We start from the raw sequence: 56,682 nt of genomic DNA, 5'->3' as shown, positions 1-56,682 counted from the left end.
CGCCGCTCCCAGGGCCATGCCGAGGAACCCGGTCTCGGAGATCGGGGTGTCGAAGATCCGCGCGGAGCCGAACCGCTTGTGCAGCCCCTTCGTGGCGCCGAACGGCCCGCCGGGCAGGGCGACGTCCTCGCCGAAGTAGACGGTGTCCTCCCGGCTGTCCAGCGCCCAGGTGAGCGCGGCGTTGACGGCCTGGATGTAGCGCAGGGACTCAGACATGGACGTGCTCCTTGACGGTCGCCGGGTCCGGGAACGGCACGGCACGGGCGGCGGTGACGGCGGCCTCCACCTCGGTGGCGACCTCGGCGTCGATCGCGTCGAGCCGGGCGGTGAGCGCGGCGTCGGCGGCCTGCCGGATCCGGGCCAGCGGCTCGCGTTCCCGGGCGGCGGCGACCTCGCCCGCCGGCCGGTAGTGCTGCACGTCGCCGCTGTAGTGGCCGACCAGCCGTTCGGTCATGGCCTCGACGATGGACGGTCCGGACCCCTCGCGGGCCCGGGTGACCGCCTCGGCGACCGCCTCGGCGACGGCGTCGGGGTCGTTGCCGTCCACCACCCGGCCGGGGATGCCGTAGCCGGCGGCCCGCTCGGCGAGCTGGCGGACCCGCACCATGTCCTCGATGCGGGACATCTCGGAGTAGACGTTGTTCTCCACGACCAGCACCAGCGGCAGGTCGAGCACCGCGGCGAGGTTGAGTGCCTCGTGGACGTTGCCCTGGTTCATCGCGCCGTCGCCGATGCTGACCACGGACACCGCGCCGCTCGCGGTCCGCTGGGCGGTGAGGGCCGCGCCGGCGGCGACGGGCACGCCCGCGCCGACGATGGAGTTCTCGCCGATGAACCACCGGCCCGGGTCGGACAGGTACGGCGAGGCGGCCCGGCCGCCGCAGAGGGCGGAGTCGCGTCCCATCATCTCGGCGAAGAGGCCCACCAGGTCCACGCCCCGGGCGATGGCCCAGCCGTGACCGCGGTACGTGGCGGTCACGTGGTCGCCGTCGCGCAGCGGCCGGCAGGCGCCGACCGGGATCGCCTCCTGGCCGTTGCACAGGTGGATCGAGCCCGGGATCTCGCCGTCGTCCTTGAGGGCGGACAGCCGCTCCTCGAACCGGCGGATCCGGGCCATGAGCCGATAGTCGTCCGGCAGACCCATCACACCCCCAGTGGTAGTTAGAGCCTTATTCCGGCTCGTTCGATTTGAAGCCTAGACCAGCGCTGTAAGGCTATGGAAGAGTGCAAGAGCAAGTTTCTGGCCGTTATTGGTCTCTTATTTGGAGGCAGGTATGGAGATCACCGCCGTCGAGTCGGTGGTGCTGGGCGACGCGCACTTCGTCCAGGTGCACACATCGGACGGGCTGGTCGGCGTGGGCCAGTCCGCCTGCTGGGGCTACCCCGCCGCGGTGCACGCCGTCGTGGAGGCGTTCCGTCCGCACCTGCTCGGTGCCGACCCCACCCGGATCGAGCACCACTGGCACCACCTCTACCGGATGGGACCGTTCCGGGGCTCCGTGCTCTCCGCCGCCGTCTCCGCGGTCGACCTGGCCCTGTGGGACCTGCTCGGCAAGCGCCTCGGGGTCCCGGTCTGGCAGCTGCTCGGCGGCCGGGTGCGCGACCGGATCCGGCTGCACCTGCTGCTGCCCGGCACGGGGGCGGAGGCGCTGGCCGCACAGGCCGCGGCAGCCGTGGCCGACGGCTTCACGGCGGTCAAGTTCGACCCGCTGCCGGCCGACTACCCCGACCTGTCGCTGGCCCGGCTGGTCGCCGCCACCGAGGCCACCACCGCCGCGGTCCGCGACACCGTCGGCACCGACGTGGACCTGCTCATCGAGCTGCACCGCAAGCTCACGCCCCTGCAGGCCGAGGCGGTCGTGCCCGCGCTGGCCAGGCACCTGCCGCTGCTGGTGGAGGACCCGATCCAGATCGACAGCGTCAGCAGCCAGGCCGACGTCGCCCGCCGCGCGGCGGGGGTGCCGATGGCCAACGGCGAACGCCTGCACAGCATCTGGGAGTTCAAGGAGCTGCTCGCCCAGGGCGGCGCCCAGTACGTCCGCCCCGACCTGGGCCTGGCCGGCGGGATCAGCCACGCCCGCAAGATCGCCGCACTGGCCGAGGCCCACCACGCCGCCGTGGTGAGCCACAACTGTCTCGGTCCACTGCTGACCATGGCCTCGGTGCAGTTGGACGCGGCCATCCCGAACTTCGTGGTGCAGGAGTACTCGCCCCTGGACGACCAGCTCGCCGACGGGCCCGCGCGTGCCTGCGTACGGCGGCAGGGCGGTTTCCTGCCGGTGCCGGAGGAACCGGGACTCGGCGTGACACTGGACCTCACCGACGCCACGCCGCTCGACCTGACCGGTCGCCCCTTGACCCGGATCCCGCTGCGCGCCGACGGCTCGGTCGCCTACGCGGTCTGAGTGCTCACCGCCGTGGCCCGGCGGGACGGTCCGCCGGGCCACGGGGGTGCGCGACGCCGCGCTCAGCATCCCGCGGGACGGCCCGCGTGGTGGAAGACCGGGTACGCCCACAGCGGTTCGCCGTCGGCGTCGGCGATCTCGGCGAACAGGTGCGCCAGGGACCGGGTCCAGCGGGCCTGCACGGCGGACGCGCCGGTGACCCGTCGGGCGTGCGGGTGACCGTGCCGGGTCCGCAGCACGCAGATCAGCAGCAGCCCGTGCCGGTAGATGTGGTAGTCGTAGATGCCGGCGTCGTCGAGCAATGCCGACATCTCCGGCCAGATCTCGGCGTGCCGGCGCTCGTACTCCCGCTCCGCCCCGGGGCGCAGCCGGTAGAGGTGGCACAGTTGGACCCCGGGCCCGGACTCCCCCGGCCCGGCCGCCCCGTCCGCACCGGAAACCTCCACCGGCGGGCTCACTTGCCGGAGCCGGCCAACGCGCCGGCTACCAGCTGCCGCTGGAAGACCAGGTAGATGATCAACACCGGCAGCAGCGCGACGATCAGACCGGCGCTGACCAGCGGCACCGACACGTCGTACTGGCCGCTGAGCAGGGAGACGCCGACCATCAACGTCTTGCTGTCCGAGCCGCCCATGATGACCAGGGGCAGCAGCAGGTCGTTCCACATCCAGACGAAGTTGAAGATGGCCAGCGCGGCCAGCGCCGGGGTCGCGATCGGCGCCAACAGGCGGAACAGGATGGTGAAGTGGCCGGCGCCGTCCACCCTGGCCGCCTCGATCAGCTCGTCGGGCACCTGCTGGAAGTAACCGGCCAGCTGGTACGTGCCCAACGGCAGGCCGAACGCCGCGTACGCCAGGATCAGGCCCTGGTACTGACCGGACATGCCCAGGTCCAGCACGGTCTGGTACAGCGGATAGATGATCGCCTGGCTGGGGATGGTCAACGTGACGATGATCAGCAGGAAGACCAGCTTGCCGCCCCGGAAGCGCAGCTTGGTGACCGCGTACGCGACCAGCAGCGCGGCCAGCACCGACAGCACCAGCCCACCGGCGGTGGTGATCAGCGAGTTCAGCAGCAGCCGCGGCATGTCCATCCGGCGGAACGCCTCGAGGTAGTTCTCCAGGGTCACGCCGGTCGGCAGGCCCAGCGGGTCCCGCGCGAAGCCCGTCTGCGTCTTCAGCGAGCTGACGATGGTGAACAGCAACGGGTAGACCGCCGCAACCGCGACGACCACCAGCGCGAAGGTCAACAGGTAACGCCCCAGCCGGGCGGTGGCACGCCGGTTCATCGCGTTTTCCGGGTCCCCTCTGTGAACATGTGCCGCACGCTGAGGATCGACAGCAGGGCGACGAAGACGAACAGGGCGATGCCGATGGCGGAGCCGTACCCCCGGTCCAGGAACTGGAAGGTGGTGAGGAAGACCAGGTACTCGGGGAGCATGGTGGCGTCCCCCGGCCCGCCCTGGGTCAGCGCGTAGATCAGCGGGAACAGCCAGATCAGCACGCCGGAGGCGCACAGCACGCTCCAGTAGGCGACGGTGGGCCGGAGCATCGGCACGACCACCGAGAACAGCCGCCGCCAGAAGTTCGCCCCGTCGAGGTAGGCGGCCTCGAGGACCTCCTCGGGGACGGTGGCCAGGCCGGCGAGGTAGGTCATCACGCCCAGGCCGAACAGGCTCCACAGGGCCACCGCGACGAGCGAGAACAGGGCGCTGTAGCGGCCGTTGAGCCACTCGAGGGCCAGGGGGTCCAGCCCGACCGAGCGCAGGAAGGCGTTGAGCGGCCCGTCCGGGGCGAGGATCTGCCGGAACATGATGCCGACGACGATCGGCGCGATGGTGTACGGGATGAAGTACACGGCGCGGAAGAACTTCCAGCCCGGGGCGCGCTGGTGGATGACCACCGCCAGGACCAGGGGCAGCACGACCCAGATCGGCAGCGTCGCCACCACGAGCAGCGCGTTGCGGAAACTGGAGCGCACCACCGGGTCGTCGAGCATCCGGGTGTAGTTGTCGGCGCCGGCGAAGGAACTGCCACCGAAACCGCTCGACGATTCGAGGCTGGTGACCACGCCCCGGCCGAGGGGCACGAACTTGAACGCGACGGCCAGGGCCAGCGCCGGCAGCACCAGGGCGACACCCAGCCACCACTCCCGGATCCGCGCGGCGCGGACCGGACGGCGTGCGGGCTCGGGCGGGCGGTCCGCGACCACCGGCTCCGACACCGGCGCGGTGGAGATGGTCATCGGGTTTCCTCTCTGGGGCGGGGCCGGGCGGGGCGGCCGGGGCCGCCCCGCCCGGGGCGACTACTTGTTCTGCTTCTTCGTCGGGCTGCGCTCCAGGGCCTGCTGCATCTGCTCGGCCCACTTGTCGACGGTGAGCTGGCCGAGGGTGACCTGCTGCCAGCCACGGGCCAGCGCGTCGGCCTCCGGGCCGGAGAGCATCACGCCGGCGTGCAGGGTCGGATCCGCCACCAGCTCCTGGATCTTCTGGAAGGCCGGCGAGGAGGGCAGCAGCGCCTTGTCGACGTTCTTGTTCAGCGGCTGGCCCTTGGCGTGCTTGACCCACAGCTCGCCGTTCTCCTTGCCGGCGAGCCAGGTGATGAAGGCCAGGCCGGCGTCCTTCTTCTCGCTCCACTTGGTCACCCCGTAGACGGCGCCCTCGATGCCGGAGAACTTCTGCGCCAGCGGCGCCGTCGGGTTGGCCGCCGGCCAGCGGGTCACGCCGAGCTTGTCGTCGCCGAGGGCCTTGCCGAACGCCTCCCAGTTCACCGCGTCGGAGATGATCGTCCCGGCGAAGGCGGCGCCGCCGCGCTGGAAGATGTCCGCCCCGTCGGGGAGCATCGTGATCGACGGCGCGTTCTTGTTCGCCCAGCCCTTGGTGGTGATCTCGGCCAGCTTCTCCAGCACTGAGACCAGCTTCGGGTCCTTCCAGGACAGGGTGCCCGCGAGCAACCCGCGGATGTCGTCCTCGCTCAGGTAGCTGCGGGCGATCTCCGGGAAGTCCCAGTAGGCCGGGAACGTGCCGGACAGGCCCAGGGCCAGGCAGGTCTTCCCCGTCCTGGCGACCGCGTCGCAGGCCGCGCCGAACTCGTCCCAGGTCGCCGGGGGCCGCTCCGGGTCGAGCCCGGCGGCCGTCAGCACGTCCTTGTTGTAGTAGAGGACGTTGCCCTGGTACGAGAAGGGCACGCCGTAGCAGGGCTTGCTGGTGTCGAAGCCCTCGCAGGCACCGCTGTAGGTGACCAGGTCCTTGTTGATCTCCGCGGCCTTGTCGCCCAGCGGCACGTACGCACCACGCCGGTCGAACAACTCCAGGCCGGCGTTGTTGGCCATCACGTCCGGCCCGGACTGCGAGGTGATGTACGGGCCCTGCACCTCGGGGTACTTGTCGAACGGCACCGACTGCATCTCGAGCTTGATGTCCGGGTGGCTGGCCTCGAAGCTGGTCTTGACCTGCTTCCAGTACTCGGTGCCACCCGGCTCCCAGGTCAGCACCTTCAGGGTGACCGGGCCGCCCGCGGCGTCGTCGCCACCGCAGCCGGTCAGCAGCGCGGCGGCGGCCACGCCCGCGGCGACGAGACCGGCCAATCTACGTCGATTCATCGGCAGAAGCTCCTGTCAGCGAGGGGGTTTGAGGGATTCGGCGGACGGCGCCGTCGGCGGCGGCGCTGTCGACCACGGCCGCGGCGATCTGGACCACGTGCAGTCCGTCGGCCAGGGGAACGACCGGGGACGCGTCGCTGCCGTCGACCTGGCGGAGGAAGTGCCGGAGCTCGGCGGCGAGCGCGCCACCGCCGTCGACCGGGGAGAGCAGCCAGTCCGGCGCCTCGGTCTGCTCGGCCTGCACCAGCACCGTGGAGTGTCCGAGGTCGACGTGGCCGACCCCGTCGGTGCCGTACACCTCGACCAGGTCGGAGGTGTGGTTGGGGGTGTGTTCGGGCAGGAGATAGCTGTTGCGGACCGACGACACGACGTCGTTGGCGTGTCGAAGCTCCGCCCAGACCAGGACCGGCGTCGCCGATCCGGGTCGGGTCCGGGCCGCCGCGCGCACCTCGACCACCGGCGCTGCCGCGTACCAGAGCGCCAGGTCGATGTCGTGCACCGCGGTCAGCAGTGCGGGATGGTCGTTCGGGAAGAGCCGGGTCAGGGAGCGGGGGCGGTCCCGGCGCGAGGAGACGGCCAGCACCCGGCCCAGGCGGCCCTCGCGGACCGCGTCGTGCAGCGCCCGGTGGGCGGGGCTGTGCCGCAGGATGTGCCCCGGCTGGCAGAGCACCCCGTGCGCCTCGGCGGCCGCGACGATCGCCGTGGCGTCGGCGACCGTCGCGGCCAGCGGCTTCTCGACCAGCACGGGAATCCCGGCGGTGATCAGTGCGACCGCGACGGCCCGGTGCGCCGGCCCGGGCACGCACACGGAGGCGGCATCCGGTGCCGCCTGCGCGAGCAGGGCCGCGACGGAGTCGAACGTGCGCGGGATGCCGTGCTGGGCGGCGACCCGCTCCCGGGTGGCGGTGTCCGGGTCGACCAGCGCGTCCACCCGGACACCGAGCGACCGGTACGCGGCGACGTGCCGGGCGCCGAACGCGCCCGCCCCGACCACGGCCACCCGCGGCCCGGTGCTCACCGGGCCACCGTCTCGGCCGGCGCCGCCGCGGTGCCCGCGCCGGCGACCGGGGCCGGTGCGTCCTCCGCGAGCCGACCGTCGAGGACCGCCCGGGTGAGGCGCTCCAGGGCGGCGACCCCCGTCGCGATGCACCGCTCGTCGACGTCGAACGCGCCGGAGTGCAGCGGCGCGCCACCGCGTTCGCCGGTGACCCCGAGCTTGACGTACAGGCTCGGGCCGAGCGCGCCGAGCAGGGCGAAGTCGTCCGTGGTCAGGGGCGGTACCGGCAGGTCGACGACGTCGACGTGCCCGGACAGTTCGGCGTGCGCGAGAGCCACCACCTCCGGGGCGTTGCGCACCGGCGGCATCTCGTTGGCCCAGGCGAACCGTACGCCGAGGTCGAGTGCGGCGGCCTGCTGGCGGGCGACGCGTTCGACGACCTCCTTCAGCCGCTCCCGTACGGCGGGGTCGTGGGTACGCAGCGTCCCGGTGGCCTCGGCCCGCTCGGCGACCTGGCTCTGGCTCGCTCCGCCGGCGATCGTGCCGATGTTGAAGGCGACCAGTTCGTCGGGGTCGCGGGACCGGGAGACGGCCGCGTGCAACGTGGACACCATGGCGGTCAGGCCGAGGATGGCGTCCCGGCCCAGCGCCGGGGTGGCGGCGTGCGCGGCCCGCCCGAGCACCTCGACGCGGAACGCGTCCTTGGCCGCCATCGCGGTCGCCCGGTCGATCCCCACCGCTCCGGCGGGCAGGTCGGGCCAGCAGTGCAGCCCGAGCACGGCGTCGAACCGGCGGTCGCGGAACGCCTCGTCGGCCAGGACCGCGGCGGCCCCCGAGTCGGCGCCGAACGGGATCTCCTCGGCCGGCTGGAACAGCACGGTCACCGCACCCCGGGCGGGCGGGTCGGCGGCGAGCCGGGCGGCGACCCCGTAGGCGACCGTCATGTGCACGTCGTGCCCGCAGGCGTGGCACACGCCCGGATTGCGGGAGGCGTACGGCTCCTGCTTGCTGTCCTGCACGGGATAGGCGTCCATATCGGCCCGAAGGAGGACCGTCGGCCCCGGGACACCACCGTCGATCTCCAGGACGACGCCGGTGTCGGCAATTCCGGTGCGAATCTGACCGAGTGGCCCGAGCAGGCGCTCCAGGGTAGCTGCGGTCTGCCGCTCCGTGAACCGCAGCTCGGGGTGCCGGTGAAGCTGACGCCGCAGCCGTACCAGCTCATCAACCTCGTCGCCTGGCAGCGTCACCCGGCTCACTCCTCGCTCGCGCCAACGTAATCCGGACCTAATTGAGACAAGAACCTAAGTCAGGGGTGTCTCCGCGTCAATGGCCAGGCGAAATTTGAGTTAGGGTCCGAACCATGCAACGCGCCGACGCCCACCTGCACCTGTTCGCCGCCGGCTACCCCGGCCGCTACGGCCGCTCCCCCGCCGGCGGCGACGAACTGACCGTCTACCAAGGCCTACGCCGCGAACACGGCATCGTCCGGTCGCTGGTGATCGGCTACGAAGGCGAGGCCGGCTTCGCCGGGAACAACCACCATCTGGCCGCCCTCGCCGCCGCGCACGACTGGATCGCGCCGGTCGCCTACGTCCCACCAGATGGACCAGCCGACGAAGACTCGCTCGACCGCTGGTGGTCGGCGGGTTTCGTGGGCATCGCCGCCTACCTGGCCGACCCGGCCTCGGCAGACCGCTTCAGCGACTGGCTGGCTCGCCACACGTCGGCGCTGAACAACGCCGCCGCGCTGCTCAGCCTGAACGCCACACCCGCCGCGACCGAACGGCTCGGCTCGGCCCTCGCCGCCCTGGACGGGTGCACGATCCTGTTCAGCCACCTCGGGCTGCCCGGCGCGCAGCCCGTGGTGCCCACCGGCGACGAGGCGCGGGAGATGCTCACGCCCCTCACCCACCTGGCGCGGCTACCCCACGTCGGCGTCAAGATCTCCGGGCTGTACGCCGTCAGCGAGCCCTCCCACGGCTACCCGCACGACGCGGCACGACCGTTCGTCGAGCTGCTCGTGACGGACTTCGGCACCCGGCGGCTGTACTGGGGCTCGGACTTCCCACCCAGCCTCGACCACGTGTCGTTCGCGCAGACCCTGCACCCGGCCGGTCTCGACGAACTCTCCGCCGCCGAACGCGACGACGTCCTCGGCGCCAACCTCCTGCGCGCCCTGGACCAGCGCACCGTCGCGGTGCCCACCGGCCGCCCCGCCGACCGCCAGATGTAGAACCAGAACGGTCCGCACATCCCGGAGAAACGCACTCCATCATTCCGTCAGGAGCTCCCACCCGCTTCCGGGGCCGGCCGGCGAGTGGCACCGTGCGGATACACATGCACATGTGCCCATGTCATTGGCGCCCGGTTTCCGGGCGGCTCGGGGAGGTGTGGTGACCACTACTGACGAGGAAGGCGCGGCCGGCGGGGTCAAGGTGCGCGAGGTGGTCCGGGACGTGGTGGCCTCGGTCGCCCCGGAGGAGTTGCCTCTGGTGGACGGGCTGGTCGCGTTCGACGACGCCACGGTGGTGCGGCGGTTGGGCACCCGGGGCAGGCGGCGTGAGCCGTTGGGTTTCGGGTGGGGCGAGGTCGTGGCGTTGGCGACCCCGGTGGTGTGGCTGGTCGTGCAGCAGCTCGCCGACCGGGCTGCCGCTTCGGCTGTGGATGGCGCGGCCAAGGGGACGAAAGCCATGCTGCGCAAGGTCTTTCGCCGGCGGGCCGCGCCCGTGGAGATCCCCGCGTTGACCCGCGAGCAACTCGGCGACGTACGGCAGCGAGTGTTGGAGATCGCCGTGCAGCGCGGCCTGGACGACGAGCGGGCCACGGCGATCGCCGACGCGCTGGTGACCCGGCTGGCGCTGACCGCGCCGGCGACACCCGTGCCGGAGCCCGTGAGCCCGGACAGGCCCGGGCCCGGGGACAGGGCGTGATGGTCGCCGAGCCTGCCCGGTCGCGGGTCGACGAGCGGGCGATGGGTGCCGGCACGACCGTGCGGTTCGCGCTGCTGGTGGTCTTGCTGCTGGTGAGCAGCGCGACCATGACGGCCAACGTCACCGCGTGGCTCTCCGACACCGACAGCGTGGAGGGCTTCGCCTGCCTGCTCGCCACCGGGATGGATCCCAACGATGCCTACAGCGCGGCCGGCGAGGCCAGCTTCATGGCCAACGTGGCTGCCTACGAGGCGTGCATCGCCCGCCATGAGCGACCGCTGCCGTGGTGGATCCGCCTGGCGTGGCCGGCTCTGCTGGTGGTGTTGGCCAGCGTGCTGTTCTGGTGCCTGCATCTCTGGAAGGCGCGGCGTGGCCGGGTCGTCCCGCTGACGGCGATCGACCGTGACGGCGAGATCCTGCGCACCGTGGAGAGTCTGGCGGCGTCGGCTGGTCTGGCCCGTACGCCGAATGTCGTCGTGGATCCGGCGGCGGCCTCGACCGGGGCGGTGGTGTTCGGCCGCAACCGCCGGCCGACGGTGTGCCTGCACGGTGGCCTGCTCGCCCGCAGGGCCACCGATCCCGAGGCGTTCCGGGCGGTGCTGCTGCACGAGTTCGCCCACATCCGCAACGGCGACGTCACCCTCGCCTACGCCACGGTGGCGGTGTGGCGGGTGTTCCTGGCGGTGGTGCTCCTCCCCTACGTCGTGTGGTGGATCATCGCGTTCCCAGGTGGGCCGTGGTCGCCGGAGTGGTCCGGTGCGGTGCCGATGGCGACCCGTAACCTCGTGCTGGCGGTCTTCCTGGTGGCGCTGATCCATCTCGCGCGGTCGGACGTGCTGCGCAGCCGGGAGATCTACGCCGATCTGGCCGCGGCGCGATGGGGTGCCGACCCCCGCCCCTGGGCGGTGGCGACCCCGGGCCCGCCCGAGGGGAGACTGAGGCGGCTGGGCGCCTCGTTCGTCGAGCTGTGGCGCACCCATCCGCGATGGGACCTGCGCCGAGAGGCGCTGGACGATCCGGCGGTGCTGTTCGGTCTGCGGTCGCTGCCGATGTTCCTGACCGGGGTCGCCGCGACTCTGATCAACTCCCAGGTGCGGTTGTACCTGAGCATGTCCGATTTGACCCGCCCGTGGCTCGGCCAGGTGGCGGCTGTCGCGGCGGCGGGGCTGGTCACCGGGCTGGTGGGGGTCGCCCTGTGGCGTGCCGTGGCCCATGCCGTGCTCACCGGGCGGCGTGTGCCCTCCGGCCTGCGGGCAGGGCTGTGGCTGGGAACGGGGATGATGGCCGGCGAGCTGGTGCTGAACGACATCGTGCTCACCGAGTGGCTGCCCCAACGCCCCGCGATCCTGGTGCTGGTGGTTCTCGCCGGGACGGCGTTCACCTGGTGGGTCGCGCAGTGCGCCCACCTGTGGCTCAGGGCATGGCCGGGCCGGACGATCCGGCCGGTGATGCTGGCGGGGTTGGCATCCGCGTGCCTTGTGTTGTCGGCATGGTTCACGTGGTGGCGCGAGTGGGGCTCTCAGTACCTGAACGGGCCGGTGTTCGACACGCGTGCACTGCTGGAGCGCGACTACCCCGGCGAGGTGACCGACCATCCTGCCGCGGCCAGCGTGATCGGCATCGTCCACCCGCTGTTGCACAGCCTGGACCAGCCCCTCGTCCTACCGATGGTCGCGGCCCTGTGGGCCGTGCCGCTGCTGGCCTGGACGAGCCGACGGGCTACGGCCACGCTCCGCTGGGTGCCCGGCGCGCTGCGGGAGCCGGCCGCGGCGGAGCCACCTGTGGAGCTGCCGCCGCTACGAGGGATGCTCGGAGTCGCGGCGCTGGGCGGGGTGTCGGGCTGGGTGGCCGTCGCGGGCGCGGCGGCGTACATGCATTCCTGGCAACCACCGCGTGGGCAGCGGGGCGGCCTGTACCTCTGGATCTACGAGGGCTGGGTGTTGGTGGCCCTGGTGACGGCGGCCACGGCAGCCGCCGTCGCCGCGAGCGTGGTCGCGAGTCGCCACCGGCTGCTCATCGCGATCATCACCGCCGAGCTCGCGGCGTTGATCGGCCTCTGCGGGTGGTTCGTCCTCCTGTCGTTCGACGGGTGCGTTCCACTACTGAACACCCTGGCGTCGTCCTGCCAGTGGCGTCCTGCCGCGGCCTGGCCGCTGGTCCAGCTTCTCGTGGGCCAGGTTCTCGTGGTCACCGCGGTCACGGCCGTCATCGCGGCCGCAACCGTTTCCGCGATCCGCCAGGTGTGGACACCCGGAGGGCACCACGCCGCCAAAGCGCGTCCAGCGAGGGAAGGACGGGGCGGGTTGGTCGCCCGACGGCTGTGCGTCGGTGTGTTGTGCGCCGCCGCGGTGGGGGTCACCGTGCTGGAGGAAGCGAGCCTGCTGGACATGAAGCGCTCCTCGAAACGTGAGGCCGCGGCCAACGTGCAGCTCATGGTGCCCGTTGGTGAGCCGCCGGCGGTGTCCGCCGAGACAAGAGCCATGCAGGTGCTCGCGTGGAAGAACCTCGGCGCAGGGGACCTGGTGAGGCGCTACGCCGATGCCCTCGAACGCCTCGGTACGGCACAGATCCAGGCCGCGGACGCCGCAGACGCCGCGAACAGCGCACGCGCCGAGATCGACCCGGCCACGTTCCGGCCGATCTGTGCCGACATCGGTCAGGTCGCGCGGGACGCCGACCGCTACTTCCGGGTGCCCGACCCTCAGGGCCAGGTGCTCTGGCGCAGGTTCATCGAACAAGCGGCAAAGGGCAGTCAGGAGTGCCAACAATCGCTGGACCAGGGGGATTCCGCCCTCTTCACGGCATCAAACGACAGCATCGCCAAGGCCAGCGACGCCCTCACGTCGCTGCTCGACCGGACCGACGTGGTGCTGCGAGACGGCGGCCTGAGGCGCCCGTGACAGCGCCGGGCGGCGACGCGACCGCCGCCCGGCCACGAAACACGGCAGCTCCTCAGTGCGCTGCCACGACCACCGCCGCCGGTTCCAGTTCGGCGAGCCGGGACGGCCGCACCACCACGAGCAGGACGGCCGTCGCCGCCACCATGCCACCCGCGACCACGAGGGCCATGGCGACCGCGCCCGTGCCCAGCACGCCCACCAGGGGCGCGGCCAGCGCGCCGACGCCGAACTGCACCGCGCCGAGCAGGGCCGATGCGGTACCGGCCGCTTCCCCGTGCCGGGACAGGGCCAGGGCCGGCGCGTTCGGCATCGCAAGCCCCGCCGCGGCGAGCACCACCCACAACGACGCCAGCAGGCTCGGCAGACCGCCGAGCCCCGTCGCGGCGAAGGCGAGCAGCGCCACACCGGCGCCCGTTCCCACAGCCAGGGCGACGACGAGGATCCGCTGCGGCGAATAGCGGCGCAGCAGCCGTACGTTGAACTGCGTCGCCGCGATCAGCCCCACCGCGCCCGCACCGAAGGCCAGCCCGAACTGCTGCTCGTTCAGCCCGTACTGCTCCTGCAGGACGAACGACGACCCGGCCACGTAGGCGAACAACGCCGCCATGGCGAGCCCGGCGACCAGGACGAGGCCCACGAACGTGCGGTCCCGCAGCAGCGAGCCGTACACGACAACGGTCGCGACCACCCCGCCGCGCTGCCGCCGGTCCGCCGGCAGCGTCTCGCGCAGCCCGAGCGCGGCGACCACGACGAGCAGCACCCCGAGGACGGCCAGGGCCACGAACACGCCGCGCCAGTCCGTCCAGCGCAGCAACCCGCCACCGAGGGTCGGGGCGAGGATCGGCGCCGCCCCCATGACCAGCAGCAGCCGGGAGAGCAGCGTGGCGAAGGCCGCGCCGCTGAACAGGTCGCGGACCACGGCCATCGCGACCACCGAGGCCGCCGCCACGCCGAGGCCCTGCACCACCCGCAACACACCGAGTACCGCGATGTTCGGTGCGAGGACGCAGAGCACCGACGCCACGACGTGCAGCGCGATACCGGCGATCAGCGGCACGCGCCGTCCGACGGCGTCGGACAGCGGGCCGATCAGCAACTGGCCGACGGCGAGGCCCGCCAGCGTGCCGGTGAGGGTGAGTTGGACCGCCGCCGACGTGGTCTGGAAGTCCGCGACGATCGCGGGCAGCGCGGGCAGGTACATGTCGATGGTCAGCGGACCCACCGCGATCAGCGACCCGAGCACGAGGACGAGCCGCAGGCGTTGCCGAGCGCTCATCAGGTCACCCGGCGTCCCCGCGGCGGCGGGACCAGCGGGAGCATCGACGGTAGCGGTCATCGGATCGTCTCCGACCGGTCGACCCGCAGCCGCGGGGACTGTGCAGAAGTCATAACTGGCTCCAAATCCCGGTCCGGTGATCTCATTCCCCCGCGGGCCAGGACGCAACGGAGATCACACCGCGGCCTCTCTGCTCGGCGGCCAATCTGCAGAGACCGGACGTCGCCTACCAGGTGAACGAACGCGGCCGGCGGGACGGACCGGTTCAGAAGGTGTGCAGGTCCAGGGTGATCCCGTCCGATCCCCCGGGATGGCTCACCGCGACCCAGTCGTCCCCGGCGCCCGCGAGCCAACCGGGGTAACGGCCGAGCTGGTGGCCGGTCGGCACGTCGTAGACGATCACGAACGGCCGGCCGCCCGTCGCAGCGCTGACCGCCACGAACCGTCCGGTCACGGTCGACCGCCAGCTCGCCGACCCACCGGAGAGCCCCGGATCCGGCGCGGTCCACCGCGACGCGCCGGTGGTCATGTCGAGCAGCTCCAGCTCACCCTCGTCGGCGTTGCGCCGCACCAGCACCGACCGGTCGTCCCCGTCGATCGGTACGCCGGAGGTGGCACCCTCCCACTCCGCCTTGCCGTTGCGCAGGTCCACCAACTGTGGCCGGCCGGTCGCGCTGACCGCGACGAGCCGGGTGCCGGCCCCGATCAGGACCAGCCCGCTCTGATGGTTCGTCAACCGCTTGACGCACTCACCATCCTCGTTACGCCCGCTGAAGACCTCACCGGACCAGCCTCTGGCACCGGTTGCCGCGTTGACGGTGTCGATGCTGACGGTGCACTGCCGATCACCCCGGGGTGGATCGTTGTCGGTGGTCACCAGCAGGTCGCCTGCGACGAAGCCGTACCAGGCCCGGCTCGGCAACCGCCCGGCCCCAGCCTTGCCGGTGGTGGTCGCGACTGCCGTGTAGGTAGGGGCGGACGCGCTCAGCCGCACCGCCACGTACCGGCCGGTGGGCGGGGCATACGGCATACGCGCACCGAGCGCGACGTCGGTCACCCGGGCGAACCGGTCGGCGGCCAGTTTCCAGAGCTGACGGCCGTCCCGGACGTCCCGGGCAATGACCACGCACTTCGCCGACTGCCCTGTGCCTACGCACTCCTTGTTGTAGACGACCTGTTGCTGGACGATGACGTCCTGGGTGTCCTCGGCCCGCCAGCGGGTGGCGCCGGTGACCGCGTCGAGCACCTCCAGCGGTCCCCCGTCGCTGGCGCTCGCGACGATCAGACCGTCGGTGACCGCGTACTGATAGCTCGTCGGGAACGGATGGCGCCACCGGTCCTGCCCGGTGGACCGGTCCACCGCCCGGAGTTCCCGCTCGTCGGGCACGACGATCAGCTGGCCGATCTGCGCCAGCTGATCGACGAGCCGGTTGACCGACACCGACCAGACCGGGTCGGGGCCCTCCTGCCCCGGCCGGCTGCCCCGGCCCCGTAGGGTCTCCTGGCTCACCTCGATCTGCGGCGCAGGCCGCTCCGGCGGCTCCGCCCGAGGCCCGGCGCACGCGGCGAGCCCGAGGACCAGGCTCAGGGCCGTTCCGGCGAGGCTCCATCGAGGCGGGCGGTACGACGGTGACAACGGTCTCTCCTTCGATCGGTGGCGAAGGCCCCACCGTAGGACCCGCCCGCACCCGGGCGCCGACCTGAAGCGCTCGCCCGACTCACCGCCGCAGCTGTCCCGGCCGAAACCGGATCGCGACCAGGTCGACCGCGGCGTCGCGGTGGGCCCGGGCTACGTGCCGGTGGCGCCGTCAGGGTGCCCGACGGTTGGCGCGCAGGGCGGCCAGCACCACGCCCGGTGTGGCCAGCGACCTCGGATGCGCACGCATGGAGACGACCTCGTTGAACCGCCGCGCGACCGCCACGTCCGTGACGGTCGCCGTGACGATCTGCCGGCTGATCCAACTCGAGAACCGGTGGCCGCGCGGGTAGGGCCCGTCGACGTGCGGCAGGGCCAGGTCGGCGGAGGTGGACGTCGACCACGCGGCGTCGACCACCACCCTCTGCCAGTCGAAGAACCGGCGCGCGGGCAGGGCCGGATCCGGCCGTGCCCGCAGGTACGCCGACAGGCAGGCCGCGTGCAGGGCCGCCGCCGTCATCCCCTGCCCGTACACCGGGTTGAACGACGCGACCGCGTCGCCGACGCTCACCAGCCGGGCCGGGAACCGCTTGAGCGCGTGGAAGTCCCGCCGCCGGCTGTCGGCATGGCGGTAGGTCCGGACGTCGCCGAGCATCTCGTTTCCGGCGACGTCACCGAACTCCGGTGGGAACTGGTCCCGCAGCCGCCGCACGAAATCCTCGGCGGTGCTTCCCGGGCGGTTGTCTCCGTACCCGGCCATCATCGCCATCCACCGGCCGTCCTCGACGGCGAAGACCGCGGCACCGGCCACGTCCGGCGGCGTCCCCGGAGTGTGCAGCGCCATGACGACCGTGAGGTCGGGAGCCGGCTCCCGGCGTCGGAACAGGGCAGTCGCGTAGTTCAGGTTCACGGTCATCCGCCGCGTGACGGGGCGGTCCCAGCCGGCGTGCTCCAGCCACTCGGACAGCCTGCTCGAACGCCCCATGGCGTCCACCACGAAGTCACCGATCTCGACGCCGGGCACCCCGCCGACGTCGCAGCGGACGCCGGTGGCCGCACCACCGTCGAGCACGAGACCCGTGGCGCGGGCCACGACCGTCTTGACGTTGGGCAGTCGAAGCACCTGCTGACGGATCAGCCCCTCCAGCAGCGGTCGGGTGCCCGTCAGGCTGTCGGCGTCGTCGGGCACGACGACCTTCAGCCGGCCGTCGAGGTAGGCGCGTCTGGTCCCGGGGGGAGCCTCGATCGCTCCCTGGGCCAGCGCCTGTTCGCGGAAGCCGGGAAACAGGCGTTCGAGCTGGAGGAAGCCGCCGGGCAGGAGCGCGTGCAACTGCGTCCCCTGTGGCACGCCCCGCCGACCGCCGGTCAGATGCAGGTCGTCCCGGTCGACGACGACGACGCTCTCCGCGTGGTCGGACAACACCCGGGCGGCCAGCAGGCCGGCGACACTGCCGCCGACCACGACGGCCCTGCCCATGACCGGAGACTGCCGGGCGGGTGGTCGCACGGCGTTCAACGCGGCGAAGACCCTGGTCGGGGAGAGGGGCATCGTGCTCTCCAAGGGGGTACGAGAGGTGCTGCGCACGCGCCTGCCGAGCGGCCTGCGCGTACGCGGCCCCACGGGACAGACCGGCCGACATGACGCTCGTCGATCGTCGCACAGCTCGGCAGTTGACCGGCGCGGTCCTCGCTGGTCGGTGCGGGCCAAGTCGAAGGCGGGCTCTTGGCGCCCGGCCGGGGCGGGTCTGTGGATCTAACGGTGTTTCCGGCCTGACAGCCCCCTCACCTCGGAGTCAGACCCGGGCGGTGAGACCGTCACATCTTCTGGAACCTCGGTGCTCTGTTGGTCACCGTGGCTGGGCTGTGCCGGCGGTATCGGTGCCGGCGCAGCCCAGTCGTGGGTGGTTGGGTCTCCTCGCGCCGGGTGGACATAGCGAGTGGGGTTCGCGGTTCGTGGTTTCCGTGCCGAGGCTTGGTTGGCGGCGGTGGTCTGGGGAGGGATCAGTCCCACTGGTCCTGGTTGAGGAAGCGGGCGAAGCCCCGCCACGAGTTCGGTCCCATCACCCCGTCGATCGGGCCGGTGTAGCCCCAGCCGGAGGCGAGTCGCTGCACCGCCTTCCAGGTGTTCGGCCCCGGTACGCCGTCGATGGGGCCGGTGTAGCCGTAGTTGCGCATGGCTCGTTGCAGCGCGGCGTACGTGTTCACGCCGGGCACTCCGTCGATCGGGCCGGTGTAGCCGGCGGTGATCCGTAGCCAGTTCTGCATCCGTTGGTAGAAGATCGGGCCGGGGATGCCGTCCTGCTCGGTGGTCGTCTTGGGCAGGCCGCCGCCACCCGGGTTCTGGCTGATGTAGGTCAGCGGGTTGATGCGTATCCCGCTCGGGTTGATCATGTGCCAGTGCAGGTGCGGGCCGGTGGAGCTGCCCGACCCGGGGGCACCCACAGCGCCGCCCGACCGTCCCACGATCGTCCCGGCGCCGACCGCGGTCCCGTTGGCCAGCAGAAACTGTGACAGGTGCATGTACTGGCTGCGGTAACCGTCCGCGTGGTAGATCGTGACGGTGTGCCCGCCCGTCCCGTTGTAGGGGATGTTCTGGATCGTGCCGGCGCCGCAGGCCGGCAGCGCGGTGCCGACCCCCATCCCGAAGTCGATCCCGCCGAGCGACCCGTAGTCGAGGTGGTCCTGCCAGGTTCCGGTGATCGGGTAGCCGGTGAACGGGTTGTAGATCACCGGTGCCGCCTGGGCGGTCCCGGGAAGACCGACGATCCCACCACCGACAACGAGGGCACCGGCGGTCAACGTCGTACTGCGCAGCAACGTACGGCGGCTGAGCCCGGCCGGTGGCCGGTCTGTCGCACCGCCACAGCAGTTGGGCTGAATCTCCTCACCCATCATCGGCTCCTCATCCGTCATTGTCGTGCGTGGATGGCGACGAGACTAGGGGCATCGGGCTGTACAAATATCGGTTGATCGACCGATCAGGGGAAAGGCGCCAGATGGCGACCGAGGCCACCTCGGGGCAGGAGCCGGCCGTGTGGCCGGTGGGTGCGGTGACGGATGAGCCGTGATCGCGATGCTGGCCGATCGGGCTCGTGGTGACGGGATGAAGGCCGACGTTGGCGCGTCGGCCAGGAAGGCACGCCAGCTGACCGCAGTCGTCGAGGACGGGCGAGGCGTGCGTTCGACCGACAGCCGTCCTGGCAGGAAGCCAACCACGCACACCATCACAGATCGTCGACCTGGATCAACCCATCCTGGATGGCGCGCGCTACCAACATCGCCTTGGTGGGGGCCGCCCGGCCGCGCATCGCGTACTTGATCCGAATATGCTCCAGATGGGAGTTGACCGTGCTCAGCGAAATCCCCAGGCGCTGAGCCACGAACTCCTTGGATTGCGACTGGAACCACTGGATCAGCACCTCGGTCTCGCGCGCCGACAACACCGGCCGGTGGGCGGAGCGGTCGCCGGCGAGCGCGCCCGCCAGGGATGGCGCGGTGTACGCCTGGCCGGCCGCTGCGGCCCTGGTGGCATTGAGGAGATGCTCGGTGCCCTCAGCCTTCGTCAGGTAGCTCAGCGCGCCCAACTCCAGGCACTGAAGTGCGATCACGTCGTCAGCGCGCATCGAGTAGACGACGACCCGCCGCCCCGCCTGCACCAGTCTGCGTAGGTCGCCCATCGCCGGGGTCGGTCCGCCCAGGTGCAGGTCGAGGATGACCACGTCGGCCTGGGCACCTTCACCGAGCCACGCGACGCGGACGTCACTGCCCGAGGCGGCCACCCGTATCGGCGGTGTGCCGGAGGACAGCCAGTGGGTCACCCCGGCCAGCACGGCTGGGTGGTCATCGACGATTACGGCGCTCAGCTGCTCCTCGTCTGCCATCTGGCCTCCATTCGCACGGACTCGCCATAGGTGTCACAGTCGACTACGACCTGTGCGGAGGCTGCGGTGACCACGTCGGTGCCGACGTCCGCCATCACGGCGACCCGCACGTCCTCGTGGGTGCGCAGCACACTCACCCGCGCGTGGGACCGTGCCGCAGCCAACGTCGCCACGACGGGGCTGGTGAGTTCCCGACGCACGTCGGGGGGCACCGCCACGGCCGCGCCGCTGACCGCCAGCGACACCTCGATGCCGCGTCGTTCGGCCTCATCGACACACGCGGTGACTTCGTGCACCAGCGGATCAGGGACCTCGTCGTTCTCAGCGAACAACCTGCGGAGCTGGGTCGCCGCAAGGGAGCACCGTCGTCGGGTGTCGTCGTCGCGGGGGTCCAGCACGCCATCGGCCAAGTCCGCCAGCAGCGGCAGTGTCACGCCCAACTGCCCGGCGAAGACGGTGCGCTGTTCCCGATCCCACTGCTCGACCGCCATCACCCTGGTGATCAGCTGCTCCTGCTCGGCGGCCACTGACATCGCCTGACGGGTTCTGTGGTGCAGCATCCGCGAGATCGGCACGACCGCCAGCTGGATGCTGGCAGTGCCGAACGCGACGATGCCCGCGGCACCGATCCCCGCGCGGTCCGGCATGACCGCCAACAGGAATTGGCCAACGCTCGCCGTCAGATGCACGGCCATGGCGGTGAGCAGCACGGGCACGCGGTCCAGGAGCAGCAGCAACAGATGCCACCCCACCAGGCCGAACGACCAGTCCGGTGTGCCGAAGTGCTGGCCCGGTGGCAGGACGCGGGTGGCACCGGCCGAGGCTCCCAGCGTGACCGCCGTGCCGACCACCACGACGACGGCCGGTATGGGCTGTCGGCGCACCACCCACACGCCACAGGCCGCCGTGACCAGCGCCAGTGCCGTGAAGGCGGCCACGGCGACCCACCTCGGCTGGTACTCATATTCAATCAGCGGCCATACACACAGCCCGAATTGCACGACGCCGGTGATGCACAGCAGCGCAATCCGCATCGTTGGGTGCACATGGTCGCGCGCGGCGCGGCTCTCAGGCACCGGGCCACACCAGCCGCACCGAGGTCCCCGTACCGCGGCGCGAGCTGACCAGGGCGCTGCCGCCGGCCGCGGTCATGCGTTCGACGATCGAGCCGCGAATGCCGCGGCGGGAGTGCGGCACCTCGCCAGGGCAGAACCCCACGCCCGCGTCGTCGACCGCAACGACTACGCGATCCTCCTCGACGTGGATGCTCAGCGTGGCGTCGCGTACGCCGGCGTGCCGCTCGACGTTGGCCAGTGCTTCACGTACCGCCCGCACCAGCGCGAGTGCCGCCGACGCGGGCACCACCGCCCCTTCCCGCCAGAGGACGTCGACGGTCAGTGGAGTTCGGTCCACGACGGAGCGCAGCGCGGCATTCAGGTCGACCAGGCTGTCCTGCGAGGCTTGTCCACCCGTTGCGCCTGTGAGCACGGTCAGGTCGTGCCGTGCGTACTCGGCCACCTGCCTGGGGTCGATGTCCCGGCCGTGCGCCGTTACCAGGAGAAACGTCGCCGAGGCCGTGTCGTGCAACAACGCGAGGAGCTCTCGTTCCTGCGAGTGCCGCGCCACCGCCACCGCCTCGGCCCGCGCCAGCGCTGCCCGGCGTGCCCGCAACACGTCCACGCGCCTGCTGGACCGCTGCAACAACACGAACGCCAGACGCGCCATGACGCACTCGAGCAGCAGCCGCAGGCCGACCGCGCTCCCCTCGTCGACGCCAACCACGGCGAAGCCGACCACGAGCAGCCCGGCCGTGACGGGCAGCGACACCTTCGGCGGCCAGTCCCACTGCAGAGTGATCGACGTCGTGGTCAGCGCGTTGAGTGCCCACTGATTGGGCTTTCCATCAATCCACTCCTGCGTCACGCAGATCGCCGCAACACGCGCCACCGCGAACGTAAGCGCCAGTGGCGCCGCGCGCTCGGAGAACCCGGCCTGGCAGTCCACCACGGCACCGACCACCATCAGCCCGAACAGTGCGAACCCTTGCGGCAGGGCATCGCCGGGAAGCGTCAGAAGCCCGAATGCGCTGATGAGCAATAGCAGGAACCCACGCATGGGCGCCGCGTACCGGCGTGCTGAGGCCAGGAACTCCGCCTCTACGCTGCCCGGCCCTGAACTCGACGGCATGGCGATCTGTCATGTCCCGCGGCAGGAGCAGGAGGCCTGCGGCCGCGTCACGAGACTGCGATCGGCTTCGATAACCACGCGAGGACCCTAACAACGGAGCCCCGCCCTATTTCACACCGGCCGGTGCCGTCGGCGTGATGTAGCTCGACGGTCTGGGATGGTGTGTCTGGGGAGTGGTTCCCTGCCCTGAATGGCCGTCGGTCGAACGCACGATGCCTGCCGTTCGTGCCCTGTCTAGGTTCGGCGCACAGCACCCCTCTATGTGGGAGTCGGTTGATGGCAGGCGACGGGTTCAGCAGACGGACCTTCTTGTACGCAACGGTGGCGGCCGGTACCGCCACTGCGGTCGGTATCGGGGCGCGCGCGGCCGAGGCAGCCGTCCCGGGTTTCTACAACCCCTTCAGTGGCTATCCGATCACTGGGACCTGGCAGGAACATCTCAACCGGGGGTCGCTCGGCGGCATCGACTACGGCATGCCCGTCGGCACGCAGCCGCCCGCTGCGGGCGGCGGTGTCGTGACCAACGATCCGAACAACGGCACCGGCGGCTACACCGTCACCGTTCAGCACGACAACGGCTACCGCACCCAGTACCTGCACCTGTCGCAGTTCCTACTGGCCAACGGCACGCGGGTCGGCACGGGCGAGATCGTCGGGTTGTCCGGCGGGGCGGTTGGTGCACCGGGATCCGGCTCGTCAACCGGCCCGCACCTGCACTGGCACATGATCGACCCGAGCGGCACCCGCATCAACCCGCTGGTCTACCTGGATGGCGCGGGAACGAGCCCGCCCCCGGCGGATACGCAGGTCTTTGAGACCGCGGACAGCACTGGTTGGCGGCCGTTGCCGGTCGGGTATGACGGGCAACCCGTTCTCGCGGGCGCGGTCAGCGCGGTGCTTCGCGCGGACGGCACCAAGATTGTCTACACGGTGCGCGATGGTCGTTTATATGAGGCAGCCAGCAACACCGGGTGGCGGAATCTGCAGGTGCCCAACCACGACCAGGTCTCCGCGGTGTCGGCGATCCCCTACAACGGCGCGGTCGTGGTGTACACGGTGCGTGGGGGCGCGGTGTACGAGTCGAGCAGCGCCAACTGGCAGCCCCTGCTGGTCGGCCACAACGGGCAACCCGTCCACGGAACCGCGGTGTCAGCGATCGCCAGAACCGATGGCACGAGGATCATCTATACGGTGCGGGACGGCTACGTACACGAAGCAGCCAGCAACACCGGCTGGCAAAACCTCCGCGTTCCCAACCTCACGGGCACCAACGCGGTCGCCGCAATCAACGCCAACGGAATCAAAATCCTCTACACCCGTTAACGTGATCCTGAACCTGCAGCCGCTCGGCATCGACCCGACTGGCCATGGACAACCCTTGGCTGAACATTCCTCTTGTCGACGCGAAGATTCAAACCAGGCTGCCGGTGGCCGGCGGGCACGATGCCGGGGCGTTCGGTGACCTGCTCGCGTCGGCCGGAGGCGCACAGCTCGCCGTTGACCCGCGCCACGGCACCGTGACCATCCAGGCTGGAACCAGTTGCCTCCGGCCGACCCGCCGCACCGCCTGGGCCAGCCACACCGCACGTTGCCCGGGCGGTGTGGGTGCCGTCGTTGCGCAAGGTAAGTGAGTGCGGGCGGGGTTCGACGTCCGGCAGGGAGTAGCCACCCGGGGCGGCGTTGGTGGCGCTGACGCCGGACGAGTTCAGTCAGGCGGATCAGGGTGCGGTGAGCGGCGAATAGCAGCCGGACGCAAGTTAGGCCTGATTTAGCAGGGACCTTTCGACGGGAGAATCAACATGACCGCTTTCCTGGGGCGGCTTGCGGTGGTGGCCGCAGTTGCCTTCGTGTTGCCGGTGAGCGCAGCGGCGGCCCCTGCCGCCGCAGCGCTGCCGGCCGGCACGGTGTCCGGCATTGACGTTTCTACCTGGCAAGCCGGTATCGACTTCACCGATGTCGGCGCCGACGGCTACCAGTTCGTGATCGTGAAGGCTGGCGGCTCCCAACTGTCGGAGGGCCCGTACACCGGCTCGCAGTACGCGATCCAGGTGGATGGTGCACGGGCAGCGGGGCTCAAGGTTGGCCACTACTGGCTCGCTGGAGACTTCCAAGCCCCCGTTCAGGCTGCCGACTACTTTGCCGACCACCTGCACGACTATCGGCCTGGCGACGTGATCGCGCTGGACAACGAGGTGCTCGACGACTCGACGAGGCTGTGGAACGACACCGAGGTCGCGACATTCTTCCAGCGCATTCGCGACCGGATCGGCAACCACGTGCCCTGGCTGTACATGGGTGCGGCAGACCTGCGCTCCGGGACGTGGCCTCGAACGATCGCGGCCGGCGTGAAGCTCTGGGTGGCGTCGTGGGGCGCCAACAACGGCAGCTACCCCGGAGAGCCGAACCTGGGCGGCGCCTACCCGACATGGAGTGCGCACCAGTACAGTTCGTCCGGATCGACAGGCGGTATCGCATCCGTGGACCTGAACGTGGCCAAGCCGAGCGCGTTCGAGATCGTTGACGGCGCACCGGTCGACCCGCCGCCGGACGACCCACTGCCCAAGACCACCACCGAGCAGGACGGCATCCCCGGCCCGATCTTCTACCAACGGATGCAGAACTGGCTACGGATCACCGCCGGCTACACCGGCCCGATCGACGGAGTGCCCGGCGTGAACACGTACGCCGCGCTGCAACGAGCCATGCGCAACTACGGCTACACCGGCCCCATCGACGGCGTACCGGGGCCGAACACCTGGAAGGCGGTGCAGCGACTCGCCTCCGGCTGGGGCTACACCGGCCCGATCGACGGGGTGATGGGACCGAACTCGTGGCGGGGCTTCGCCCGCTTCCTCAACCAGGACCAGTGGGACTGACCCCTCCCAGACCACCGCCGCCAACCAAGCCTCGGCACGGAAACCACGAACCGCGAACCCCACTCGCTATGTCCACCCGGCACGAGGAGACCCAACCACCCACGACTGGGCTGCGCCGGCACCGATACCGCCGGCACAGCCCAGCCACGGTGACCAACAGAGCACCGAGGGTTGGGCTTTCCCCCGGAGGATGTGGACACCCCTACCTGAAATGGGCCTCGGCGCCACCCTGCCCCTCACACTGCGCCGCCCTCATCGCCGCCACCGCACCCCAGATCGCCGCCAACGTCGCGCAGGGCGGCGACGTAGAGCGTCCTGCCCACGATCACCACGCCGCTGGCGACGCCTCGGCGGGCGTCCACGTCACGATCGGGTCGCGGAAGCGCGGGTCGTCGGCCACTCCCTCCACCACCGGCCAGCCGTAGTTGCCGCCCGGCACGATGCGGTTGACCTCGTCGAAGCGGCTCGAACCGAACTCGGTCGCGTAGAGCCGGCCCCGCCAGTCCCAGGCCAGGCCCTGCACGTTGCGGTGGCCGAGGCTGTAGACCAGGGACCCGGCGGTCGGATTGCTCCAGGGCACGCTGCCGTCCGGCCGCATCCGCAGGTTCTTCCCGTTGCGGTGCGACGGGTCCTGGGCGGTGGCCGGCTGTCCGGCGTCGCCGACGCCCGCGTAGAGCATCCCGTCCGGGCCGAACGCGATGCGCCCGCCGTTGTGCGCGCCGGACCGGGCGAGCCCGGTGAGGATCGGCTGCTGGACCTGCGGCGCGGTGAGGCGGAAGCGGACGATCCGGTTGTCCGTGCTGGAGGTGAGGTACGCGTACACGTGGCCGTCGGTGCGGTACCAGGGCGAGACGGCCAACCCGAGCAGTCCGACCTCGCCCGTCGCGACGACCCCCGAGATCTGCGCGACCTGCTGCGGGGCCGGCCCACGACGTACCCGCAGGACCCGCCCGCTGTTCCGCTCGGTGACGAGTGCGCTGCCGTCGGGCAGGAAGTCCAGCCCCCACGGCGCTTCGAGGCCGGTGGCGACGGTCTCCGGTCGGGTGAAGTCGAATCCGTGCCAGCCGAATCCGCGCTCGCCGGTGGGCTCGTGGGCGGTCGCCGTGGCGGGCGGCCCGGCGACGCTGACGCAGACGGCGAGGGCGAGGGCGAGGGCGAGGGCGAGGGCGATACCGGCGACAACGCTGCGTCTTCTCATGGCGTACCCCGGGTCCTCGACACACGCCAGTTGATGCCGGCGTCGCCCGCCAGGGACAGGCGAGCGCGGCACCATTCTCCTCGTCCCGCCGTCTCGGGACCGTCACCGCGACGCCCGCCACGGAGACGCCGCATGTGCGGCCGTCAGGCGACGCACCGGGACGGACCCCAGCCCGCGGCGCGTGGTCTCGCTCGGCTGCCGGCGAGGTGACCCGGCCGGCTACTTCATCTTGCGCGTCGACCGGGCCACGATGGCGTCGTACTCGGGGTGCTTCTCCAGCCATCCGCTGAGGAACGGGCAGATGGGCACCACTGTCCGGCCTCGGGCGCGAGCGTCGTCCATCACCGCTCGGGCCAGGGTCGATGCCACTCCCCGGCCCTCGAACTCCGCGTCGACCTCGGTGTGGGTGTAGGCGACGATGGTGCCGGTCAGCTGATAGGTGACCACACCGGCCAGCGCTCCGGTCTCGTCCCGCGCCTCGAAACGCTCCCGCTCCGACGCGTCTGTAACGGTGAACTGCACCAAGCCATCCAATCACGGAGCATTCCACGGACCGGGCGGGGCCGCCGGGGTGTGCCCGACGGCCCCGCCCGGCCGCGGGTCAGTGGAGCATGACGGGAACCTTCTCCTGCTCTGCCTGCTGGTCGTCGAGCAGGTGCGACGGCTTGCGCCGACGGGGCAGGAACGCGGCCGGAATGAACGTGGCCAGCACCAGCGCGAAGCCGATCCAGAACGTGTTCGCGAACGCACCGGCGGCGAAGTCGAGGCCACGGTCGATGAGCGACGGGTCGACCGGGAACTGCTGGGTCAGCTCCGGCTGCTGCTGGACGGCGGTGGCGAGGCCGGCTTCGGTCACCGGCTCGCCACTCGGGTCGGTCACGCCGGGGATCGGCCGCGAGCCGTTCAGCTCGTTGGTGAGGATCACCGACATCACCGCGGCGCCGACGGATCCGCCGATCTGCTGGAGGATGTTGACCAGCGTGGAACCGCGGGCGACCTCGTGGGCGCTGAGGGTCTTCAGCGCCGAGGTCATGATCGGCATCATGGTGCCGCCCATGCCGAGGCCCATGACGAACAGCGACCCGCAGAGCAGCCAGTACGACGTGTCCGCGTCGAGCTGGGTGAAGGTGAAGAACCCGGCGGCGATGAGCACCAGCGCGAACGGCACGGTGCGACCGACGGGCACCCGGTCGGCCAGCATCCCGGCGATCGGCATCGTCATCATCGCGCCGATGCCCTGCGGCGCTATCAGCAGGCCGGCGGCCAGCGTCGACTCGCCGCGGACCAGCAGGAAGTAGCTCGGGAACAGGATGCCGGCGCCCATGAACGCGATGATGAACACGAACATGGTCACCGACGCGATGGTCAGGTTGCGGTTGGCGAACAGCCGCAGGTCGAGCAGGGGGTGCCGGGGCTTGAAGGAGTAGAGGACGAACGCGACGACGAGCGCTCCGCCGACCAGCATGGGTGCCCACACCTCGGTGTCGGCGAAGGTGCCGGCCTCGGGCAGCGTGGAGACGCCGTAGAGGAACAGGGCGAGGCCTGGCGAGAGCATCAGCATGCCGACGAAGTCGAACGACTCGGACGGCTCGGGGGCGTCCTTCGGCAGCGCCAGCGCGGCGTAGACGAGCGCGATGGCGCCGATCGGCAGGTTGATCAGGAAGATCCAGTGCCAGCTCGCCGTGTCGATCAGCCAGCCGCCGAGGATCGGGCCTCCGATGGGGCCGAGCAGCATCGGGATGCCGAGGACGGCCATCAGCCGGCCGATCCGGTGGGGTCCGGCTGCCCGGGTCATGATCGTCATGCCGATCGGCATGAGCATGCCGCCGCCGAGGCCCTGCAGCACGCGGTAGCCGATCAGCTGCCCGATCGTGTCGGCCGTGGCGCACAGCACGGACCCGATCGTGAACAGGGCCAGCGCGACCATGTAGAGGCGTTTGGTGCCGAACCGGTCGGCGGCCCAGCCGCTGAGCGGGATCACGGTGGCCAGCGCGAGCGTGTAGGCGGTCATCGTCCAGGCGACCTGGGCGTAGGTCGCGTCGAACTCGCGCTGGAAGGTCGGCAGGGCGACGCTGACGACCGTCACGTCGAGGATCGACATGATCGCGCCGAGGACGACGACCCCTGCCACCTTGAGGACCGCGCCGTCGAGTTTGTCTGAGGTCGCGATGGATTGCTGTGTCACAAAGTCTCCTGAATCCCCGTTGGGGCCAGCGGGAGCTGGCCAGGCGCCGATCCGGTACGGCCGGCGCGCGCTGTCACGTGCGCAGCGATGTCCGCGGGCAGACTAACGACCGGCAGTGACATTCGGCTTCCGGATTTCCGGCTGTCGAGGCCGACGTCACTCCGCACAAGTCGCGCCGAAAGGCCCACTCCGGAACGTTGAATGCGTTCCCGCTATGCCGTCGGGCGGGGCGCGCCCGGCGCGGGACCCAGCGCCGCGAGTTGGATCTGCAACGCCAACCGCGTACGCGGCGACTCGAGATCGACGGCGACGACCTCGGCGAGGCGGCGCATGCGGTACCGGAGCGTGTTGGGGTGCACGTGCAACTGCCGGGCGGCCCGCTTCGGGTCGCCCTGCTGCTCCAGCCAGGCCGCGACGGTGGCGACGTAGTCGGTGCCGTGCTGCCGGTCATGGGCGACGAGGTCGGGCAGCGGGCCGCCGACCAGCAGGTCGGCGCTCGGCACGGCGCGGACCACGCGGTGCACGACCACCTCCGCCCACTGGTCCTCGAACCGCAGCACCGGTCCCCGCTGCCGGGCCGGGCCGTGCAGCGCGAGCAGCTCCGCCGCCTCGGCCCGGGAGCGCGGCAGGTCCGTCAGGTTCCTGGCGACGCCGCCGGACGCGGCGTACAGCCCCGGGTCGTGCACGGCGATGTCGCGGATCAGCCGCTCCATCCAGCGCCGGGACCCGGGCGACTCGCCGCCGTCGACCAGGACGGCGAACAGGACGTCGCCGACGTCCGCGATCAGCGGTTGGCGCCACCCGTGGCGACGGGTGATCGACTCCCACATGGCCAGGTTGTCCACCATCTCCCCCGTCCCGCCGTGCGCGCCGAGCCCGACGACCCGCCACGGGCCCTCGGGAAGCGCCAACTCCTCCCGGCCCAACCGACCGGGCGCCCGCAGGGCGGCCCGCAGCCGGTCGGCCGACACCCGGCGGGCGACGTCGGCCTGCACCCGCAGGCGGAGCAGGTGCAGCGCCAGCACGGACGCCGCGCCCTGGAGATCGCGTAGCCGCGCGGCGGGGACCGGGCCCTCGACGACGGCCCAGATCGAGCCGAGCAGCTCGCCCCCGGCCCGGATCGGGATGATGAGCCGGGGCAGCGTCCCGTCGGGCCCCTGCGGCACGAAGATCAGCTCGCTGCCCGTCGCCAGCTTGCGGAAGACGCCACGGGACCGGAAGTGCGCGACCACGTTGCCGGGGGCGCGCCGCCCGACGATCGTGGAGACGCGCGCCGGGTCGGCGCGGTCCTGACGTGACGAGTACGCCAGCACCCGGGACTGGGCGTCCTCGATCGTCACGGGCGCGTCGACCACGGCGGCGGCCGCGTCGGCGAGGGCGAACAGCTCGTCGTACACCCCGGTCTCCCCGGTGTCGGCCGGGCCGGGGGCGACGGCCCGGTCGATCACCCCGCGCAGCAGCCAGACGAGCTGGGCCCACGAACCGTGGCTCTGCAGCTCGACCAGGGTCAGCCGCCGCTCGGCGGCGGCCGCCGTCACGGCGGGGTGCCCGGCCAGCGGAGGCTTGAGCACGAGTCCGGCCGCCCCCGCCTCGGCGTAGCGCGCGACGACGGCGAGCGCCTGGTCCGGTGTGCCGATGCCCGCACCGAGCACGAGGTCGCCGCTCTGGCCGCTCGTGGCGTCGTCGACCTCGGCGAGGGTCACGTCGCGGACCTCGGCCTCGTCGGCGGATACGACGACCTTGAGCAACGCGGCGCCGACCGCGTCCACCACGCCAGCCACGGTGATCACCACCAGATTGTGCCTCGTCCTTGTTCGCCCCGGCCAATCGTCGGAACAAGCCTTGGCCTGCCGGAACAATGACGTACCGGCGGGTCGGGGACAGGATGGGCGCGATCCCGGTCGCCCTGAAGGAGAGACCGGTTGCCCTGAAGGAGAGAAAGCGATGCCCCCCATCGAGTCCGCCCCCGCCCCCCAACACGTCGCCGTCGTCGGCGCGGGGATGGTCGGGCTGGCCACCGCCTGGTTCCTGCAGGAACGGGGCGTCCAGGTCACCGTGCTCGACCGTACGGGCGTGGCGGCGGGCGCGTCGTGGGGCAACGCGGGCTGGCTCACGCCCGGCATCACCACTCCCCTGCCGGAGCCGGCGGTGCTGCGCTACGGGCTGCGGGCCGTGCTGAGCCCGTCGTCGCCGGTCTACGTGCCGCCGCGCGCCGACGCCCGGCTCCTGCGGTTCCTGACCGGCTTCGCCCGGCACAGCACCCCGTCGAAGTGGCGCACCGCGATGCGGGCCTTCATCCCGATGAACCGGCGCGCGTTGGAGTCGTTCGACGCGCTGGCGGCCGGCGGGGTCGGGGCGATGACGCACGAGGCGAAGTCGTTCATGGCCGCGTACCGGACCGAGGCCGAGCGGTCGGTCCTGCTGGACGAGCTGGCGCACATCCACTCCGCCGGCCAGGCGATCGAGTTCGACGTTTTGACCGGGGCCGAGGCGCGCGAGGTGGAGCCGTCGCTGTCGGACAATGTCGGCGCCGCCATCCGCCTGCACGACCAGCGGTACATCAACCCCGGGCAGTACGTGCACGCGCTCGCCGACTCCGTCCGCGCCCGCGGCGCGTCGATCGTCGCCGGCGCCGATGTCACCGACATCCGCGACGAGGGCACCGGCGTCCGGGTGATCACCACCGCCGGCACGGACGAGCGCTACGACGCGGTGGTGCTGGCGACCGGCACCTGGCTCGGTGAGCTGGGTCGGCGCTTTGGCGTCCGGACCGTCGTGCAGGCCGGCCGCGGGTACAGCTTCAGCGTCGCGATCGAGCACATGCCGGCCGGTCCGGTCTACTTCCCCGCGCAGCGCGTCGCCTGCACGCCCCTGGGGGACCGGCTGCGCGTCGCCGGGATGATGGAGTTCCGCAGCGCCGAGGCGCCGCTCGACCGTCGCCGCATCTCCGCCATCGCCGAGGCCGCACGACCGCTGCTGCGGGGCGCCGACCTCGACGCCCGCGCCGACGAGTGGGTGGGTGCGCGACCCTGCACCCCCGACGGCCTGCCCCTGATCGGCCGGACCCGCTCGCCGCGCGTCTTCGCCGCCGGCGGCCACGGCATGTGGGGCATCACCCTCGGCCCGCTCACCGGCGAACTGCTCGCCGAGCAGATCACTGGCGGTGGGCAGCCCGTGGAGCTGCGCCCCTTCGACCCGCTGCGCTGACCGGCACCGCCCCGGGCCGGCCGGTTCGGCCCGACTCACCCCGGCAGAACGTCGACGGCCCGCCGACCAGGAACCACGGTCGGCGGGCCGCGCCGCTTTCCGGTCAGCCTCGCGGTCGTGAGCTTCGGCGCCTACGCCCGCCAGGTCCGCGATCCGGCCCTGCCGCACCGGCGCCGGGTGTCGGCGCTGTGGTCCTGCGTGCAGCTGTACCGGCCGATCGGCTTGCACGCCACGCTCAGCTTCCTCGGGACTCCCGCGTCAGCGCATGCCTGGCGGCGGGAGGACCCTTGACGCCGGCTCAGCGGCAGCTCCTGGCCACCGCCGTCGACACGCTCGACGAGCGCATCCGCCCCGAGGTGTGGCGCGACGACCCGGCGGCCTACTTCCGCGCGCGGGACCTGCCGCAGGTCGCCCGGTTCATGGAGATCGCGGTGGAGGCCGCGTAGGTCCCCGCGCCGTCTGATCGCGTGGTCTACCGGCCGTGGAGCCGGCGCCAGGACGGCGCTCCGGCCTTCGGCCACTTGTCTTCGACAGGTACGCCGGCGGGGGCGGCGCTGTGTGTGCCGTGGGTGGCCTGCTGGTGGGATTCGGGCTGGCAGGTGGTGCAGTACCGGGCGGACGGCAGGTGCGCCAACTGCTCGATGGGGATGTCGCCGCGGCACCCTTCGCAGGTGCCGTAGTGGCCCTGTTCCAGGTAGTGCAGTGCCCGGGCGATGTCGCCCAGGGCCCGCCGGGTGGCGGCGGTCAACGCGGAGGCGGCCTCGACGTCGGCGCGCATCCGGCGGGCCTGCCGGTCCAGCAGCGCCAGCTGGGTGCTGTGCCGCTCGTACTGCTCCTCCAGGACGATCCGCAGTACGCCCAACTCGTCCTGCCTGCTCACGACGTACACGATCGGGGTTCCTTCCTGCTCGGGACGAAAAGAAAGGGCGGAGCGCTGATGCGCTCCGCCCGCCGGTGCCGGACCTGAGATGTCGGCCGGGTGGCGGCGGGCGGCGCTGGCCGGGCGCCCGCCGGGTCGGCGGCGCGACGATCGGCGCGACCGTGCCCCGGCGGACGCGGGCGACCACCGGCACGACGAGGTGACGCATGGTCGGGTCGGCGACGAGGCGGGCCCGCGCGTTCGTCGACGGCGCCGCTGCCGCGGGGACCGGGCGCGGGTGTGCAGCAGCGGCCCGCAGCCCCGACGAGCGGGGCTGCCGGGACAGGCCGCAGCGGATCACGGCGTCACCATAGACCGGCTGCCCGCGTATCGGCCACCACCTGCGGCGGCGGCCACAAGGCCGGGCCGCGGGGACCTTCGGCGGGCGGGGTGGCGGGCGGCCCTCAGCCGCCGGGACGCTCGGCTATCACGCCGCGGAACCAGGAGGCCGGGTTTCGCCGTTCGCGCGACCGGACGCCGGTACACACCTCATCATCGAACTCTCAGCGACCTGACTGAGGGTAGGTGGGCGAGCGTGCGGGAGATGGCGGTTGCGCCGGTCGTCACCGACGTCGAGCGCGGCCTGGCCGAGGTGGTGTGGCACAACGCCGAACGCGATCCGGACCAGACGCAGTTCGTACGACCGGACCCCGACCCCCGGTCCTGGCCGGCTCGCCGGTCCGGGCGGGGCGCGACGACCGTGAGCTGCCGACAGTTCCGCGACGACGTGCAGGCGGTCGCCCGAGGTCTGGTGGCCACGGGTGTCCAGCCGGGCGACCGGGTGGCGCTGATGAGCCGCACCCGGTACGAGTGGACCCTGGTGGACTACGCGCTGTGGTCCGTCGGCGCGGTGACGGTTCCCGTGTACGACACGTCGAGCGCGGACCAGTTGGCCTGGATCCTCTCCGATTCCGGCGCGGTCGCCTGCGTGGTGGAGACGGCCGGGCACGCCGCGATGCTGGACGGTCTGCGCGACTCCCTGCCGGCGTTGGCGCACGCGTGGCAGATCGACGCGGGCGACCTGATCAGACTGGCCGGGGCCGGCCGCGCCGTCGACGTCGGGCAGGTGGAGGCCCGCCGCCGGCGCGTGTCGGCCGGCGACATCGCCACGATCGTGTACACCAGCGGCACGACCGGACGGCCGAAGGGTTGCGTCCTCACGCACGGCAACATCGCCCTGGACGTCGGCAACGCGACCGCGATCCTGCCGGAGGTGTTCCATCCCGCCGCGTCGACGGTGCTGTTCCTGCCCCTGGCCCACGCCTTCGCCCGGATGATCCAGGTCGGCGTCGTACGCACGCGCGCCACCATGGTGCACAGCGCGGACATCGGCGGCGTGCTGGACCAGCTCCGCCGGTACCGTCCGACGTTCGTCCTGGCCGTGCCGCGGGTGTTCGAGAAGATCTACGACCGGGCGAGACGGAAGGCGGCCGACGAGCACCGGGGCTGGCTGTTCGCGGTCGCCGACCGGGTGGCGGTGCGGTACAGCCGCGCGCTGGACACCCGTGGCGGACCGGGGACCGTGCTGCGGCTGGCGCATCTGGTGTGCGACGTGCTGGCCTATCGCAAGCTGCGGGCGGCGCTGGGTGGACGCTGCCGGGTGGCGATCGTCGGCGGGGCACCGCTGGCGCAACGGCTCGCGCACTTCCTCCGCGGCGCCGGCCTCACGGTGCTCGAGGGGTACGGGTTGACCGAGACCTCGCCCGCCCTGACGGCCAACACGCCGGCGGCGATGCGGATCGGCACGGTGGGTCGTCCGCTGCCCGGAGTCGAGATCGCGATCGCCGAGGACGGGGAGATCCTGGCCCGGGGAGGGGTGGTCTTCCCCGGGTACTGGAACAACGCGGAGGCCACCCGCGAGACGTTCACCGGCGGTTGGCTGCGTACCGGCGACCTCGGGGCCCTCGACGAGGACGGCTACGTGCGGGTGACCGGGCGGAAGAAGGACATCATCGTCACGGCGTCCGGAAAGAACATCGCCCCCGCCCCGTTCGAGGATCAGGTCCGCGCGGATCCGCTGGTCAGCCAGTGCGTGGTGATCGGCGACGGACGGCCCTACCTCGTCGCGCTGGTCACGATCGACCCGCAGGCGTGGCCGGGGTGGCGGGCCGCGCACGGTCGCGCGGACGCCTCGGTGTCGGACCTGCGGGATTCCCCGGCGCTGCGGGAGGCGGTCCAGCACGCGGTCGACCGGGCCAACCGCGCGGTGTCCCGGGCCGAGCAGATCAAGAAGTTCCGCATCCTTCCCCGCGACCTCACCGAGGCCGACGGTGAACTCACCCCCACGTTGAAGGTGCGGCGAGCGGTGGTGCAGCAGCGCTACGCCGCCGACATCGACGCGCTCTACCGCGACCACTGACGCCCTGCCGGGGACAGGCTGATTGACACGGAGCGTCGTAGGGATTCCACTGCTTGCAACAGCACTGCCGGCCCGGCTCCCCCGGCCGACACCGTTGCAGCAGTAGGGAGGCGTCATGTCCTCGCCCGTCAGGCCGCCGCAGGACGCCGTGACCCTCCGCCGTCTCCGCCTCGGGATCGGCACGGTCGGCATCGCGTTGCCGATCGTGCTGACGGTCGGCAACGCGCTGCTCACCGGCAGGTTCACCCTGCTCGACTCGATCAGCGCCTTCTACCACACCGACATGCGAGACGTCTTCGTCGGCGGAATGTGCGCCATCGGCGTCTTCCTCGTCTGCTACCGATACCGGAAGGTGGACGACGTCCTCAGCTCGATCGCCGGCGTGCTGGCGATCGCGGTGGCGGTGTTCCCCGCCGCGACGGGTGCACCGAGGGGAACGCTCACGCCCACCGACGTCACGATCGGGCGGCTGCACCAGGTCTCGGCCGCTGCCCTGTTCGTGCTGCTGGCCGTCTTCTGCATCTTCCTGTTCCCCCAGACCGGCCCGACGGTCCCCGCGACAGGGCGGACGCGGGCCCGCAACGGCATCTACTACGCCTGCGGCGGCATCATCATCGGCGCCATCGCGCTCGCTGTGGCGAGCAACGCGCTGCCCTTTTCCGTCCGCGACACGCTCAAGCCGCTGTTCTGGTGCGAGGCGGTGGCGGTGCTCGCCTTCGGTGCCGCGTGGCTCGTCAAGGGCGAAGCGATGTTCCGCGACTCGCAACCGCCCCCTGCCGAATCCGAGGTGCGCCGCACGGTCCCGACCCTCTAGGGTTCCGCCGTGGCTGTGAAGATCGTGTCCCTGGCGGACCGCCCGGACCTGGCACCGCTGCTCGACGACGACTTCGACGGGGCGTGGCCGCCGTTCATGCTCTGGGATCCGATGGGTGCCGTGTACTACGGCGTCGCGCACGACCTGTATCCCGAGTTCGTGTTCGTCGCCGTCGACTCCGCCGAGCCCGGACGCGCCGTCGCCCGGGCGTACGCCGTGCCGCTACGCTGGACGGAGGCGGAGCTGCCCGACGGCGGCTGGGACCGGATGATCCAGCGTGCCACCATCAACCGCCTCACCGGCGCCACCCCGAACCTCGTCTCGGCCCTGGAGATCTGCATCCGGCCGGACCGGCGGGGCACCGGCCTGTCGGCCCTGATGCTCGCCGCCATGCGGGAGGCCGTGGCGAAGCGGGGCTACGACACGCTGGTCGCGCCGGTCCGCCCGAGCGGCAAGCACGCCGAGCCCGACCTGCCGATGACGGAGTACGCGGCGCGGGTCCGCGAGGACGGCCTGCCGGTCGACCCGTGGCTGCGGGTGCACGTCCGGGCCGGTGGACGCATCGAACGCGTCGCTCCCCGGTCGATGACGATCACCGGGACGCTCGCCGACTGGCGCCGCTGGACGGGCCTGCCGTTCGACACCAGCGGACCCGTCCACGTGCCGGGAGCCCTCGTGCCCGTGCACTGCGACGTGGCGCACGACCACGCTGTCTACGTCGAGCCCAACGTCTGGGTCCGGCACCGCCTGTAGGTGGTCACCGCGGCGGTCTGCGCCGTGATGGCCGCTCATCGCTCCTGCTCCGCGATCGCCGAACGGGTCGCCGACGTGCCCGCCGAGACCGTGCGGCCTGAGCCGGATGCGCTCGCCGGAGCACGACTGTGTGACGTTCGAACTGGTGCTCGTTTGCCATCGTGCTCGGCGAGCCAGCCGTCGAACCGTGGGCTGGGCTGCGCGCTGGCGGGAACCACAAAGGCGGAAACCACAAAGGCGGAAACTACAAAGGCAAGGAGGAGAACTCCTTGCCACTATTAACATATACCGCACCCCCGGGCTTGTGGCAAGACCCCGGTCGTGGCGCACAATCGTCGGCCGAGCGCAAGAATCGGCACACCATGGGGGAATGCATGTTCGATGTGATCATCGCTGGCGGCGGCCCGACCGGCATGATGCTGGCGAGCGAATTGCGTCTGCAGGGCGTCAGCGTACTCGTGGTGGAGAAGGAGGCCGAGCTGCCGCCGTTCGTGCGGTCGCTCGGGCTGCACGCGCGCAGTATCGAGGTGATGGATCAGCGGGGGCTGTTGGAGCGGTTCCTTGAAAACGGCAAGCAGTACCCGATCCGTCCCGGCGAACCCCGGGGATTCTTCGCGGGCATCGAGAAGCCGGCTCCCACCGGGCTGGACACCGCCCACGGATACGTGCTCGGCATTCCGCAGACGGTCACCGACCGGCTGCTCGCCGAGCACGCGGCCGAAGTCGGAGCCGAGATCCGGCGCGGCTGTGCGGTGGTCGGGCTGGAGCAGGACGACGACGGCGTGACCGTCCACCTTGGGAATGGAACTGCAACGCCGTTGCGGGCGCGGTTTGTCGTCGGTTGCGACGGTGGGCGCAGCACGGTTCGAAAACTGCTCGGGGTCGGATTCCCCGGCGAGCCGTCGGAAATCGACACGCTGCTGGGCGAGATGGAGGTGACGGCGTCCCCGGACGACATCACCGCAGTGATGACCGCGGTGCGCAAGACCGAGAAGCGGTTCGGGATCGGGCCGTCGGGCAAGCCGGGGGTGTTCCGGGCCGTCGTGCCGGCGGAGGGCGTGGCCGAAGACCGCTCGGTGCCGCCGACGCTCGAGGAGTTCAAGCAACAGTTGCGCAGGTACGCAGGCACCGACTTCGGCGCGCACTCCCCCCGCTGGCTGTCGCGCTTCGGCGACGCGACCCGCCAGGCCGAACGCTACCGGGTCGGACGGGTGTTTCTGGCTGGGGACGCCGCGCACGTCCACCCGCCGATGGGCGGGCAGGGGCTCAATCTCGGGATCCAGGACTCGTTCAACCTGGGTTGGAAGCTGGCAGCGGCCATCAACGGCTGGGCGCCGGACGACCTGCTGGACAGCTACGAGTCCGAGCGGCATCCGGTGGCCGCCGACGTGCTGAACAACACCCGTGTACAGATGCACCTGACGACCAACGAGCCCGGACCGCAGGCGGTTCGGCGGTTGTTGGCGCAGCTGATGGACTTCGACGACGTCAACCGGTTCCTGATCGAGAAGATCACGGCGATCAGCGTCCGGTACGACTTCGGTGAGGGCCATGCCCTGCTCGGGCGGCGGCTGCGCGACGTCCAGCTCAAGCGTGGGCGCCTGTTCGAGCTGATGCGCACCGGCAGCGGGCTGCTGCTCGACCAGACGGGGCGGCTTTCGGTGGACGGCTGGGCCGACCGGGTCGACCACGTCGCCGACACCAGCGAGGAGTTGGACGTCCCGGCGGTACTGCTCCGGCCGGACGGGCACGTCGCGTGGGTGGGCGAGGACCAGCAGACGCTCGAGGTCGCGCTGGCCAAGTGGTTCGGCGCCACAAAAACTCCTGTGGCCGGGTGAGGGACGCTTCCGCCGGGGCCCTGGGCGTCACCCACCGACCCGTCGTTGTGGGACCGGGGCCGTGGTGGCCCCGGTCCCACAACGATCAGGAGGCGACCAGGTCGTCAATCTGGTTGATCGACGATGTGGCGCCCTCCACGACGCCCATGTCCAGCACCTGCTGAAGCGCCTCGGCGGAGGCGTACCTGCTCACGTAGGTCGCGCGGGTGCCGCCGTTGTGCTCGGTGAAGGTGTAGGCGTTCTTGGAGACCGGCAGTTCCGGCCTCGGGTTGAAGTCCAGGTCGGCGAAGCCGTCGTCGAAGGAGAAGCCCCTCGGCTCGTCGACGGTGGCGACCAGCCAGTATCCGGCGTGCTTGTCGCCCTCCGGGCCGGTCATGTAGTAGGTCACCCGACCGCCAGGCGTGAGGTCGTGGTCGACCACCGTCGCCGGGTAGGTCGGCGGTCCCCACACCTTCTCCAGTTGGCGAGGGTCGGCGTAGACCTGCCAGATCCGCTCTACCGGCGCGGCGAAGTCCGCGGTGATGGTCAGGGTCAGGTTGTCAAGGTCGTGCTGGACGTCGGTCACGGGCATGGTTCAGTCCTCCTGATCGGGGTCGGATGCGATGAGTACGTCGATGCGTGCGATGCGGCCACGCCAAACCTGTTCGAGCTCGGTGAGCATGGAGGCCACCGACCGCACCGCTTCCACGTCGCCGCTGGCCAACTGTTCGCGACCACTGCGTCGCTTGGTCAGCAGACCAGCCTTCTCCAGCACGGCGACGTGCTTCTGTACCGCGGCGAAGCTCATGTCGTACTTCGCCGCGAGTGCGGAGACGGAGTGCTCCCCGGTCAGCACGCGGCGCAGGATGTCGCGCCGGGTGCGGTCAGCGAGCGCGTGGAACAAGGCGTCCGCCCGGTCGTCGCTCTCCTCGGTCACGGACCGAATATACAACCGATCGGTTGCACGTTGTCAAGGCGTGACCCACCAGGCTGCCGCCCGACGACCCGAACGGGATCCTTGACGGCCCCCAACAGCGTGATTAAGGTCCGGGCCGTATTGACTTAGACGAACGGAGCCCCCATGCCCCTCAGCCGTCGTTCGCTCCTCGCGGGTAGTGCCCTTACTGGTGCCGCACTGGCAGTTGGCCACGGGGCGGTGACCGGCCCGGCCATGGCTCAGGGCGACCAGGAGCTCACTCCCACAAGTTTCGGTCCTGCCTCTTTGACCGCCGCCGTCCGGGGTGCCGCCGTCATCGGCAACAGCGTCTTCATCACCTCCCGGTTCAACACGCCCGAGGGGAAGATGCGGCTGGGCGAGTTCGACGTCAACACCGGCGAGATGCGCAGCATCGACGACCTCACCATCCCCAGCAACGGCGGGCAGAAGCTCGCCGCCGACGGCCGGTACGTCTACATCGGCCCCGCCGGCAGCGCGTACGTCTACCGGTTCGACCCGCAGACCAAGGAGCTGGCGGCCTGGGCCCGCGCCGGAGGCAGCACCACCTGGTACTACGACATGGTCGTGCACGGCGAGCACCTCTACATCGGCACGTACCCGGACTGCACCGTCAAGCGGATCCGCCTCGCCGACGCGACCATCGAGACGTACGGCCGCATCTCCACCTCCCAGTACGCGGCGGCCGTGGCGGTCGACGACGAGTACGTCTACGGCGGGTCGGCCGCGCCCGGCACACTGCTGGCCTGGCCGAAGGCCGGCGGCGCGCCCACCAACCTGACCCCGCACCTGAGCGCCTCCCCGGTCGGCATCCTCGACATGACGGTCTCCGACGGCGTCATCTACGTCGCCAGCGGCCGGCAGCTGATCTCCTTCGACCGCGACGGCTCCAACCGGGTCTCTCGGGACATCCCCGCCGAGGACCGCTACGTCGACCAGGTCACCGTCGGCAGCGACGGCAAGGTGTACGCGCTGACCCGACTCACCACCAACCTGTACGAGGTCACCGCCGACGGGCTCGTCAAGGTCGGCCAGCCCCTCGCCGACGTGGAGAACGCGCTCCTCGCCCCGCTGCCCGGCGGCGCCCTGCTCGGCGTCAGCGGGCTGGGGCACGTCTGGAAGGCGACGCCGGGCGGCACGGCCAGCGTGTGGCAGACCGCCACCCGCGGCTTCGGATACCCGGAGACCATCCAGTCGATGATGCGGCACACCCGGGGCACGATCTGGGTCGGCGGCCACTACGCGATGACCGTGCACCGCACCGAGGCCGGCACCAACGACCGGTTCGACATCAACGGCGAGGTCAAGACGATGGCCGAGGGCAAGGCCGGCGTGGTCTACGCGGGCCTCTACCCCAGCACGCAGATCGTGGCGGTCGACCCGGACAACTACGAGATCAGCGTGCTCGGCCTGCTCGGCAACGAGCAGCTACGCACCAAGCGGATCGTCGTGGACCAGCCGCGAAACCAGCTCATCGTGGCGTCCAGCCCGCAGACCACCAGGCACACCGGCGCGCTGACCTTCGTCGACCTGGCCACCAACACCTTCGACGCGCACCGCGAGTTCCTGCCCGAACAGAGCGTCATGGACGTGGTGGTGCAGGGCACCACCGCCTACATCGCCGGCGACACCTACGGCGAGGGCACCACCGGCCCGATCCGCAAGGTCGCGCAGGTCGCTGCCGTCGACATCGTCACCCGTACGCTGCTGTGGCGCGAGGAGATCAAGCCGGACTGGCAGTCGTACGAGAGCCTGCACGTCGTGGGCAACCTGCTCTACGCCATGGGCCGGCGCCCGCGCGGCGCCTGGTTCGCCTACGACCTGCACACCCGCACCATCGTGATGGAGGGCGACCTCGGCGGGTACGGCCAGTTCAACGGGGTCGACGGCCGGGTCTTCTCCTGGGTGCACTGGACCAACGACATCTGCGAGCTGCCGACCGTCCCGGGCGGCGCGGTGACCACGCTGTACGACAACGTGCCGCGCGGCTGGTACAACAACCCCGCGTTCCACTTCACCCCGGACGGCAAGTCGACCTGGGGCATGCACGGCATGGACCTGGCCCGCTTCCCGCTGCCCAAGAAGTAGTCCGAACCGGGCACGTAGACCGACCCGCCGCCGGACGCGACCCGGTAGGCGGTGCGATGGACGGGCCCGCCGGATCACGGCGGGCCCATCCACCAGAGGTTGCGATCTGGACGGAGACCTGTGCGGCACGAACGCCAGAACATCGAACCGGCGCCACCGCACGTACCGGACGGCGCCCGGCACACCGACGCCCGCCAACGTGCCGCCGTTCGGCTCGACCACGACTTTCCCTTCGACCCGAGCTACGGTCACCGCCTCGACCAGTTGCTCCGCATCCCGGCGCCAGCCGCACCCGCCGACTTCGACGAGTTCTGGCGCGCTCGATACGACGCCGCGCGGCAGGTCGCGACGGATCCCGTCATCGGCCCCCTGGAAGAGGAACGCGACGGCGTACGGATCTTCGGAGTCACCTACTCGTCCGTGGGCGGCGTCCGCATCGGCGGGTGGCTCGTGCTGCCTGCCGAGTCGGCGGGGCCGACCGCGACCGTCAGCGGCGTCGAGCACGGGTTCGTCATCGGCCACGGGTATGGCGGACGCCAGGAGCCAGGCCCCTCGGTACCACTGCCGTTGCCTCGGTCGGCGGCGATCCTTCCCTGCGTACGGGGCATGGGCGCGCGCAGCCTGCTGCCGGACATACCCGACCACGCCGACGGGCACGTGCTGCACGGCATCGACTCGCGTGACCGGTACGTCATCGGAGACTGCGTCGCCGACCTGTGGTGCGCGGCGTCGGCGCTGCTGCAACTGGTGCCGAGTCTCGACCTGCCCGCTGGCCCGCGCCTGGGCTATCTCGGCGAGAGCTTCGGCGGCGGCATCGGTGCCCTGGCCCTCCCCTGGGACGACCGCTTCGCCGCAGCCCGGTTGACCGTACCCACGTTCGGCAACCACCCGCTGCGGCTCACCCTCCCCTGTGTGGGCAGCGGTGAGTCCGTCCGCGCACACCACCGTGAACACCCCGAAGTGACGCAGGTCCTGCGATACTTCGACGCCGCCACGGCCGCGACGAGGCTGCGCATCCCGACACTGGTCGCGCCCGCCCTCTTCGACCCCGCCGTGCCGCCGCCGGGCCAGTTCGCCGTGCACAACGGCCTGGCCGGGCCGCGCGAGCTACACGTGCTGACCGCTGGGCACTTCCCGCACGCCGACAGCCAGACCGAGTACGAGGAACTCGTCGCGGCGAGCCAGCGCTTCTTCGGACAGCACCTCGGCGACAGGCCTTAGCTTGGGATCTGGTTACCCGGTGCCGTCGGACCGAGCAGATACGCGATGACGTCGGCGGCGGTGTAGTCGTCACCTCGGCGAGTCAGGTGCGGGAGGAAGGCCAGGTCTTGCCCGAGCGTCACCAGCGGTGGCTCGACGTAGCCGTCCGGCCGCCGCTGACCGAGCCCTACGGTGGCGACCAGCCCGTTGCACAGACACCGGCTGCCTACCGTGTCGTCGACCGACCCGCCCTTGCGTACGTACTCGTCGACCGGTTCCGCGGGGCAGCGGTATCCGACCCTGCCGTCCGGGCGGCGGTACGGCGTACGCAGGTATCCCAGATCGCAGTGGCGTGGCCGGTCGGCGTAGACCTGCTCGTCGGCTGCGGTGCCGGGCAGGTGAACCAGCTTGAACGGGAACCCCGTCGGGGAGGCCGTGGCATGGTTGCGTACGACGAGCGCGTTGCGGGCCGCGTCCCGCAGCATCCGTCGTCGGATGGCCGGGTCGAGGCCCGATTCGCGGCACAGCGCGAACGCGGTCCCTACCTGCACCCCCGCGGCGCCCGTGGCCCGGGCGGCGCTCAGCCGCTCCGGGCCGGTCTGCCCGCCGGCCAGCCAGAACGGCAGACCCAGGTTGGCCACCTTCGCCACGTCCAAGCGGTCCCGCGGCCCATACACGGGCTCGCCGTCGACACTGAGCGTCAGCGGGCCGCGGGGCCGGACGCTGTGCCCGCCGGCGGCCGGGCTCTCCAGCACGAAGCCGTCCGGACGGGTCCTCTCATCGCGGGCCAGGTAGGCGGCCAGCGTGGCGGACGACACGATGGCCAGCAGCCGCGGCCGCCGCAGCGGTTGGGACGCCTCGCCGAACAGGTCCCGCGGGTCGAAGGCGAGCTGGTGCTGCTCGCCGGGCGCGGCGGCGTCCACCGCGACCGACAGCCGCGCCGGGACGCCGGCGGCCAGGGCGTCGAGCAGGCGCGGTATCTCGGTGGGCAACCCGGCGCCCATCAGCACATAGTCGACGCCGGCCAGCATGGCGCCGTACACCGCCGCTGGCGTGGCCAGCTGGATCTTCTCCAGGTAGTTCACCCCGACCGGGCCGTCGTGGCCTTCCTTTGCCAGGAAGACCTCGACAAAGTTGGCGACCACCGACAGTTCCTGCCCGTGGTGCCCGGGCCGCAGCCGCAGCCGCGGCACCGGCCGGAACGGCTCGTCTTCGGGCCGCCCACCGGGCACGAAGTACCGGTCCAGTATCCGTTGCGCCACGGCCGGGACCGGGAAATGGCCGAGAGCCCGACGGATGTGACCGCCGTCGTCGCCGCGCTGCAGGCGCCGGGCCAGCAGGGCGTCGAGGGCGACGCCAGAGACCACACCGAGCTGCCCGGTGGCCGCCACCGCCCGCGCCAGCCGCCAACCGGAGATGCCGACCCCCATGCCGCCCTGGATGACGGCCGGAGCCGTCTCGCCGGCCATCAACGGTCCCGCCGGTTGGTGCCGCGTGTGAGCAACTGTTGCCGTAGCCGCCAGGCCCCGGGCAGCAGACCGGCCGCCAGCACCGCCTTGAGCACGTCCCCGATCAGGTAGGGAACAAATCCCAAGGCAAGCGCTCTGGGCAGGCCCACACCCGTCGCGACGGCCAGCCACGGCACGCCGACCAGGTAGATCAGCGTGTTGCCGGCCGCCATCATGCCGATGGTGCGCCACGGCCGTCGGTCCGCGCCAGCCAGGGCGAGCCGGCCGACGAGCGCGGCGGCGAGCACGAAGCCCAGCAGGTAGCCGAGAGTGGCGGTGCCGAACCCGGACGCGCCGCCGGCGAACCACGGTAGGCCGAATCCGCCGGCTGCGACGTACAGCAGCATGCTGACCGCCCCGCGGGTCGGTCCCAGCGCCGCCCCGGCGAGCAGAACGGCGAAGGTCTGCCCGGTGATCGGCACCGGTGACCCCGGCACCGGGAGCGCGATCTGTGCCGCGGCCCCCGTCATGGCGATAGCGCCGACGACCAGGACCACGTCACGCGGAACGGATCGGCCCCACAGATCCGCCAGCACTCCCGGGTTGCGGCGGTACACCGCCGCACCTGCCACGACTTCGGCCATCCTCGTCCCTCCTGCCGCCGCGTCCAGCTCGCGCGGGCGCCGTTTTCCAGCCCGCTCGTCCTGTCACGACCGGGACGCGCCGCCGCGCGGCGACCAGACCGGCAGCGACGGACGCGCTGTGCGAATCCTGCGGCGCATCAACTCGATACGGCAGGGCCGTAGGTCCCGCCCTCGGTTGCCGTCGCCCTCAGCTCGCCGAGCGCCACGACCGCCTCCGGTCCGCCTCGCTGACCGCTTCGCCACTGTCGGCGAGCGGGTCGGATCGGGCTCGATGCGAGGTCAAGCGGCCTGCTGAGGCGCTTCTCGGGCCGGTTCGGTGGCATGGTTGCTGGGTGCTCCACGCGTGCCCCACCGCCCGGCTCAACTGGTCAGGTGACGCGTCCCGGCAAGCAACCGGTTGACCGAACGCCATCCCGTACGTGGACAGGGCCGCCCGAATCCGGGAGATTCCTTCCGTACGCTCGGCCAGCTCGGCGGGCTGAGCATCACGTCCGAGCAGTGTCGCGGTCTCGACCCGAAGAATCGCGGCAATGTCCCGGATTGTCGACACCCGCTCCAAGGACCGCACCCCGCGCTCGACCTTGTCCACCCAGCTCTTGGATTTCCCCAGCCGATCCGCGAATGACTGCTGCGACAGCTTGCGCCGTGCCCGCAGGTACGCGACGCGCCGACCGATCGGAACCGAATCACCGGTCACGACGCCACCGCCGATCCGGCACAGCCCGAGTCGTTTCCTCGACCGGTATGCGCTCAGCCTCGGCCTGCTCCAGAATCCGCTTCTTGGCCGCCTCCTGCTCCGCTGCCTGGGTCCGCTCGCCAATCCCGTCGCCTGCGGTGTTGTCGCTCATCCCTGCCTCCGCAGTGCTTCCGCTCCTGCCTCATGTGGGATCTACTCTGGTGACCGCGCGACTACGCTCGGAAGCACCTCGATGCTTTCAGGACCTTTCACAGGGGATCTGATGGATGACCTCGGTGCGCAATTGAGGCAGGCTCGGATTGAGGCAGGCGTGACCCTGGCCTCCATCGCGACCCGTACCTGCTATTCGGCCTCGCACCTCAGCAACGTCGAAGCGGGACGCCGGACCGCGACGCCAGACATCGTGCTCGCATACGCGCGAGCGTTGGGAGAAGCGGACGTGAGACGCAGAGACCTCCTCGCCGCCGCCACCATCGGCCCGATCGCCGCCAACGAGTTGATCCGCAACGGCTTCACCGCCGCATTAGCCGGCCACCGCGACAGCGCCGACCGCTGGCGCGACCGCGTCGACCAGTACGGCCGTGACTACATGGAGATCGGCGCGGACTCCCTGCAAACACGGCTCGCGAGCGACCTCGTCGTCATGCAACAGCAACTCGACAGCCCGACCATGTGGGCCACCGCTGCCCGCGCCCTGACCACCTACGGCAAGACGACCAAGGACCCGACCGAGGCGATCGGCTGGTACCACACCGCCCGAGTCGCCGCCGACCGCTCCGACGACCTCGCCGTCCGTGTCTGGGTACGCGGCCGAGCCGCCATCGCCCTGGCCTACGAGGGCGCCGCACTCCCCGTCGCACAGCGCTACGCGGACGAAGCCATCGCCTTGTCCGACCGCCCGTCACTCGGCCGGCTCCAAGCACTGATGGCCCGCGCACACGTCGCCGCCGGACGAGGCGACACCGCCGCAGCCATCGCCGCCGACGAAGACGCCCAACGGGTCTTCGACCACACCGCCTCACCCGACGGCGAAATCTCCGACGCCGCCGTACCCGCCTGGCGCATGGCGACCTTCCGATCCATGCTCTACGCCCGCCTCGGGCTGATCCAACCCGGCGAACAGGCCCAGACCGACGCCGACCGCCTCCGGCCCACCTCGCTGACCCGCTTCGCCACCCACATCGAACTCCACCGCGCCCTCATGATGGCCAAAGCCGGCGACGGACCCGGCGGACTGGCACACGCCCGACGCGCATGGGCAGCACTACCGACCAACCGCCGCTCGCAAACCCTCGGCCTCGTTCTCCGCGAAATCGAGAAGGCCGCCCGACAGCGACACTGAACCACCAGAACACGACCCCTCGTTGTAAGTTCTGGGCGCATCGTCCGGCGGGATCCATCCGAGTCTGCGACCCCGGGCGACTGTCCGCGCCCGACGACGCTGCTGCCCACCGCGCCATGCATCGGCCCCGTCCAGCATGCCGAGGCCAGCCAGCAGCGCGTAGGGGGATCGCCCCGGGTCGACGCCGCCACACGTACGGCGACGACAGCGTGTCCATCGGTCGACTGACAGCCGCCGTCGGTCTCGCGGCCGTCCCGGCCGACACCTCCATCCCGCGACGATCGACCTGTAACCGCAGGCCGATCGGAGACGTGATGAAACCGACCCTGAGATTCCTCCGGCACCTCGTTGAGATGGTCGTCGCGATGACGGCCGGGATGCTCCTGCTCAGTCCCGTATGGAACGCCGCGTGGCCCGGTCTGCACGGGCGACCGGCCGCACACGCGCTCGTGATGGCCACCAACATGTCGGTCGGAATGGCGGCATGGATGCGCGTGCGGCGGCATGGCTGGCGCGCCATCACGGAGATGTGCGGCGCGATGTACGCGCCCTTCCTGCTGCTGCTGTTCCCCTACGCGGCGGGCATGCTCGATGGCGGGGCACTGATGTCGCTCGGCCACCTGTTGATGCTGCCGGCGATGACGCTCGTGATGCTGCGCCGCCGGTCCGAGTACACCCACGCGCACCCGCTTCCCACCCGGCTCATCCGGGTCGGTGTGCTCGTGGTGGCAGCTGTGCTGCCGCCGCTGCTGGTCGGTGCCGTGGTCGCGCGGTCCAACGCGAGCAGCGTCTACGCGCCGGCCTCGGCCCGCTCCGATCTCAGACCCGCTCCGTCTCCGTCCCACGACCCCGCCAAGCCGACCGCGGCCGTCGTCGTGGGTACCAGGGGCGCCAACGTGGCCGACGCCCTCGCGCCGTACGAGGTTCTCGCCGCGACCGACGCCTTCAACGTCTACACGGTCGCACCGGCACGAAGCCCCGTACCGCTGACGGGCGGGTTGGACCTGCTGCCCGACCTCAGCTTCGCCGACCTCGACGCACGGCTGGACGGCCGCCCCGCCGACGTGGTCGTGGTGCCCGCGATGCCCGACGCGTCGGAGCCCGCCGTGCTCGCCTGGCTGCGCGGTCAGGCCGGCCGAGGCGCGGTGACACTGAGCGTCTGCTACGGCGCGAGGGTAGCCGCGGCGGCCGGAATCCTCGACGGGCACGAAGCCACCTCGCACTGGTTCCACCTCGGCGGGCTGAAAAGGTCCCATCCGTCGGTGTCCTGGCGGAACGGCGTCCGGTACGTCGATGACGGCGCCGTCGTCAGTACGGCCGGCGTGCTGTCCGGCGTGGACGGAACGCTGCGGGTGGTCGAACGGTTCCTGGGCACCGACAGGGCCCGTGCCGCCGCGACGGCCGTCGGCTGGACGCACTACGTCCCCGGTTCTCCGGCGCCGCTGCCCGTGCAGCGGTTCGGTCCCGGCGACGCGGTGGCGGGGCTCAATCTGGCCTTCCGCTGGGACGTGCCCCGGGTCGGCGTGCTGCTGACCGACGGGGTCGGCGAGGTGGAGTTGGCGTCCGTGTTCGGCTCCTACACCGAGGCCACGTATGCCGCCCGCACCGTCACGGTCGGCCTCACCCACTCGCCCGTCCGCTCGCGTCACGGGCTGACCTTCGTACCGCGGGAGAGCGTGGTCGACCGGCCCGCACTCGACCGCCTGCTGGTCCCCGGGGTCAACGCGGCCGCCCACTCCGGCGGCGACGTGCTGGCCGTGGCGGCCGCGACCGGCCTGACCCCGGAATATCCGCACCGTGACGGCGGCTTCGCGTTCGGCGCCGTCCTACGCGACGTGGCCGCCACCACCGATGTTCCGACCGCCGCCTGGCGCGCGAAGTTGCTCGAGTACCCGGCCGGGGAGCTGGATCTGGCTGGCCCCTCCTGGCCTTGGGCGACGACTGTGCGCCCGCTCGTACTGGCCCTGGTTGGCCTCGTGCTCGGCCTGGTCGCGCTGTGCGTCGCCCGGCCGTGGGCGGACCGCCGACGCCGAGAACGGCACGTCCGTCCGTCGACGTCGAGTGAACCGTCCCTGACGGCCTGACGCCTTCCTCGTCGCGGTGCGGCGCTCTCGGGCGTCGCACCGCGACGACCTGACCTCGGAAGACCAGCGACTCGCGGCGGTGGCCTGGAAGGGGGCGAGACAAAGCCTACGGGCTGGCCAGGAAACCGCGCGCCATCGCGGTCGTGACCGCCGCGGTTCGGTCGGCCACGTCGAGCTTGCTGAACACCCGGTACATGTGGGTCTTGACGGTCGCCTCGGAGATGAACAGGGCCCGGCCGATCTCCGCGTTCGTCAGACCCTGGCTGACCAGGCGCAACACCTCGATCTCACGCGCCGACAGGCCCGGGCCCGCCGGGGTGCGGACCTGCTGCACGAGCCTCGACGCCACCGAAGGCGCGAGGACGGTCTCGCCACGGGCGGCCGCCCGGATCGCCGCCGCCAACTCGGCGCGGGACGCGTCCTTGAGCAGATAGCCGGCCGCGCCCGCCGAGACGGCGCGGACGATGTCCGTGTCGGACTCGTACGTCGTCAGCACCACCACCCTCGCGCCGCCCGGGCCCGCGAGGATCCGCTCGGTCGCACCGACCCCGTCGAGCCCTGGCATGCGCAGATCCATCAGCACGATGTCGGGCGTCGCCTCAGCCGCGAGCGCGACGGCCTCTTCACCCGACGCCGCCTCGCCGACCACGGCGAGGTCGTCCTCAGCCTCGATCATCCCGCGCAGACCGTCCCGGACCACCGGATGGTCGTCTACGAGCAGGATGGTGATCACGCCGGCACCTCCAGCTGGATCCGCGTGCCCTCCGGTCCGACATGGATGTCGAGCGCACCGTTGACCTGATCGGCGCGGGCGCGAATGCCCGCGAGCCCGAAGCCGCCGGACGGCCCGCCGGGGTCGAAGCCCCGGCCGTCGTCGGTGACGACAAGGCAGACGGCCCTCTCGGCGTACGACAGCAGGAGCGTAACTCGCGACGCCTCAGCGTGTCGGCGGACGTTGGTGAGCAACTCCTGGGCCGCCCGCACCAGCACGACCTCGACGGCGGTCGGCAACGGTCGCACGGCGCCCTCGGTGTCGTGCTCCGCTTCGATCCCGGTCTCCTCGCGGAGGCGGACGACGAGCCCACGGAGCGCCTGTTCGAGAGTACCGGCACCGAGCGCGGGCGGCGTCAGGGTAGCGACCATCGCCCGCGACTCGGCCAGGTTCTCGCGGGCTGTGCGGACGGCGAGATCCAGTCGGCGACGTACCGCAGCGGGGTTCTTGTCCAGATCCGTGTCCGCGGCCTGAAGCAGCGTGATGATGCTCGTGAAGCCCTGGGCGAGCGTGTCGTGGATCTCGCCGGCGAGCCGGGTGCGCTCCGCGGTCACACCGGCCTCGCGGGACAGGCGGGCGACCTCGGCGCGGCTGTCACGCAACTGCTCGATGAGCTCGGCGCGCTCGCGGCTACGCCGGACAACCGCGTGGATCCACAGGCCGAGACCACCGGAGAGCAGCGCGCCGCCGACCGCCATCGGGATGAAGTGGATCCGCACGTGGGAGGTGACACCCTCGTTCTGGATCACGACGACCGCCGGCATGGCGTTGACGACGACGCACAGCACGATCGCCGGGTAGGGCGGCAGCAGCAGGAACATCAGCGGGCAGAGCAGGAAGAGGACAAAGCTGCTCGGCGTCGCGCCCAGTAGTGCCACCTCGAACGCGGCGAGCAGCGCAGCCAGGTAGGCGACCAGGCGCCAGCCCGTCGTGCTCGCGGCGATGAGCCGGCGCCCGAACGTCAGGTGCAGCACGGCGATCACGGCGACGGCGCCCTCGGCCTGCAGCCGGCCGGCACCGGGCGCGTCGGCGACCGCGACGACGACGAGGGTGAGCAACAGGACCCCCGCGAAGTACGCGTCCCAGAGCCGACCGAGGCGCCCGCCGGCGCCTTGCAGGCTGGGTCGGGCGTTGACGACGCCGCGCACTACCATGGCCTCCATCATCGCCGGCCGTCAAGGCCCACGGGACCGCCACTCGCCCGACGTCGGCTGTCCGTCGATCGGCCTACCCGTCGCCACCGGCCGCCATGCCCTGCACGATGCCGAGGAAGCCTGATCGTCAGGACCTCAGCCGAGCGCCGACGACGACCCGGCGATGGCAGCCAGTTGGGCCCGCGAGGTGATACCCAGCTTGGGAAACGCCTTGTAGAGGTGGTAGCCGACGGTCCGCGGGCTGAGGAAGAGCCGGGCGGCGATGTCACGGTTGGAAGCGCCGGTGGCGGCCAGCCGCACGACCTGGCGTTCCTGGGGAGTCAGCACGCTGAGCGGATCGTCGGCCTTGCGTGGCGCCGCCGGCACGTCCCCCGTCGCGCGCAGCTCCGCGCGAGCCCGCTCGGCCCACAGCTGCGCGCCGAGCCGGTCGAAGGTGTCCAGCGCGTCGCGCAGTTGCGTGCGGGCGTCCGCCCGCCGCCGTGCCCGCCGCAGCCACTCGCCGTAGGCGAGCTGCGTCCTCGCCTGCTGGTACGGCTGAACGTCCTGCTGGTGAAGCTGTACGGCGTGCGCGAAGTGCGCCTCGTTCTCCTCGACGAGGGCGCGGCACCGCAGGGCGATCGCGTCCGACGACGGCTGGCGGGCCTGCCGGGCCCAGGCCAGCAACCGGGCGAGCGGCTCCTTCGCCCGCTCCGGTGCGCCGCTGCGGACGGCTGCCTCCACCTGGTCCGCGGCGCTGAGGAGGGCGATCCCCGCCGAGGGGATGGCCGCCAACTGCCGCAGGGCGGCGGCCGGACGCCCCAGGCCGAACTCCAGCACGCCGAGTGCCCAGCGTCCGATGTCCGCCGCGAGGACCAGCCCCCGCTCGCCGGCTCCCGCTATGCCCTCTTCGGCCTTCGTGCGGCACTCTTCGACGTTCCCCTGGTGCGCGAGCACCCAGGCGAGCGAACACGTGAGGTGGCTGACCCGAGGCTGGTGGCCCAGATCCGCCGCCAGCCGCAGCCCCGCGTTCAGGGACGTCATGGCCTCGCCGTACCGGCCGAGCCACCCCTGCGCGAGTCCGTGGTCGTTGAGCGCGAAGGCGAGCCAGCCGATCATCCCGTTCTTCTGGCAGTCCGCCACGACCCGAGCGGTGATCTCCTCACAGAGGGCGGCGCGGCCCAGCGGAAGGCAGACAGCGGCGGTGAAGGTCAGTCCCGGCACCCCCAGCCCCGCACGTGCGTGTGCGTCGACGGCCTCGCCCATGAGCGTGATCCCGCCGCCGACGTCACCGCCCAACAGGCGGCTCAGCCCGAGCGCCGCACCGACCAGCGGTGACCCGATCTCGGGAAGCGCGCGGAGACTCGCCGCGGCCTCCTCCGCCAGTCGGGCGTCACCGGCGAACCAGGCGCAGCGGATGGCCTCCACCAGCAACCAGGTGGCCCGCTCGGTGGAGCGGGGGGCCACGCGAGGGAGGTTGTCCAGGATGATCCGGCCCGCCGCGAGCGGTGTGCCCAACTCGAACTCCCGATGCGCGCGCACCTGGACCAGCGCGGCGATCATGTCCGGGTCGTCCACCTCAGGGGTCGCCCGGTCGGCGAGCGCGGCGGCGCGACCCGTCAGACCCGCGTCACTGGCGGCCAGCGCGGCGGCGGCCAGCCGTTCGGATCGTCGCACCGGGTCGGCGGTGAGCTCGGCGGCCCGCTCGTAGGCGGTCGCGATCGCGGCGTGGCCGCCACGGGTACGCGCCCGTTCCGCCGCCCCCTCCAACTCCCGGGCGACGTCCTCGTCAGGGCCGAGCGTGGCGGCGGCCAGGTGCCACGTCCGCCGGTCGGCCGCGTCCACGGCGGCCGAGCGGGTGAGGGCGTCGGCGAGGGCTCGATGTACGGCGAGACGCCGGGTGACCGGCGCGCTCTGGTAGGCGGCGGCCCTGATTAGGGGATGGCGGAATCCCACGGTCGCGCCCCTGATCTCGATCAGCCGACTCCGCTCGGCCTCCTCCAGGCCGTGGAGGGAGGCACCCGCACCCACCAGGGTCGCAAGCTCACCCGAGCCGTCCGCCGCCGCGATCAGCAACGCGGTCCGCGCCGGCTCGGCGAGCGCGGCTATCCGTGCGTGGAACGCTTCCTGGACCCGGTCGACGACCGGCATCGCACCCACCGGCGGCAGTCGTCCCGCCCGCTGTTCGGCGGTGAGCGCGGCGGGCAGTTCGACGAGCGCCAGAGGGTTGCCGCCGGACTCCTCGATGAGGCGCTCCCGCACCTGCGGTGGAAGATCGGGCGGAAGCAGGGCGGCAGCGGCCACGGCATCCAGCCCGCCCAGCCGGAGTTCGGGCAGCCCCGTGGCAGGAAATCCCGCGCGGGCGGCGAAGATCATGACGACGCCTTCGGCTTCGAGGCGGCGGGCGGCGAACAGCAGCGCGTCGGCGGAGGCCTGGTCGAACCACTGTGCGTCGTCGACGAGGCAGAGCAGCGCGCCGTCTCCGGCGAGGTCGGCGAGGAGGCTCAGGGTGGCCAACCCGACCAGGAACCGGTTCTCCGGGGCGGGGTCACCCAACCCGAGGGCGCCGCGGAGCGCGGCGGCCTGCGCGTCAGGCAGTGCCGGGATCCGGTCGAGCCCGGCACGCAGGAGCAGGTGGAGTGCGGCGAAGGGCAGCGTGGCCTCGGACTGGACACCGACGCCGCGCAGCACCCGCATGCCCTCCGCCCGTTCGGCGGCGTGGTCCAGGAGCGCCGACTTGCCGATTCCCGCCGGGCCGCGGATGACCAGCACCCCGCTCCTGCCGGTTCTGGCCTCCGCCAGCAGCCGTTCGATGTCCGCCTGTTCCCGGGCTCGTCCGTGCAGCACGGTCAGGAACCTACCGTCACGACGACTGATTCGGCTCGGGGTGGATCTCCGTAGCGTCGTGCTCGCAAGCACGTCACGACTACGAACGGACCTCCGACATGACCACCGTCACCAGTCCCGCCCAGACCGTCGCCGACACCAAACTGCTCCGTTTCGCCCTCAAGCAGGACGCGATCGGCTCCGGCGGCAACGGGGTCGTGTACGTCGCCGTCGCCGCGATCTTCGGGGAGATGTTCGGCCTTCCCGCCGGCTTCCTCTACCCGGCCGGGGTGTTCCTGGTGGCCTACGCGGCCGCCCTGTTGGTTCTCGCCTCCCGGCCCGTGGTGACCAGGGCCGCTGTGGGTGTGGTGATGGGTGTCAACGTCGCCTGGGTGGCGGCGAGCGTGATGGTGCTCGTCGCCGGTTGGTTCCCGCTGACCGGCCTGGGTACCGCGCTGGTGATCGTGCAGGCGGTCGTGGTCGCCGGCTACACCGTCCTGCAGTTCGCCGGTCTTCGCAGGGCCGGCTGAGCGACCACCCCGGATCGCCCCGAGCCGCGACCGGGACCGCGGGAATCGGTCGTGCGCAGGGTGGCCGCCCCGTCGGGCGGCCACCCTGCCGGCGTCAGCGGGGACTCAGCCTTCGGAACGTGCGGGGGCAGGGAGGCTGCCACACGTCGGAGTTCACGCCGACTCCGGTGGCGGCCCGGTGTAGCCGCTGCTCCACCGGAACCGGTTGCTCGGCTGCGCGTACTCCTCGACGATGTGCGCGATCCAGCCCGCCGTCCGCGCGACCGCGAAGATCACCTCCGCCGCGCCCGGCCCCATGCCGGTCGCGTGCGCCAACGCGGCGACAGCGAGGTCGACGTTGGGCAGGGCGCCCCGCCGCGCCGCCGTGGCGATCAGGCCGTCGACGGCCCGCCGCAGCTCGCCCCCGGTCGGCAGGTCCGCGACGAGATCGAGCAGGGCGGCTCCGCGCGGGTCGCCGTCCGGGTACAGCGAGTGCCCGAACCCGGGCAGCGCGCCGGTCCGCAGCCACTCGGCGATCGCGGCCGGAGCCCCGTCCCGCAGCGCCACGTCGATCATCCGGTGGACGCTGCCGCCGACGGCTCCGTGCATCGGCCCGTCCAGCGCGCCGAGGCCCGCCAGCACCGCCGCGTAGGGGTTCGCCCGGGTCGAGGCGGCCACGCGTACGGCGATGGTCGACGCGGCCAGGTCGTGGTCGGCGAGCAGGACGAGGGCGGCGTTCAGCGCCCGGAGCCCCGCACCGGAGGGCGGCGCACCCGTAAGCCGGGACCACAACCGGGTCGCCAGGGCGTCGTCGGCGGCCGTCTCGCCCGCGAGGGGCAGCGCGTCGACCATGTTGGACAGCAGCGCGGGCGCGAGCGCCGTCACGGTGGCGGGCGCCAGGTCGAAGCGCAGCGGGTCCATCGCGGCCGCCACGGCGACGATCACCGGCAGCCGGTCGAAGAGCCGGGCCTGGGCCGGCAGGTGACTGCTCGCCCGCCGCGCCGTCTCGAGGGTCTCGGCGGACGCGACAAAGGTCTCCCGGCGCCGCTCGCCGGTCCAGAGCCACCGGGCGGTCTCCTCGAACGGCGTCACGGGCGCGAGCTTCGCGACATCCAGTCCCCGGTAGTGCAGCCGCCCGTACGCGATCAACGTGGTGGCGGTCCGCATCGCCGGCGCGGCATCGCGTTCCGGCCGGGTCGCCTGGGTGCGGGCGGCCAGCCGCTCGACGTCGGCCAGCCGGAAGCGGCTGGTCCGATCGCCGGGAACCCTGACCCTGGCGAGCAGCCCGCGGCTGACGTACGCGTAGATCGTCTCCGGCTTGATGCGCAGGCGATGGGCCACCTCGGCGGTCGTCAGCAGTTGCTCCTCGGCCATGTGGTCATGGTCTCACGTTGACTGGATCAATGTTGACTGGCTCCGGCCGCCGGCATGACGCTGCCCGCATGGCTGACACCATCACCGCTCCCCGCGGGCTCGCCGGCGTCGTGGTCACCGACACCACGGTCGGCCACGTCCGCGGCATCGAAGGCTTCTACCACTACCGGCAGTACTCCGCCATCGACCTCGCCGAGCGCCGGACGCTGGAGGACGTCTGGGCGCTGCTCATCGACGGCTCCCTGCCCGCCGAGCCCAAGGCGCTGCACGAGGAAATCGTCCCGTTGCGCCACATCCCGCCCGCGGTCGCCGCCGCGCTGCCCGACATCGCCACGGCGTCGACGTCGCCGGACCCGATGGGCGGCCTGCGCGCCGCGCTGGCCGTCGCCGGCCTCGCCGCCGGAGCCCGCCCGCTGTACGACACGTCGCCCACCGAGCGGCGGGCGCAGGCCATGGCGCTCTGCGCGCTGACGCCCAGCCTGCTGGCGGCCCTGTACCGCCTGCGAGCGGGGCTGGAGCCGATCGAGTCGCGCGACGACCTGTCCCACGCGGCGAACTACCTGTACATGATCACCGGCGAGGAGCCGTCCGAACGTCACGCCCGGGCGATCGAGCGCTACCTGATCGCCACCGTCGACCACGGCTTCAACGCGTCGACCTTCACCGCCCGCGTCATCGCCTCCACCGGCGCCGACCTCTACGCCTGCGTCGGCGGCGCCCTCGGCGCGCTCTCCGGCCCCCTGCACGGTGGTGCCCCCAGCCGGGCCCTGGACACCCTCGACGCCATCGGCACGATCGACCGGGCCGACCCGTGGCTGCGCGAACGCATCCTCGGCGGCGAGCGGATCATGGGGTTCGGGCACCCGATCTACCGCACGGAGGACCCGCGGTCCCGCATGCTCAAGGAGATCGCCCAGGACCTCGGCGGGCCGTTGGTGGACTTCGCCGTGGCCGTCGAGGAGCGGGTCCTGTCGTTGCTGGCGGAGCTGAAGCCCGGCCGCGAACTGCACACCAACGTGGAGTACTACGCGGGCGTCGTCATGCACCTGTGCGGGCTGCCCCGGGAGATGTTCACGCCCACCTTCGCCACCAGCCGGGTCATCGGGTGGTGCGCGAACGTGCTGGAACAGGCCGAGGACTCGAAGATCATCCGGCCGGACTCGCGCTACGTGGGCCCTCCCCCGCCGCAACCGGTGCCATGAAAGGCCGGTAGGTCAGGGGCGGGGTCGCCGGCAGGTCGGCCCCGCCACCCCGGTGGACTCACCGGGCGCCGGAGCCGATGTCGACCACTCGCGCCCAGGTGGGCGGCGAGTCGGGCACGTAGTCGGGGTCGTCCTCGTGCCACGACCGGGCCGGCCCATGCCGGGGGAACAGTCCCACCACCGTCCGACACGGTGGTCGCGTCGCCGGCCAGGGCGTCTGCCCGTCGGTCAGGACCACGACGACGTCCGGTCGGGGCCGGGCGCGCAGCGCCCGGGCGAAGCCCGTGCGCAGATCCGTCCCTCCGCCGCCCAGCAGCGGAATGTCCTCGGCGCGGCACAGCGAATGCACGACCTGGGCCGCGGCGTCGCACGGAAGCACGGTGACCAGGTCGCGCCGGCCGCCCACGGCGTGGGAGATCGCGGCGACCTCGAGCAGCGCGCTGCCCAGTTCGGCGTCGCTCACCGACC

The 56,682-nt window shown here is 71.7% G+C and carries 51 protein-coding genes (2 of these 51 running past the window's edge); 20 read left to right on the top strand and 31 right to left on the bottom strand.

Going from position 1 to position 56,682, the window contains the following annotated elements; translation table 11 throughout:
- Positions 1–216, bottom strand: the 5' portion of a protein-coding gene (locus ACZ6Q9_RS21900; protein ID WP_357462199.1) for an alpha-ketoacid dehydrogenase subunit beta. 765 nt of this gene lie to the left of the window's left edge; 216 of the gene's 981 nt are visible here — the first part of the coding sequence; its start codon is at positions 214–216; the stop codon falls past the left edge of the window.
- On the bottom strand, positions 209–1,144 hold the full coding sequence (locus ACZ6Q9_RS21895) for a thiamine pyrophosphate-dependent dehydrogenase E1 component subunit alpha (protein ID WP_396830897.1): 936 nt from the start codon (positions 1,142–1,144) through the stop codon (positions 209–211). The genes ACZ6Q9_RS21900 and ACZ6Q9_RS21895 overlap by 8 nt, the downstream gene beginning before the upstream one ends.
- A 130-nt stretch (positions 1,145–1,274) precedes the next feature.
- On the opposite strand from ACZ6Q9_RS21895, the gene ACZ6Q9_RS21890 reads away from it, so the two are divergent.
- Positions 1,275–2,405 carry a mandelate racemase/muconate lactonizing enzyme family protein gene (locus tag ACZ6Q9_RS21890; protein ID WP_393267303.1) on the top strand — a complete coding sequence of 377 codons (1,131 nt, stop codon included), beginning with the start codon at positions 1,275–1,277 and terminating at the stop codon, positions 2,403–2,405.
- 62 nt (positions 2,406–2,467) lie between these two features.
- Here the strand turns inward: ACZ6Q9_RS21890 and ACZ6Q9_RS21885 are convergent, their stop codons facing one another.
- The 6 genes from ACZ6Q9_RS21885 to ACZ6Q9_RS21860 are packed head-to-tail and all read right to left on the bottom strand — an operon-like array spanning position 2,468 to position 8,252.
- Positions 2,468–2,851 (bottom strand): L-rhamnose mutarotase, encoded by a 384-nt coding sequence (locus ACZ6Q9_RS21885; RefSeq protein WP_393267300.1) that lies wholly within the window; start codon positions 2,849–2,851, stop codon positions 2,468–2,470.
- 8 nt (positions 2,852–2,859) lie between these two features.
- Entirely contained in the window at positions 2,860–3,693 is an 834-nt protein-coding gene (locus ACZ6Q9_RS21880) for a carbohydrate ABC transporter permease (protein WP_393267297.1), read from the bottom strand.
- Positions 3,690–4,649 (bottom strand): carbohydrate ABC transporter permease, encoded by a 960-nt coding sequence (locus ACZ6Q9_RS21875; protein ID WP_396830895.1) that lies wholly within the window; start codon positions 4,647–4,649, stop codon positions 3,690–3,692. The genes ACZ6Q9_RS21880 and ACZ6Q9_RS21875 overlap by 4 nt, the downstream gene beginning before the upstream one ends.
- A gap of 60 nt (positions 4,650–4,709) precedes the next feature.
- Positions 4,710–6,005, bottom strand: a complete 1,296-nt coding sequence (locus ACZ6Q9_RS21870; RefSeq protein WP_396830059.1) for an ABC transporter substrate-binding protein — start codon at positions 6,003–6,005, stop codon at positions 4,710–4,712.
- A complete protein-coding gene (locus tag ACZ6Q9_RS21865) occupies positions 5,992–7,023 on the bottom strand; it encodes a Gfo/Idh/MocA family protein (protein WP_396830058.1) in 1,032 nt (343 codons plus the stop codon). Before ACZ6Q9_RS21865 ends, ACZ6Q9_RS21870 begins: the two co-directional genes overlap by 14 nt.
- On the bottom strand, positions 7,020–8,252 hold the full coding sequence (locus tag ACZ6Q9_RS21860) for a M20 family metallopeptidase (RefSeq protein WP_396830056.1): 1,233 nt from the start codon (positions 8,250–8,252) through the stop codon (positions 7,020–7,022). The genes ACZ6Q9_RS21865 and ACZ6Q9_RS21860 overlap by 4 nt, the downstream gene beginning before the upstream one ends.
- Positions 8,253–8,365: 113 nt before the next feature.
- On the opposite strand from ACZ6Q9_RS21860, the gene ACZ6Q9_RS21855 reads away from it, so the two are divergent.
- The 3 genes from ACZ6Q9_RS21855 (at position 8,366) to ACZ6Q9_RS21845 (ending at position 12,835) form a co-directional block, all read left to right on the top strand.
- Complete coding sequence (locus ACZ6Q9_RS21855) at positions 8,366–9,238, top strand: amidohydrolase family protein (protein ID WP_396830055.1); 873 nt, start codon at positions 8,366–8,368, stop codon at positions 9,236–9,238.
- A 160-nt stretch (positions 9,239–9,398) separates the two neighbouring features.
- Positions 9,399–9,935 (top strand): hypothetical protein, encoded by a 537-nt coding sequence (locus ACZ6Q9_RS21850; protein ID WP_393267280.1) that lies wholly within the window; start codon positions 9,399–9,401, stop codon positions 9,933–9,935.
- Entirely contained in the window at positions 9,935–12,835 is a 2,901-nt protein-coding gene (locus ACZ6Q9_RS21845; RefSeq protein WP_396830053.1) for a M48 family metalloprotease, read from the top strand. Before ACZ6Q9_RS21850 ends, ACZ6Q9_RS21845 begins: the two co-directional genes overlap by 1 nt.
- Before the next feature lie 52 nt (positions 12,836–12,887).
- On the opposite strand, the gene ACZ6Q9_RS21840 is transcribed toward ACZ6Q9_RS21845, so the two are convergent.
- The 7 genes from ACZ6Q9_RS21840 to ACZ6Q9_RS21810 form a co-directional block, all read right to left on the bottom strand.
- Entirely contained in the window at positions 12,888–14,111 is a 1,224-nt protein-coding gene (locus ACZ6Q9_RS21840) for a multidrug effflux MFS transporter (protein WP_393267275.1), read from the bottom strand.
- A gap of 265 nt (positions 14,112–14,376) precedes the next feature.
- Positions 14,377–15,747 carry an outer membrane protein assembly factor BamB family protein gene (locus tag ACZ6Q9_RS21835; RefSeq protein WP_396830052.1) on the bottom strand — a complete coding sequence of 457 codons (1,371 nt, stop codon included), beginning with the start codon at positions 15,745–15,747 and terminating at the stop codon, positions 14,377–14,379.
- A gap of 172 nt (positions 15,748–15,919) precedes the next feature.
- Complete coding sequence (locus ACZ6Q9_RS21830) at positions 15,920–17,296, bottom strand: FAD-dependent oxidoreductase (RefSeq protein ID WP_396830051.1); 1,377 nt, start codon at positions 17,294–17,296, stop codon at positions 15,920–15,922.
- A 452-nt stretch (positions 17,297–17,748) separates the two neighbouring features.
- Positions 17,749–18,639: a peptidoglycan DD-metalloendopeptidase family protein gene (locus tag ACZ6Q9_RS21825; RefSeq protein ID WP_396830050.1), complete on the bottom strand. Its 891-nt coding sequence runs from the start codon at positions 18,637–18,639 to the stop codon at positions 17,749–17,751.
- Positions 18,640–18,971: 332 nt separating this feature from the next.
- Positions 18,972–19,628, bottom strand: a complete 657-nt coding sequence (locus ACZ6Q9_RS21820) for a DNA-binding response regulator (protein ID WP_396830049.1) — start codon at positions 19,626–19,628, stop codon at positions 18,972–18,974.
- Complete coding sequence (locus tag ACZ6Q9_RS21815; protein ID WP_396830048.1) at positions 19,607–20,704, bottom strand: hypothetical protein; 1,098 nt, start codon at positions 20,702–20,704, stop codon at positions 19,607–19,609. The genes ACZ6Q9_RS21820 and ACZ6Q9_RS21815 overlap by 22 nt, the downstream gene beginning before the upstream one ends.
- A complete protein-coding gene (locus ACZ6Q9_RS21810; protein ID WP_396830047.1) occupies positions 20,697–21,743 on the bottom strand; it encodes a sensor histidine kinase in 1,047 nt (348 codons plus the stop codon). The genes ACZ6Q9_RS21815 and ACZ6Q9_RS21810 overlap by 8 nt, the downstream gene beginning before the upstream one ends.
- 348 nt (positions 21,744–22,091) lie before the next feature.
- On the opposite strand from ACZ6Q9_RS21810, the gene ACZ6Q9_RS21805 reads away from it, so the two are divergent.
- The 3 genes from ACZ6Q9_RS21805 (at position 22,092) to ACZ6Q9_RS21795 (ending at position 24,691) form a co-directional block, all read left to right on the top strand.
- On the top strand, positions 22,092–23,138 hold the full coding sequence (locus tag ACZ6Q9_RS21805) for a M23 family metallopeptidase (protein WP_396830046.1): 1,047 nt from the start codon (positions 22,092–22,094) through the stop codon (positions 23,136–23,138).
- Between the two features lie 44 nt (positions 23,139–23,182).
- Complete coding sequence (locus ACZ6Q9_RS21800) at positions 23,183–23,446, top strand: hypothetical protein (RefSeq protein ID WP_396830045.1); 264 nt, start codon at positions 23,183–23,185, stop codon at positions 23,444–23,446.
- Positions 23,447–23,614: 168 nt separating this feature from the next.
- A complete protein-coding gene (locus ACZ6Q9_RS21795) occupies positions 23,615–24,691 on the top strand; it encodes a GH25 family lysozyme (RefSeq protein ID WP_396830044.1) in 1,077 nt (358 codons plus the stop codon).
- 325 nt (positions 24,692–25,016) lie between these two features.
- On the opposite strand, the gene ACZ6Q9_RS21790 is transcribed toward ACZ6Q9_RS21795, so the two are convergent.
- From ACZ6Q9_RS21790 to ACZ6Q9_RS21775, 4 genes are all read right to left on the bottom strand, one after another.
- Positions 25,017–25,889 carry a PQQ-dependent sugar dehydrogenase gene (locus ACZ6Q9_RS21790; protein WP_396830043.1) on the bottom strand — a complete coding sequence of 291 codons (873 nt, stop codon included), beginning with the start codon at positions 25,887–25,889 and terminating at the stop codon, positions 25,017–25,019.
- Between the two features lie 219 nt (positions 25,890–26,108).
- Positions 26,109–26,411: a GNAT family N-acetyltransferase gene (locus ACZ6Q9_RS21785; protein WP_396830042.1), complete on the bottom strand. Its 303-nt coding sequence runs from the start codon at positions 26,409–26,411 to the stop codon at positions 26,109–26,111.
- A gap of 79 nt (positions 26,412–26,490) precedes the next feature.
- Complete coding sequence (locus ACZ6Q9_RS21780) at positions 26,491–28,074, bottom strand: DHA2 family efflux MFS transporter permease subunit (protein WP_393267245.1); 1,584 nt, start codon at positions 28,072–28,074, stop codon at positions 26,491–26,493.
- Between the two features lie 212 nt (positions 28,075–28,286).
- Positions 28,287–29,864 (bottom strand): helix-turn-helix domain-containing protein, encoded by a 1,578-nt coding sequence (locus ACZ6Q9_RS21775; protein ID WP_396830041.1) that lies wholly within the window; start codon positions 29,862–29,864, stop codon positions 28,287–28,289.
- A 154-nt stretch (positions 29,865–30,018) separates the two neighbouring features.
- Between ACZ6Q9_RS21775 and ACZ6Q9_RS21770 the strand changes: the two genes are divergently transcribed.
- The 3 genes from ACZ6Q9_RS21770 to ACZ6Q9_RS21760 all read left to right on the top strand — a co-directional run bounded on the left by ACZ6Q9_RS21770 (position 30,019) and on the right by ACZ6Q9_RS21760 (position 31,727).
- Positions 30,019–31,281, top strand: coding sequence for an NAD(P)/FAD-dependent oxidoreductase (locus ACZ6Q9_RS21770; RefSeq protein ID WP_393267240.1), 1,263 nt, complete (start codon positions 30,019–30,021; stop codon positions 31,279–31,281).
- 117 nt (positions 31,282–31,398) lie between these two features.
- Entirely contained in the window at positions 31,399–31,572 is a 174-nt protein-coding gene (locus tag ACZ6Q9_RS21765; protein WP_393458385.1) for a hypothetical protein, read from the top strand.
- Positions 31,569–31,727, top strand: a complete 159-nt coding sequence (locus tag ACZ6Q9_RS21760) for a hypothetical protein (RefSeq protein WP_393458388.1) — start codon at positions 31,569–31,571, stop codon at positions 31,725–31,727. Before ACZ6Q9_RS21765 ends, ACZ6Q9_RS21760 begins: the two co-directional genes overlap by 4 nt.
- Positions 31,728–31,753: 26 nt before the next feature.
- Here the strand turns inward: ACZ6Q9_RS21760 and ACZ6Q9_RS21755 are convergent, their stop codons facing one another.
- Positions 31,754–32,161, bottom strand: a complete 408-nt coding sequence (locus ACZ6Q9_RS21755; RefSeq protein ID WP_396830040.1) for a TraR/DksA family transcriptional regulator — start codon at positions 32,159–32,161, stop codon at positions 31,754–31,756.
- Between the two features lie 574 nt (positions 32,162–32,735).
- Here ACZ6Q9_RS21755 and ACZ6Q9_RS21750 point away from each other — a divergent pair.
- The 4 genes from ACZ6Q9_RS21750 to rox all read left to right on the top strand — a co-directional run bounded on the left by ACZ6Q9_RS21750 (position 32,736) and on the right by rox (position 37,964).
- The gene (locus ACZ6Q9_RS21750; protein WP_396830039.1) at positions 32,736–34,559 is read left to right on the top strand and encodes an AMP-dependent synthetase/ligase; all 1,824 of its coding nucleotides are present in this window, start codon (positions 32,736–32,738) and stop codon (positions 34,557–34,559) included.
- A gap of 115 nt (positions 34,560–34,674) precedes the next feature.
- Complete coding sequence (locus ACZ6Q9_RS21745; RefSeq protein WP_396830038.1) at positions 34,675–35,373, top strand: DUF998 domain-containing protein; 699 nt, start codon at positions 34,675–34,677, stop codon at positions 35,371–35,373.
- Between the two features lie 9 nt (positions 35,374–35,382).
- Entirely contained in the window at positions 35,383–36,126 is a 744-nt protein-coding gene (locus ACZ6Q9_RS21740; RefSeq protein ID WP_393458397.1) for an N-acetyltransferase, read from the top strand.
- A 374-nt stretch (positions 36,127–36,500) separates the two neighbouring features.
- Positions 36,501–37,964, top strand: coding sequence for a rifampin monooxygenase (rox, locus tag ACZ6Q9_RS21735; protein WP_393458400.1), 1,464 nt, complete (start codon positions 36,501–36,503; stop codon positions 37,962–37,964).
- An 85-nt stretch (positions 37,965–38,049) separates the two neighbouring features.
- On the opposite strand, the gene ACZ6Q9_RS21730 is transcribed toward rox, so the two are convergent.
- Together ACZ6Q9_RS21730 and ACZ6Q9_RS21725 are read right to left on the bottom strand one after the other, a co-directional pair.
- Positions 38,050–38,535, bottom strand: a complete 486-nt coding sequence (locus ACZ6Q9_RS21730) for an SRPBCC family protein (protein ID WP_393267225.1) — start codon at positions 38,533–38,535, stop codon at positions 38,050–38,052.
- A gap of 3 nt (positions 38,536–38,538) precedes the next feature.
- A complete protein-coding gene (locus tag ACZ6Q9_RS21725; RefSeq protein ID WP_393267222.1) occupies positions 38,539–38,880 on the bottom strand; it encodes an ArsR/SmtB family transcription factor in 342 nt (113 codons plus the stop codon).
- A gap of 285 nt (positions 38,881–39,165) precedes the next feature.
- On the opposite strand from ACZ6Q9_RS21725, the gene ACZ6Q9_RS21720 reads away from it, so the two are divergent.
- Positions 39,166–40,986 carry a hypothetical protein gene (locus tag ACZ6Q9_RS21720; protein ID WP_393458403.1) on the top strand — a complete coding sequence of 607 codons (1,821 nt, stop codon included), beginning with the start codon at positions 39,166–39,168 and terminating at the stop codon, positions 40,984–40,986.
- A gap of 120 nt (positions 40,987–41,106) precedes the next feature.
- A complete protein-coding gene (locus ACZ6Q9_RS21715; RefSeq protein WP_393458406.1) occupies positions 41,107–42,207 on the top strand; it encodes an acetylxylan esterase in 1,101 nt (366 codons plus the stop codon).
- Here ACZ6Q9_RS21715 and ACZ6Q9_RS21710 read toward each other — a convergent pair.
- The 4 genes from ACZ6Q9_RS21710 to ACZ6Q9_RS21695 all read right to left on the bottom strand — a co-directional run bounded on the left by ACZ6Q9_RS21710 (position 42,204) and on the right by ACZ6Q9_RS21695 (position 45,126).
- Positions 42,204–43,655 (bottom strand): nitronate monooxygenase, encoded by a 1,452-nt coding sequence (locus tag ACZ6Q9_RS21710; protein ID WP_393458409.1) that lies wholly within the window; start codon positions 43,653–43,655, stop codon positions 42,204–42,206. The genes ACZ6Q9_RS21715 and ACZ6Q9_RS21710 overlap by 4 nt on opposite strands.
- Entirely contained in the window at positions 43,655–44,278 is a 624-nt protein-coding gene (locus ACZ6Q9_RS21705; RefSeq protein WP_393458412.1) for a biotin transporter BioY, read from the bottom strand. Before ACZ6Q9_RS21705 ends, ACZ6Q9_RS21710 begins: the two co-directional genes overlap by 1 nt.
- Positions 44,279–44,465: 187 nt before the next feature.
- A complete protein-coding gene (locus ACZ6Q9_RS21700) occupies positions 44,466–44,975 on the bottom strand; it encodes a helix-turn-helix domain-containing protein (protein ID WP_393458415.1) in 510 nt (169 codons plus the stop codon).
- Entirely contained in the window at positions 44,965–45,126 is a 162-nt protein-coding gene (locus tag ACZ6Q9_RS21695) for a hypothetical protein (RefSeq protein ID WP_393267208.1), read from the bottom strand. The genes ACZ6Q9_RS21700 and ACZ6Q9_RS21695 overlap by 11 nt, the downstream gene beginning before the upstream one ends.
- 111 nt (positions 45,127–45,237) lie before the next feature.
- Between ACZ6Q9_RS21695 and ACZ6Q9_RS21690 the strand changes: the two genes are divergently transcribed.
- The gene (locus ACZ6Q9_RS21690) at positions 45,238–46,317 is read left to right on the top strand and encodes a helix-turn-helix domain-containing protein (RefSeq protein WP_393458418.1); all 1,080 of its coding nucleotides are present in this window, start codon (positions 45,238–45,240) and stop codon (positions 46,315–46,317) included.
- 314 nt (positions 46,318–46,631) lie between these two features.
- The gene (locus ACZ6Q9_RS21685; protein ID WP_396830037.1) at positions 46,632–48,401 is read left to right on the top strand and encodes a DJ-1/PfpI family protein; all 1,770 of its coding nucleotides are present in this window, start codon (positions 46,632–46,634) and stop codon (positions 48,399–48,401) included.
- A 106-nt stretch (positions 48,402–48,507) separates the two neighbouring features.
- Here the strand turns inward: ACZ6Q9_RS21685 and ACZ6Q9_RS21680 are convergent, their stop codons facing one another.
- From ACZ6Q9_RS21680 to ACZ6Q9_RS21670, 3 genes are all read right to left on the bottom strand, one after another.
- Positions 48,508–49,134 (bottom strand): response regulator, encoded by a 627-nt coding sequence (locus ACZ6Q9_RS21680; protein WP_393458424.1) that lies wholly within the window; start codon positions 49,132–49,134, stop codon positions 48,508–48,510.
- The gene (locus ACZ6Q9_RS21675; RefSeq protein ID WP_396830036.1) at positions 49,131–50,156 is read right to left on the bottom strand and encodes a sensor histidine kinase; all 1,026 of its coding nucleotides are present in this window, start codon (positions 50,154–50,156) and stop codon (positions 49,131–49,133) included. Before ACZ6Q9_RS21675 ends, ACZ6Q9_RS21680 begins: the two co-directional genes overlap by 4 nt.
- Before the next feature lie 306 nt (positions 50,157–50,462).
- A complete protein-coding gene (locus tag ACZ6Q9_RS21670) occupies positions 50,463–53,150 on the bottom strand; it encodes a helix-turn-helix transcriptional regulator (RefSeq protein WP_396830035.1) in 2,688 nt (895 codons plus the stop codon).
- A gap of 98 nt (positions 53,151–53,248) precedes the next feature.
- On the opposite strand from ACZ6Q9_RS21670, the gene ACZ6Q9_RS21665 reads away from it, so the two are divergent.
- A complete protein-coding gene (locus tag ACZ6Q9_RS21665) occupies positions 53,249–53,659 on the top strand; it encodes a hypothetical protein (RefSeq protein WP_396830034.1) in 411 nt (136 codons plus the stop codon).
- A 153-nt stretch (positions 53,660–53,812) separates the two neighbouring features.
- Here ACZ6Q9_RS21665 and ACZ6Q9_RS21660 read toward each other — a convergent pair whose 3' ends face one another.
- A complete protein-coding gene (locus ACZ6Q9_RS21660) occupies positions 53,813–55,012 on the bottom strand; it encodes a citrate/2-methylcitrate synthase (RefSeq protein WP_396830033.1) in 1,200 nt (399 codons plus the stop codon).
- Positions 55,013–55,080: 68 nt separating this feature from the next.
- Here ACZ6Q9_RS21660 and ACZ6Q9_RS21655 point away from each other — a divergent pair, with 68 nt between their 5' ends.
- A complete protein-coding gene (locus ACZ6Q9_RS21655) occupies positions 55,081–56,214 on the top strand; it encodes a citrate synthase (RefSeq protein ID WP_393267185.1) in 1,134 nt (377 codons plus the stop codon).
- Between the two features lie 58 nt (positions 56,215–56,272).
- Here the strand turns inward: ACZ6Q9_RS21655 and ACZ6Q9_RS21650 are convergent, their stop codons facing one another.
- Positions 56,273–56,682, bottom strand: partial view of a vWA domain-containing protein gene (locus ACZ6Q9_RS21650; protein ID WP_396830032.1) — the final stretch only. The gene runs 838 nt beyond the window's last position; only the last 410 of its 1,248 coding nucleotides appear in the window; its start codon lies off the right edge, out of view — the gene reads right to left on this strand; the stop codon is at positions 56,273–56,275.

The sequence above is a fragment of the Micromonospora sp. NPDC049139 genome (assembly GCF_055586845.1).
Note: the sequence above shows the minus strand (reverse complement) of the source record. Positions and strands in the feature narration are given on the sequence as shown.

What these genes read in the sequence shown, in the direction of transcription:
- ACZ6Q9_RS21895 (WP_396830897.1), bottom strand. Translation starts at nt 1,144, where the DNA reads ATGGGTCTGCCGGACGACTATCGGCTCATGGCCCGGATCCGCCGGTTC.
- ACZ6Q9_RS21890 (WP_393267303.1), top strand. Translation starts at nt 1,275, where the DNA reads ATGGAGATCACCGCCGTCGAGTCGGTGGTGCTGGGCGACGCGCACTTC.
- ACZ6Q9_RS21880 (WP_393267297.1), bottom strand. Translation starts at nt 3,693, where the DNA reads ATGAACCGGCGTGCCACCGCCCGGCTGGGGCGTTACCTGTTGACCTTC.
- ACZ6Q9_RS21875 (WP_396830895.1), bottom strand. Translation starts at nt 4,649, where the DNA reads ATGACCATCTCCACCGCGCCGGTGTCGGAGCCGGTGGTCGCGGACCGC.
- ACZ6Q9_RS21870 (WP_396830059.1), bottom strand. Translation starts at nt 6,005, where the DNA reads ATGAATCGACGTAGATTGGCCGGTCTCGTCGCCGCGGGCGTGGCCGCC.
- ACZ6Q9_RS21855 (WP_396830055.1), top strand. Translation starts at nt 8,366, where the DNA reads ATGCAACGCGCCGACGCCCACCTGCACCTGTTCGCCGCCGGCTACCCC.
- ACZ6Q9_RS21845 (WP_396830053.1), top strand. Translation starts at nt 9,935, where the DNA reads ATGGTCGCCGAGCCTGCCCGGTCGCGGGTCGACGAGCGGGCGATGGGT.
- ACZ6Q9_RS21840 (WP_393267275.1), bottom strand. Translation starts at nt 14,111, where the DNA reads ATGAGCGCTCGGCAACGCCTGCGGCTCGTCCTCGTGCTCGGGTCGCTG.
- ACZ6Q9_RS21830 (WP_396830051.1), bottom strand. Translation starts at nt 17,296, where the DNA reads ATGCCCCTCTCCCCGACCAGGGTCTTCGCCGCGTTGAACGCCGTGCGA.
- ACZ6Q9_RS21825 (WP_396830050.1), bottom strand. Translation starts at nt 18,639, where the DNA reads ATGGGTGAGGAGATTCAGCCCAACTGCTGTGGCGGTGCGACAGACCGG.
- ACZ6Q9_RS21820 (WP_396830049.1), bottom strand. Translation starts at nt 19,628, where the DNA reads ATGGCAGACGAGGAGCAGCTGAGCGCCGTAATCGTCGATGACCACCCA.
- ACZ6Q9_RS21810 (WP_396830047.1), bottom strand. Translation starts at nt 21,743, where the DNA reads ATGCGTGGGTTCCTGCTATTGCTCATCAGCGCATTCGGGCTTCTGACG.
- ACZ6Q9_RS21805 (WP_396830046.1), top strand. Translation starts at nt 22,092, where the DNA reads ATGGCAGGCGACGGGTTCAGCAGACGGACCTTCTTGTACGCAACGGTG.
- ACZ6Q9_RS21800 (WP_396830045.1), top strand. Translation starts at nt 23,183, where the DNA reads ATGGACAACCCTTGGCTGAACATTCCTCTTGTCGACGCGAAGATTCAA.
- ACZ6Q9_RS21795 (WP_396830044.1), top strand. Translation starts at nt 23,615, where the DNA reads ATGACCGCTTTCCTGGGGCGGCTTGCGGTGGTGGCCGCAGTTGCCTTC.
- ACZ6Q9_RS21790 (WP_396830043.1), bottom strand. Translation starts at nt 25,889, where the DNA reads ATGAGAAGACGCAGCGTTGTCGCCGGTATCGCCCTCGCCCTCGCCCTC.
- ACZ6Q9_RS21770 (WP_393267240.1), top strand. Translation starts at nt 30,019, where the DNA reads ATGCCCCCCATCGAGTCCGCCCCCGCCCCCCAACACGTCGCCGTCGTC.
- ACZ6Q9_RS21745 (WP_396830038.1), top strand. Translation starts at nt 34,675, where the DNA reads ATGTCCTCGCCCGTCAGGCCGCCGCAGGACGCCGTGACCCTCCGCCGT.
- rox (WP_393458400.1), top strand. Translation starts at nt 36,501, where the DNA reads ATGTTCGATGTGATCATCGCTGGCGGCGGCCCGACCGGCATGATGCTG.
- ACZ6Q9_RS21730 (WP_393267225.1), bottom strand. Translation starts at nt 38,535, where the DNA reads ATGCCCGTGACCGACGTCCAGCACGACCTTGACAACCTGACCCTGACC.
- ACZ6Q9_RS21710 (WP_393458409.1), bottom strand. Translation starts at nt 43,655, where the DNA reads ATGGCCGGCGAGACGGCTCCGGCCGTCATCCAGGGCGGCATGGGGGTC.
- ACZ6Q9_RS21705 (WP_393458412.1), bottom strand. Translation starts at nt 44,278, where the DNA reads ATGGCCGAAGTCGTGGCAGGTGCGGCGGTGTACCGCCGCAACCCGGGA.
- ACZ6Q9_RS21695 (WP_393267208.1), bottom strand. Translation starts at nt 45,126, where the DNA reads ATGAGCGACAACACCGCAGGCGACGGGATTGGCGAGCGGACCCAGGCA.
- ACZ6Q9_RS21690 (WP_393458418.1), top strand. Translation starts at nt 45,238, where the DNA reads ATGGATGACCTCGGTGCGCAATTGAGGCAGGCTCGGATTGAGGCAGGC.
- ACZ6Q9_RS21685 (WP_396830037.1), top strand. Translation starts at nt 46,632, where the DNA reads ATGAAACCGACCCTGAGATTCCTCCGGCACCTCGTTGAGATGGTCGTC.
- ACZ6Q9_RS21665 (WP_396830034.1), top strand. Translation starts at nt 53,249, where the DNA reads ATGACCACCGTCACCAGTCCCGCCCAGACCGTCGCCGACACCAAACTG.
- ACZ6Q9_RS21660 (WP_396830033.1), bottom strand. Translation starts at nt 55,012, where the DNA reads ATGGCCGAGGAGCAACTGCTGACGACCGCCGAGGTGGCCCATCGCCTG.
- ACZ6Q9_RS21655 (WP_393267185.1), top strand. Translation starts at nt 55,081, where the DNA reads ATGGCTGACACCATCACCGCTCCCCGCGGGCTCGCCGGCGTCGTGGTC.